This is a genomic window from Mucilaginibacter gossypii (assembly GCF_900100945.1).
GTDB lineage: Bacteria > Bacteroidota > Bacteroidia > Sphingobacteriales > Sphingobacteriaceae > Mucilaginibacter > Mucilaginibacter gossypii.
Genome location: NZ_FNCG01000020.1, coordinates 1 through 57,671 on the forward strand (window position 1 = coordinate 1; position 57,671 = coordinate 57,671).

The following is a 57,671-nucleotide window of genomic DNA, read 5'->3' on the forward strand; positions in this document are numbered from 1 at the left end:
CTATTGTAACGGACGGCTTTGGTGGATATGCCGGTTTAAATAAAATATTCCGTGAACATCAGGTATTAAACAAGGAAAAAGAAGAGTATGCCCGGGGAGAGTATCACACCAATACGATTGAGGGCTTTTGGACATTGTTAAAACGGGGGATATATGGTCAATACCATAAAGTATCGCTCAGACATTTGCAATCATACCTGAATGAGTTCACATTTAAATATAACAATAGAGGCAATAACCAGGTGTTTAACTTTTTAATTAACAAAATGGCTACTGCCTCTTGATGGGCTATTACTCTTGAGAGGGGGCGCGGAGGGAAGAGCGATAGCAGGGGTGTGTTTCTGCGATTGGCTTATCAAAGCATAAACACACCCCTCCGCCCCCTCTCAAGAGGGGAATCGCACATTTCCCAGCTTTTTACCCCTTTAATTGATCCCGAGGAGGGAATTAGAAGATTCGGAACAAATAATCTATCTTCATCAATAAAAAAATCAACGCAATCAGCGAAATCGAAAACAATCAACGGCCATACATGAAGAAACTTTTTACCCTAAGCATTCTTTTATTAACCTTTACAGCCGCGTTTGCCGGGCCGCCTAAAAATCAGTATGTGCGTATCCATACGGTTTATGGCGATTGTATCCTTCGCCTGTATAATGAAACGCCTTTGCACCGCGATAACTTTATCAAACTAACCAAAAAGGGATTTTATAATGGTACGCTGTTTCACCGCGTGATCCAGAATTTCATGATCCAGGGCGGCGACCCGGATTCAAAAGACCCGGTAAAAGCAAAACCCGGCGCTGAACTGGGCAATGGCGATGTGGGTTATACCCTCCCGGCCGAATTTCGCGACAGCTTGTTTCATAAACGCGGCGTACTTGCTGCCGCCCGTGATGATAATCCCAAAAAAGAGTCGAGCGGCTGCCAGTTTTATATTGTGGAAGGCAAACGCTTTACCGACGGCAAACTGGATACACTGGAAAATACCCGGCTTAAAGGCCGCAAGATCCCGGCATGGCAGCGGGAATGGTATAAATCAGTCGGCGGTTCGCCACACCTTGATCAAAATTATACCGTTTTTGGCGAGGTTGTTTCAGGGATTGATATAGTTGATAGGATTGCTGCCGTAAAAAAGGATGCCAATGATCGTCCCAATGCTGATGTGCCTATGACGGTTGAGTTGCTAAGCAAAAAGGAATGCAGGCAGTTGGATGCTATTCTTTTTCCCGCAAAAAAATAAAAAGTTGTCTTTTCGACCGAAGGGAGAAATCTTATACGCCATGCAAATTAAACTATACTGGGCGTATAAGGTTTCTCTTTCGCCCCGTCGCTAAGACCCCGTCTCTGCTCTATCGAAATGACAATTTTGTTGTAATTTCGTGATTTTAAATCGCAGTTAATTCCGAAATCGAACATCCGAAATCTCAAATGAAAATACTTACATATAACGTTAATGGTATCCGTTCGGCAATAAACAAGGGTTGGCTGGCCTGGCTGCAAGCTACTGACGCCGATGTTGTTTGTTTGCAGGAGATTAAAGCCACGCCAGATGTATTGACTGATCTGGGTTTGGTAGATCAGATGGGCTATCAGCACTACTGGTTCCCGGCCGAAAAGAAAGGCTACAGCGGAACAGCCATTTTTACCAAAATATTGCCCAAGCATATTGAGTACGGCTGTGGTATTCCTGACTTTGATCGTGAAGGGCGCTGCATCCGAGTTGACTTTGATGAGGTTTCGGTGATGAGCGTTTATTTTCCATCGGGTTCAAGCGGTGACGACCGGCAGGTTTTTAAATACCGTTTTTTAGATGAGTTTGGCAAGTACCTTACCCTGCTTAAAGTGGAGCGCCCTAACCTGGTGGTTTGCGGCGACTATAACATTTGTCACCGCCCTATTGATATTCACAATCCAAAATCAAACGCCAACTCATCGGGCTTTTTACCGGAGGAACGTGAATGGATGGAGAACTTTATTGAAGGCGGATTTATAGATACCTTCCGCCACCTGAACAAAGAACCGCATAATTATACCTGGTGGAGCTTCCGCGCCGGATCACGCGGTAAAAACTTAGGCTGGCGTATTGATTACGCCATGGCCAGCACCCCGCTTGAAGATAAGATCCGCCGCGCGGCCATATTGCCGGAGGCCAAGCACTCCGATCATTGCCCGGTATTGCTGGAATTGGAGTTTTAAGCCCCTCTAAATCTCCCCTGAAGGGGAGACTTTAAGAAATATTAAAAAAATGTCATTGCGAGCGTAGCGCGGCAATCGCACGGAAGCATATACGCCCTGTATAGCTACGCGATTGCCGCGCTACGCTCGCAATGACATTAATGGGTTTACTTAGGCCCGTAAGTAACCACCGGTACTATCATTTCCTCTAACGAGATCCCTCCGTGCTGGAAAGTTTCATTATAGAAATTCACAAAGTGGTTGTAGTTGTTCGGGTATACGAAATAGCTGTCTTCCTTGGCAAAAACAAAGCTTGAGCTAATGTGCAGCCTTGGCAGCATGGCATCATGCGGGTTGCGGATATGGAAAACCTCCTTGGCATTATAGTTAAGGTTTTTGCCTTGTTTATAGCGCAGGTTGGTGTTAGTGTTCCTGTCGCCCACAATTTTGCTCGGGTTTTTTACGCGGATGGTACCATGATCGGTAGTAATGATAACACGTACCTGTTTTTGTGCGAGATATTTCAGCAGGTCGAACAACGGGGAGTGCTCAAACCACGACAGGGTTAATGAACGGTAAGCAGCATCATCACTTGCCAGCTCGCGGATCATCTGCATATCTGTACGGGCATGCGAAAGCATATCCACAAAGTTATATACCACCACGTTAAGCTCGTTGTTCATGAGGTTATTCACCGACTCATTCAGCGCGCGGCCTTCGTCAATATTCAGGATCTTATGGTATGAGTGTTTGCAATCCTTTCGCAGCACACGTTTCAGGTGGTCGGCTAAAAACTCGGCTTCGTACAAGTTCTTGCCGCCTTCATCCTCGTCGTTTTGCCACATAGATGGATAGCGGCGCTCCATATCCAAAGGCATCAGCCCCGAAAAAATGGAATTACGGGCGTATTGCGTAGCTGTTGGCAGGATACTATAATAAGTGTCCTCTTCCTCCAGTCTGAAATATTCGGAAATAATTGGGTTAATGATCTTAAACTGATCATACCGCAGGTTATCTATCAATATAAAAAACAAAGGCCCTTTGCCATCCAGCTTAGGGAATACCTTCTTTTTAAATAACTGCGGCGATGAGATTGGCGCCAGGTCCGGGTTTTTGATCCAGTTAAGGTAGTTGCGCTCCACAAACTTGCAAAACTGCATATTTGCTTCTGCCTTTTGCAGCGTCAGGATCTCGTGCATGCCGGCATCTTCCAGCTTTTCCAGCTCAAGCTCCCAGTAGATCAGTTTCTTGTAAACGTCAACCCATTCCTGGTGGCTCAGGTTTTCGTTAAGGGTCATGCCCAGTGTACGGAAATCCATCTGGTAGGCCATGGTGGTTTTTTCGGTAACGAGGCGTTTGTTTTCGGTCAGTTTTTTTATAGTAAGCAGGATTTGCTTAGGGTGTACCGGCTTAATCAGGTAGTCGTCTATTTTTGAACCGATGGCATCTTCCATCAGGTACTCTTCCTCATTTTTGGTGATCAGCACAATGGGCACATCATTGTTGATGTTCTTGATCTGCTGCAGAGTTTCCAGGCCGGTAAGGCCGGGCATGTTCTCATCCAGGAAAACCAGGTCGAAATAATTGTTCTTAAAAGAGTCGACGGCGTCGTAGCCATTGGTAACAGTGGTTACTTTATAGCCCTTTTCGCCCAGGAAAAGTATATGTGGTCTTAGCAGGTCAATTTCGTCATCGGCCCATAAAATGGTGGTGTCTTGCATAATATGTATATTAAATTTCTGAATCAGAATTTTCAGAATTTAAAAACTTTCAGAATGATCCGGTATAAGGTTAAATGCTTTTCAAATATCAATTTTTTACCATTAAATTCTGTGAATCCTAAAATTCTATGAATTCTGATTCAGACAGTAAACCCCAAATAGATGCTTTTGTTGTTATTCAGTAAAGGTATTAACAAAATTTAACAAACCTGTCGCGCTTATTTTACCTTTGTTTTACATTTTTGCACTTACATAAGCAGCATTGAATAAAAAGAAAATAATTAACGACCCGGTTTACGGTTTTATCAGTATCCCAACCGAACTGATCTTTGACCTCATATCCCATCCGTACTTTCAGCGGTTACGCTATATCAAGCAACTGGGCATGACGCACCTGGTTTATCCCGGCGCACTGCACACCCGTTTTCATCATGCTTTGGGCTCCATGTACCTGATGGATACCGCGCTTGAAACATTGCGAAGCAAAGGCCACCAGATCTCTGCCGAAGAGGAAGAAGCGGTTACCATTGCCATATTATTGCATGATATTGGCCACGGCCCATTTTCTCACGCTTTGGAAAATACCATTATTGATGGCATTGCCCATGAAGATATTTCATCAATGCTGATGAATAAGCTTAATGCCCGGTTTGAGGGTAAGCTTACCATGGCCATTGATATTTTTAATGATACCTATCCGCGTAAGTTTTTACATCAACTGGTATCCAGTCAGCTGGATATGGACAGGCTGGATTACCTTAATCGCGACAGTTTCTTCACCGGTGTATCCGAAGGGGTGATCAGTTCCGAGCGCATCATTAAGATGCTCAATGTTAAAGACGATCATGTGGTTGTTGACGAAAAAGGCATTTACTCGATAGAGAAATTTTTGATTGCCCGCCGTCTGATGTACTGGCAGGTTTACCTGCATAAAACAGTGATAGCGGGCGAGGAGGTGTTAACCAAGATCTTCAGGCGCGGCCGCGAACTGATTTCGCAGGGTAAGGAACTATTTGCTACTCCGGCCCTGCTGCATTTTTTAAAGAACCGCATCAGCCGGGATGCTTTCATGAACGAGGACCATCACCTGGAAACTTTTGCATGTTTGGATGATACCGATATTATGGCATCGGTAAAAGTGTGGGCATATCATCCCGACCTGGTACTTTCTCATCTTTGCAAAAACCTGGTGCAGCGTAACCTTTTCAGGGTTGATATTACCAATGAATGCCCCGATGAAGCTTTTGTTGAAAGCCTCCGCCAAAAGGCGATGGAAAAGTATGGCGTTAGTTATGAAGATGCTGCGGCCTACTTTGTGTTTACCACATCTATCCGCAACAACGCTTATAACCAAAACGATGGCAACATTGGTATATTAATGAAGAATGGCGAGGTAAAGGATATTGCCGCCGCCAGCGACAACTCAAACCTGGTAGCTTTGGCCAAAACGGTGAAAAAATATATCCTGTGTTATAATAAGGAGTTGTTGAATTAACAGGCGGTTTTCACTGTAGAGACGCATAATTGCGTCTCCCGCATGCAGGTTACGGCAGTTCGAGATTGGCAAAGCGATCTGTCCTAAAGGAGACGCAATTATGCGTCTCTACATAAAAAGGCATTGTGGATAAATGCCGGAAATGTGCACTGGCCGCGTTAGGAATTGTAGTGTAAAGCCCGCAGTGAGGGTTGGAATTACGGGTTGGGCAAGCGAGGACTTGGAACGGAAAGCCCGGCCGCAGGCAACGCCCCTATTTAAGAGAGCGATAAAACAATGGCGTCGTACTTTGGATTTTAACAAATAGCAAAACGAAACCGATATACATCTGCGACAAATGAAGAAATGGTGAAAAATAAAACGCGTTGACAGTCAAAACTTTTTAACGCGTGTTCATAACTCATTAATAATTTGTTGCTTCAATTTTAACATTTAAATTTGCCCGATGCAATTTACCGCTCATGATATAAGTTTACTGCTCAACGGAACTGTAGAAGGCGATCCTTCGGCAACTGTTAGCCAGCTTGCCAAGATAGAGGAAGCCGGAGCCGGCAGCCTTTCTTTTTTGGCCAACCCTAAGTATGAGCAGTTTCTGTATACTACCAACGCCTCCATTGTTATTGTTAATAATGATCAGCAGTTAACGGAGCCCGTAAAAGCTACACTGATCAGGGTTGAAAACGCTTACAGCGCGTTCACTGTCCTGCTTGACAAGTACAACACTTTCAGGCTTGATAAAAAAGGAATTGAACAGCCAAGCTTTATCCATCCCACAGCACAGGTAGGGGCGGGCGTTTATATCGGCGCGTTTGCCTATATCGGCCAAAATGCAAGCATCGGCGATAATTGTAAGATCTATCCAAACGTTAATGTTGGCGATAATGCAACCCTTGGCAATAATGTAACACTGTTTGCAGGGGCTACAGTTTACTTTGATTGCGTTATTGGCAACAATGTGATAGTGCATTCAGGAGCGGTAATAGGCAGTGATGGCTTTGGCTTTGCCCCTAACCCCGATGGTACTTACACCAAAATTGCACAGATTGGTAACGTAATATTGGAAGACGACGTTGAAGTGGGTTCAAATACTACTATCGACAGGGCAACCATGGGTTCGACCACAGTGCGCAAAGGCGCGAAAATTGACAACCTGATCCAGATAGCCCACAATGTGGAAATTGGTGCGCATACTGTAATTGCAGCACAGTCGGGCATTTCGGGCAGTACCAAAATTGGCGAAAGGGTTGTAATTGGCGGCCAGGTTGGTTTTGCCGGTCACCTCAATATTGCTAACGGATCGCAGTTTTCGGCCCAGACGGGGATAAACGGCTCTATAACAGAAGAAGGTAAGGCATGGGGGGGCTCTCCATATATGCCATATAAAGATTACCTTCGTGCCCACGCTAAGCTGCGAAAGCTGCCGGAGCTTGACCGCAAGGTGTACGAGCTTGAAAAATTAATTGAAGAACTACGTAAAGGCAAGGTAAGCGAATAGCCTTAGCCTGTAAATTTAAATATGAACGTTAAACAAAGAACTATTAAAGCGCCGGTTTCGGTATCAGGAACAGGCTTACACACCGGACAAAGCGTTACAATGACCTTTAATCCCGCCCCTGAAAACCACGGTTATAAATTCAGGAGGATTGATATTCCCGGTGCGCCAATTATTGATGCCGATGTTGATAACGTGAGTGATACCTCACGCGGAACATCTATAAGCCAGAACGGTGCTACAGTAAATACTGTTGAGCACGTGCTGGCCGCTTTGGTTGGGCTTGAAGTTGATAACCTGCTGATTGATCTTGATGGCCCCGAAACTCCCATTATGGATGGCAGCTCGATACAGTTTGTTGATGTAATAACCGAAGTTGGGCTGGTTGAACAGGATGCCGACCGCGAATACTATCATATTCCCTATAACATTCACTACTCTGAACCTGAGCGTAAGGTTGAAATGGTTGCCATGCCTTTGGATGATTACCGTTTTACCTGTATGGTCGATTATAACTCGCAGGTGCTGGGCAGCCAGCATGCCAGTATCTCAACTATTGGCGAGTTTAAAAAAGAAATTGCTTCATGCCGTACCTTCTGCTTTTTGCACGAGCTGGAAATGTTGCTAAAGCATGACCTGATTAAAGGCGGCGATCTGAACAATGCCATCGTGGTTGTTGATAAAGATGTTGACCAGGAAGAACTTGATCACCTGGCCAAGCTGTTTAACCGCAAGGATATCAATGTTGCCCCGCAGGGCATTTTAAATAATATTGAACTTCGCCACCAAAACGAGCCGGCACGCCACAAACTGTTGGATATGATAGGCGATTTGGCGCTGGTTGGCGTGCCGCTTAAAGGGCACATCATGGCCGCAAGGCCAGGCCATGCGGCTAACGTTGCCTTTGCTAAAAAGATCAAAGCGCTCATCAAAAAGGAAAAAAGCCGTAAGCAGGTAAAAACTTATGACCTGAACGCCAAACCGGTTTTTGATACGGTGGAAATTATGGGCATGCTGCCTCACCGTCAGCCTTTCCTGATGATCGACAAGATCCTGGAGCTTACTAAAAGCCACGTTGTAGGGTGTAAAAACGTAACCATTAACGAGGAGTTTTTTAAAGGCCATTTCCCCGGCGCGCCAATCTTCCCCGGTGTATTACAAATTGAGGGTATGGTGCAAACCGGCGGCATCCTGGTGTTAAACACGGTTCCCGATCCGCAAAACTACCTTACCCTGTTCCTGAAAATCGAGAACGCCCGCTTTAAAAGCAAAGTAGTTCCCGGCGATACCATTATTTATATTTGCGACCTGATTGCCCCCATCCGCCGCGGCATAGCTACCATGAAAGGTATAGGCATGGTGGGCGACCGTGTTGTTGTTGAGGCCGAACTGATGGCTCAAATTGTAAAAGTAAAAGAATCTGAAGCATGATCCAGCCATTAGCATACATCCATCCACAGGCCAAAATTGCCGATAACGTGGTAATTGAACCATTCGTTACCATCCATAAGGATGTTGAAATTGGCGAAGGTACCTGGATCGGCTCCAACTCCGTAATTATGGATGGCGCCCGCATAGGTAAAAATTGCCGGATATTCCCCGGCGCGGTTGTATCCGCCCCGCCGCAGGATTTAAAATATAAAGGCGAGCAAAGCACCGTAACCATTGGCGACAACACCACTATACGTGAGTGTGTTACCCTTAACCGCGGTACCGCCCTTGATAAAAATACCACCACCATTGGCAGCAACTGCCTGCTGATGGCTTATGTACACGTAGCGCATGATTGTGTTATTGGCGATAACGTAATTGTTGCCAACGCCGTGCAATTGGCAGGCCACATTACGGTTTATGATTACGCTTTCATCGGCGGCTCATCTGCCGTGCACCAGTTTGTTGAAATCGGCGCGCATAGCATGATCTCGGGCGGTTCATTGGTACGTAAAGACGTTCCCCCGTTTACCAAGGCTGGTCGCGAACCGCTATCATATGTAGGTATCAACTCTGTAGGCTTGCGCCGCAGGGGATTTTCGGCTGCTACAATAGCCGAAATCCAGGAGATCTACCGGATCATATTCCTCAAAAAATATAATGTAACCAAAGCGCTTGATATCATCGAGGCCGAGTTTACCCCCAGTGTAGAACGCGATGAGATCATCAACTTCCTGCAAAACTCACAACGCGGTATCATGAAAGGGTTTGGGAATACCTAAATGGCTGGAAGTCCATGGTCCATAGTCGATAGTCCATGGATTTCCGAAACAATTGCCGTGGCCCTGCATTCATTAACGCAAAACGGCTATGGACTATCGACTATGGACCATGGACTATTGACTATCGACTAAAAAAATGACCATCACCCTCAAAGACATCGGCCGCCGCTTTAACCGCGACTGGATTTTCAGGGGAGTGGATTATACCTTTACTTCCGGCGAGTCATATGCTATCCTTGGCCCAAACGGTTCCGGGAAATCAACCTTACTGCAGGTTTTAAATGGGAGCCTTTCGCCTTCTACAGGTAAAATTGAATTTGCTAACGAAGGAAAACCGGTTGAAATAGATACCGTTTTTACTCATTTAAGCCTGGCTGCTCCCTATCTTGAGCTGATAGAAGAGTTTACCATGAGCGAGATGGTCGACTTTCATTTTAAATTTAAAAGCTTTAAACCGGGTATAGATAAAGAAACGGTTATCGCGCTGCTTAACCTCCCTAAAAGTGCCAATAAGCTTATCAAATACTTTTCATCGGGCATGAAACAGCGCCTTAAGCTGGCCCTTGCTTTTTGTGCAGATACGCCCATGCTTATGCTCGATGAGCCCACCTCCAACCTCGATACTCAGGGCGTTGATTGGTACCTAAGCCTCGTACAACAATTCGCCGAAGGCCGGCTTACCATAGTATGCTCCAATCAGGAGCATGAGTATGGCTTCTGTAATCACAGGTTAAGCATTGTGGATTATAAAAGTTAGATGTGAGACGTTAGATTTGAGATTTGAGACAATGCAAATCGGATATCTATTCATAGATATTGTGAATGTACAAAGGATTGAAAAAGCTCAAATCTCACGTCTGATATCTCATATCTGTTTTATACATAACCCTTTAAATGTGGCTGCAGAGTAGAAAATCTCAAATCTAACGTCTCAAATCTCAAATCAAATTCCTAAGTTTGCGCCTCAATATTATTTTATGGCTAAGGCATCAGATGTTAAAAATGGAAATGTACTTCGCTTCAACGGCGAATTAGTTCAGGTTGAGGAGTTTTTACACCGTACCCCGGGCAACTTACGCGCGTTTTACCAGGCCCGTATGCGCAACGTTAAATCAGGTAAACTGGTTGAATACCGTTTCCGTACCGATGAAGAGGTTGACATAGCCCGCGTTGAAACCAATGATTATCAATACCTGTATGACGAAGGTGATTCATTAGTAGTAATGGACAACACTACATACGATCAGCATAACGTACCAAAGGCATTATTTGGCCCGGCAGTTAAATTTTTGAAAGAAGGCATGAACGTAATTGTTGCCTTCGAAAGCGACGAGCCCATCATGGGTTCTATACCGGGCTCGGCCGAGCTGGAAATCACTTACACCGAGCCAGCCGTTAAAGGTGATACTTCAAGCGGTGCTTTGAAAAATGCCACCGTTGAAACCGGCGCGGAGATCCGTGTACCGTTATTCATCAACATTGGCGATAAAGTTAAAGTTGATACCGCTACCGGCGCTTACGTTGAGCGTGTAAAAGGTTAATCCACCGGCCCTCAAAGGGTAGGAAACAGATATAAACCAGGAAGAGGTTTCGTTTTCACGAAACCTCTTCCTGGTTTTAGCCCCGCTCATGTCGTACTTGTTTCGGGATCATTATAGAGGGATTAAAACTTATCATGTATATACGTCATTATCCTAACCATCTCATCTCTTACTTCGCGGGTTGGCCGGGTAAAATTATTGTTCATGAATGCAAAAGCCAGGCGTTTGCCTTTGCGGGTAACTATGTAGCCGCTTTGGTTATGATTGTTGCTTAACGATCCGGTTTTTGCCCAAACAAAAGGATGCCCGTTATCGGTTTTATAGGCGCTTTTAATTGTACCCGCTACGCCGCCTATCGGCATCATGCTATGTAACAGGTTTTCATCTTTCACCTCGTCCTGAATTTTGAGCAGCAGGGCTACAAGGTCTCTGGGGGTAAACAAATTATACCGCGACAATCCCGAGCCATCAACCCATTGCGGCACATCGGGCAAGTCATTCAAAAAATGTGTTTTTGAGTAATTGATCACCGAATCAGTACTGAGGGTATTAAACTTTACCGACGAGCACACCAGCAGCAATTGTTCGGCAATAAAATTATCGCTCGGCTGCAGCATCCGCCGGTAAACGGAATCGGCATTGGTATTATAAATAACCCGCGCATCCGCAGCCATTGGTTCCTGCAATAAGGACACCTGCTTTTTGAGTGTATCCTGCAGCAGGGCCATGGTAAGCTGCAGGCTTGTTTTCCATGGGATTTCCTGTTTATAATTTGGGGGGATCACCCCGGCAGGGTACACAAAGTTATTGCTGATAAAATCGCGCTTAACTTTAAACTGTGCCGGGCGATAATTAATATCGGCATTTAAAAACCGTTTTAGATATTGGGGCCTTACCTGCATGTTACCGTCATTATCTGCGTAAAGCCGGGCAACGTTATCTTCAATAGGCAGGGCGGTTATTTCGGCCTGATAATAATCATTGTAATCGTCCCAGCCCCATCCTGCACCAAAAAACTCACCTGTATAGTTACCGGGCGAATAAAAAAGGTGTTTACTGCTACTCTTCAAAAAGTTAAGCCCATTTACTCCTTTCAAATCGCTGTGCAGGAAAGAAGGGTCGCCGGTACCCCAAAATATCAGCGAATCTCCGCGGGTTTGATAACGCAATGCCGGGATAGAATCGCCAAGCATTTTCAAACAGGTGTAAAAAGTAAAAAGCTTGGTATTGGATGCCGGGGTAAAGTATTTATCGGCGTTTAATTCATATATCATTTTATGCTCGTCCAAATCATAAAGGGCGAAACCGGTAAAGTGATCATTAACAATCTGCGAATGCTTAAAAAGCTTTTTAACCTTTCGTTTTTTTATGGAATGGGCATAAACAATATCACGACAAAGGGATAAAACACAAACAATTAACAGAAATGAAATTGTTGACTTTCGCATAATAAAATAATTTTTTAACAAATAAATCTCGTAAATTTAATATACCAACTATAACCACTTTGTTACACAAGTTATATTATAAAATACGCCATCCGGGAGCATTGTGGCTGGCATTTGTGTTAACATTTTGCCTTACAACCACAGCCCGGGCCCAGTACTTTGATCTTGATGTGCATAAAAAAAAGGTGAATATCCCGTTTAAACTGGAACGGAACCTGATGATCATTCAACTTAAGATCAACAACAAAGGGCCCTTTAACTTTATATTGGATACCGGCGTAGGTCTCATGATCATAACCGATCCTAAATTAGCCGATTCTATCAGTATTCCTAATAAACGTACATTAAAAATCCCGGGACTTGGCGAAGGGGAGGATTCTGAAGCTTATGTAACCTCAACCTTAGATGTTGCCATACCGGGACTGGTTAGCTATGATGTTGCGGCTGCCATATTAAAAAAAGATCTCTTTAACCTTTCGGGTTACGCAGGCATGCCCATTCATGGGTTACTGGGCTACGAGTTTTTTAACAACCTGGCCGTAAAGATCAGTTTCCAGGACAGCGTAGTTACCGTTTGCAGGCCCAAAGACCTCAAACCCTTCAGAAAAGCGAATAAGATCCCCCTGTCTGTCGAAGACAGGAAAGCCTATGTGGATGCGCGGGTTATAATGCCAGGCATAGCACCCATTAATACAAAGCTGGTTGTTGACCTTGGCGCAGGGCACCCGGTATCAATTGAACGTTATATCAAAACCTATGGCCTTCCGCAAAAATTTATTGCTTCGGCCAACCTCGGCATTGGCTTAAACGGACCAATAAACGGCTTTATAAGCCGGATGGACGAATTCAGTTTAGGTAAATTCAGGATGAAAAGAGTAATAGCTTCATTTCCTGATGATAGCAATAACCAAATCAATCTGTCGGTGAAGCGCGATGGAAACCTTGGCGTTGGGATCTTAAAGCGATTTACCGTTATTCTTGATTATCCGGATAGTGCCATGTATTTAAAACCCGGCCCAACCTATAACGATCCGTTTGAGCATGACATGAGCGGCCTTGAGTATTATGCCGCAGGCGACCACCTCGACAAGATTGTTATCAGCCGCGTAGAGCCCGGTTCGGCAGCCGATGAAATTGGCCTTGAGCGCGACGACGAGATCATATCGGTAAATTTTAAACCCGTTTCAAAAATGAACCTCCAGGATATTGATGAAATACTCAAATCAAAGGATGATAGAAGCCTGCTGCTTGAGGTGTACCATGACAAACGGGTTGATAAAGTTGTACTGACATTAAAACGCAGGATATAATTAGTAATACCTGTAAAATTATTATTGATAAAACACTTTGCAGCTAAAAAAAACCTGTTTTTTATATAAGTTTACGGTTTAAACTATTTTTAATAAATGAAAAAACATCCGTTGCCGGGTATTTATTTACGCGGCTCAGTATTGGCACTTGCGGTTTTGGCGGGCTCTTGCGCTGCCAGGAAGCAAGCTGCAAACCCAAGCCTTACCCTAAAAACCATTACCACACCAGGCGGAACCGTTGCGACAGCAACAACCGGAACCCCCAAAAAGGAAGGTATTAAAAAGTTTAGCGACCTTATTCCCGCTAAAACAAAGGCTGATAGCGGCCTTTTTAATACTTATAAAGTTGATGGCAAATATTACTACGAAATACCCGATTCATTAATTAACCGCGAAATGCTGGTGGTTACCCGTTTTGTAAAAACACCGGGCGGCCTCAAAACATTTGGCCAGCAATATGGCGGCGAAGAAATTAACAACCAGGTTTGGAAATGGGAAAAGCACGATAAGCAGGTATTTATCCGGGTGCCCAGCTATTCGTTACGTGCCGATAGCACCAGCGATATGTACCAATCGGTTAAAAACTCAAACCTTGATGCTATACTGGCCTCCTTTGAGGTAAAAGCCTTTAACAAAGACACTACCGGCGTTTTAATTGATGTTACAGATTTTTACAATGGCGATATTGCCGCTATTGGTTTATCTGATGATATCAAAAAGGCTTATAAAACCATGGGGGTTGATAACTCTCGTTCCTATATCGACACCATTAAAAGCTTCCCGATAAATATTGAGGCGCGCACACTAAAAACCTACCGCGCCGGCGAGTCGCCAACTGACAACAGTAATGCAGCCATTACATTTGAGTTGAACACCTCCATGCTTTTACTGCCCAAAGTCCCGATGAAAGCCCGGATTATGGACCCGCGCGTGGGCTTTTTTGGCCAGCGCCAAACAGATTATGGCACCAATGCTCAAAAAGCCTTAGTAACAGCCTATATTCACCGCTGGAGGTTAGAGCCTAAAGACCCCATTGCTTATGCCAAAGGCGAGCTGGTTGAACCCAAAAAGCAAATTGTGTTTTATATTGATCCGGCTACACCTAAAAAGTGGGTAACTTATTTAATACAGGGCGTAAACGACTGGCAAAAAGCGTTTGAAGCTGCCGGTTTTAAAAATGCCATAACCGCTAAAGAAGCCCCAACGGCAAAACAGGACCCACAATTTAGCACCGAAGATGCCCGCTACAGCGTGATCAGGTATTTTGCATCGGATGTAGAAAACGCTTATGGCCCCCACGTGGCCGATCCGCGCAGCGGCGAGATCCTGGAAAGCCATGTTGGCTGGTACCACAACGTGATGCAGCTATTGCGCGATTGGTACCTGATCCAAACAGCAGCGGTAAACCCCAAAGCCCGCCACGCACAATTTGCTGACGATCAAATGGGCGAGCTGATCCGTTTCGTATCATCGCATGAAGTTGGTCATACTTTAGGTTTGCCACACAACTTTGGCTCAAGCTACGCTTACCCTGTTGATTCACTACGCTCAAAAACCTTCACCGATACACATGGTACCGCACCTTCCATTATGGATTATGCCCGCTTTAACTACATAGCCCAACCCGGCGATGGCGTTACGCACCTGTATCCGCAAATTGGCGAGTACGATAACTGGGCGATAAAATGGGGTTATACCTGGTTCGCGGGCAATAAAACGCCGGAGCAGGAAAAGGAAACATTAGCCGTGTGGACCAACAAGAATGCCGGCAACCCGGTTTATTATTTCGGCCGCCAGGGCACCACTATCGATCCCCGCCTGCAAAATGAAGATTTGGGTGATAATGCCATGAAGGCCAGCGCCTATGGTATTGCCAACCTGAAACGGATTTTGCCAAACCTCGAAAAATGGTCGTACAAAAAAGATGAGGACTATGCCGATCTTAATGAATTATATAATGAAGTTTTAGGTCAGTATTACCGTTACATGGGGCATGTTACCACCAACATTGGCGGCATGAACGAAAACTTTAAAACATATGATCAAAAAGGTGCGGTTTATGATTTTGTGAACAAAGAACGCCAGCGCGAAGCCGCTTTGTTTTTAAACCAGCAATTATACACAACCCCGTTATGGCTAATTAACAAAGCCGAATTGGCTAAGTTTGATAACGGTGTTATGATAAACCGTATTAAAGCCATGCAGGTTTCATTGCTAGGCAATGAGTTAAACCCTTCAAGGCTGGCGCGGATGTATGACAATGAGGCCAAAAACGGCGCTAATGCCTATACCGTTGCGCAGTTATTAACCGATTTACATACAGGCATATTCGGCACAACCAAACCCGACGGCTATCAGCGCAACCTGCAAAGGGGCTATATCGAAAACCTGAAGAACCTGTTAAATACAGATGCAAGCTTCGCGTTCCCTGGTGTATCAAGTGCGCAGCTGGCAAGCTGGGGCTTTACTCCAATCAACATCGCATTGTCTGACATCAGGCCCATGGTACGTGCCGAATTAAAGAAAATTGATACCGGCCTGCCAAAAGGCGGCGATGCAATAACCGCAGCTCATTATGCCGACCTTCACCTCAGGATAAAGGAAGCCCTTAATCCAACAAGGCCGGTTGTAAATATTGCAGGGGGAATGATTAGGGGTATAAACACCCCCAACCAGGATATACTGAATGAAAAAACAGGAAGTATGAACTGCTGGCCACGCACCAATGTTGAAAACTAATCTGGCACACCCCTTAAAAATCCTTCTTAAAATCCTGCCCTATTTGTAGGGTGGGATTTTTATTTTATGGATTTATTTAAACAAAACGCTGATGACTTAAAACAATTATAAGGCAGGGTGTGAAAAGCCCTTTGCCTATTTAAGCTGGCTTATATTTTCAAAGAAAGCAACCTGCAAATCAAGCAGCGACTTCACGTTTATTTTTTCGCCGTAAGCATCAAAACATAAAAATTTTGTTAACTCGGGCCTGTTTTTCTTCGATTTTTCGAAAAAATTAAAGGTTTCAAAAAAATAATGGTTGGTTGTAACATGGCTTTTACTATTTGTTTGCGATGTATTCAGCCTAAAACCGATCGTATCGATCCATTTGTGCACTTTTGAATGCAGCGAGTTTCCAATATTGTTCATAGGTTAATGTTTGGTTTAAGTATAACGAAATTTCATGCCACAATGTTACTATCATATAAATTCATTTTAAACAATAGTTTATTTCTTGTGTGGATTATTAACGCATCAATAGCATTATTTGGTATTTGCTGCAACAAATATTGAAACTAATTATTCACATATTCGTAATAAACCTAAAAACATCCAAACGTAGCTCATTGAGCACTCCCCGCCGCTTATAATTGACTGACTGATCTTTATAACAACCACAAGGCCGGAGACCCCGGCCTTTTTTGCGTAATAATTTGTAACAATAATATGATTGATAAGCAATTACAGGCCTAATGTGTAACAATAATATATTGATTAGGCTTTTAGCAAATTTTAAGTTGAACATTTGCAGTTCAATTGCGTCTATATACACACAAAAACAATAATTGCACGCCGAAAAAACGTTTATGAAACCCCTATTTCTTATTTTAAGTTTTACCCTGTTATTTGCCTTTGGTTCCAACGCTCAAACGGGGCGGGAGGTAAAGGGAACTGTCGTTGATTCCACTAAGCTTTCCTTACCCGGAAGTAGCGTTAAGCTGGTTTCAAATGCCGGTGATAGCACCATCGCTATTGCCGATGCAGCCGGTAAGTTTTCGTTCCCGGTAGTAAAGGGCAACAAACTAACCCTTACCATTTCGTCAATCGGTTTCACCGCAATAAAAAAACATTACTCGCTTGATGCCGGGAGCCAACCGGTTGACCTTGGCCCGATAGTTTTAAAAACCGAAACCAATATGCTTAACCAGGTTACCATCGTAGGTGTTAACCCGGTGATATTAAAAGAGGATACTACCGAATATAAAGTAAGCGCATATCCTGTACGCGAAAATGCTCCTGTTGAAGACGTGTTAAAGAAACTGCCCGGCGTTGATGTAGATAAAGACGGCAACGTAACCGCACAGGGCAAATCGGTGACCAAAGTAAGGGTTAACGGAAAGGATTTTTTTGGGGGTGATGTTAAAACAGCAACCAAGAACCTGCCTGCCGATGTGGTTGAAAGTATCCAGGTAATTGACGACTACGGCGACCAGGCTAACCTTACCGGCATCAAAACCGGCGAACCGGACAAGATCCTGAACATCACCATTCGTAAAGACAAAAACCACGGTTATTTTGGGCAGGCTACTGCCGGCGATGGCGAAGATTTTTTACCCAAAGCCCCGGGCATAACCAATGCCAACCGCTATATAGGCGATCTGAAATTTTTTAACTTCAATAATGAACAGCAGATAGCCGTATTGGGAACTATTAACAATACCAACGTAAATACATTTACCTATGGCAGCGCCACCGGAGGTGGGGGAGGTGGTTTCGGGGGAGGCGGTGGCGGCAGGGGCAATGCATTGCGTGGCTCAAGCAGCTCAACAACCAGCGCAAACGGCATCACCAACGCGCACGCCATTGGTGCCAACTTCCGCGATCAGTGGGGTAAAACACTCTCTGTTTACGGAAGTTACAGCTATACTGATAATACTACCAACACCATTAGCTCATCTATCCAAACCAACAACGTTCAGTCACCAAGTATAAGTACGCAAAAAAGCGATCAAACAGATAATCCTATTAACCATCGTTTTAATTTTAACCTCGAGTGGAAACCCGATACCATTAATTACTTAAAAGTTGTACCGAACTTCACCTACTCGAGCACTAATACTAATGCTAATGAATCCGTATCATCAACTATCGGCGGAATAACCAACTCGTCATACACCTCATTGTCGCACAGCGATGGCACAACGCCAGGCTACGGTATTAACGCCTTGTATAATCACCGCTTTAACGGGCATGGCCGCAACCTGAGCATTAACATCAGCGCTAATACGTCAAAAACATCGCAGTTCGATAATCCAACTTATGATTATGCCGATGGCGCACCCCGCCAGGCGCCTGCCAATCAGCAAACTTATACCGATAGCCGCGTAACCAGCTTTGGTACAAACATCTCGTATCTGGAGCCAATAAGTAAAAGGGGGTATTTGGAGCTTAATTATGCATTTAACCGCTCAAACACCACAAGCGACAGGGAAACCGATACGCTCAGTACCGCCAATACATATGACCATTACGACAGGTTGAGCAATAACTATAAATACAATTTTACCACCAACCGCGTTGGCCTGAACTATCGCTTTATCGAAAAGAAATACAACGTTACTTTGGGTATTGGCGTACAACCGGCCGCATTAAACGGCCTCAATCTTAAAAACGATTCGGCTACGCACGTAACCACGTTTAACGTGATCCCAACCGCTCGTTTCAGCTATAATTTTTCGAGGGGAAAAGCTTTAAACTTCCTGTATAACGGATCAAGCAACCAGCCTACATTTAGCCAGTTGCAGCCCGTTATTGATTTCACAAACGCGCTTTACCCGGTACAGGGTAACCCTAACCTGAAGCCGGAACTTGCCAATAACTTTTCATTGAGATATAATAATTTCAGTTTCCAAACCGGCAATATTTTCTTTACCAATTTCAACTTTACCGCAACACAAAATAAAATAGTACAAAACACTATTTCTTATCCCCGCAAATTTAGTAAGGCGGTGTTAGCAGCAGATCCATCGTTAAAAAGCTTTGAGGGCACCAATCTTACCAACTATTTAAATGCGGATGGTTACTATTCGGGCACTGCTAACGTGGTATACGCCAAGCCGTGGGCCCAGCGTAAGTTTACCCTGCAATTTAATAGCGCCTTGACTTACACCAATGGTGTGGCATTCTCAAACAGCATCGATAGTAATAATGTTGCCGCATCAGCTGCTCCATTAAAAAACATAGCCAAAAACCTCAACTTTACCCCCGGTTTAAAATTCAGGGTAAATATTGTTGATGTTATTGATGCAGAGGCAAGCAGCAGCTATGGCATCAATAAAACAACCAACTCTATCCATAGTACGCTTATTGATGGCAGCTCAAACTTCCGCACGTTAAATTTAGGGCTGGCCGGCAAAAATTATTTCTGGAAAGACTGGACGCTGAGCTATGATTTTACCCGTACTGTAAATTATGGATATGACCCAAGTCTTGGTATTAAAAACCCTAACATTCTGAATACTTACGTTGAACGCCGCTTTTTGAAAGATCACCGCGCAACTATTCGCTTGGCAGCATATGATCTTTTCAACCAAAACACAGGTTATACATCGGTTGTAAATGGCAATATAACTACGCAATCTACCGTAAACAGGCTTGGGCGTTACTACTTGCTAACATTCACACTTCGTTTACAAAAATTTGCAGGCAAGGCCCCGGATCAGCAACCCGGCCAGCGCAGGTTTAACCGCGATGGCGGAGGTCCGGGTGGACCCGGCGGCGGGCCAGGAGGAGGTGGCCCGGGCGGTCCTGGTTCTTTCTAAGGGATAGTATTTTTGTAGCGACGCATAATTGCGTCTTCCGCAGGACAAGCGATTTCAATAGCGTCTTAGCTACCGTAAATTGCAGGCTGGAGACGCAATTATGCGTATCTACATTCAAAACTGTCGTTTTTAAACGGCCTCTACTGTAAGCAACCTATCTGGGCCCGTACTGCAATGCGTAGGGAATTGGCGAGATCTTCTTTTTGGCGATATTATCGGGGGTTACGTACACCAAATCAAGCTTACGGCCACCTTCTTTTTGAAAGTATTCTATCCGAAGGGGATAAAATCCCTTTTTTAGAGGAGCAATGTATGACCGTTGTATATCGGCATCGTGCAAACCATCAAGGTCAATGATTAGCTTGTCATTCAGGTATACTTTGCAGCCATCATCTGATCCCAATCCAAAAATATAATAACCGTCTTGTTTAACTTCAAATTGCCCAACCATCACTACGCCGAAATTGTTTTGGCGGGGGAGTTTATTGATATCAAAAGTGCTATCGGCCGTGCCCTCTTTAACCGGTTTTAGCGCCTTAAAGTCGGGCAGTTTATCCCACTGACCTTCATAATAGGCGTAATGAAAACCGCCGGGCTTGTAGTTTTTCCTGAGTGGTTTTGCGGGCAGGTAAGTGCCCTCCCTGAAATCGCCGCTGGTGCTCTTGTCAAATTTAGGACGGCTGGCAATCTGTCTCAAGGTAACTTTTGCAGGGCCGGATAGTTCTATTTCGGGTTTTGCAAACGGCGATGTAACCAATGGCTGCGAGCCATCGAATGTATAATGCACTTTTGTGGTATCATTAAAATACCAGATTTTTATGGGCTTATTCTTTAACACAATCCCGCCGGAGGGGTGAAACTCAAGTGGCTTACCGCCGTAGTCGTTATAGGCAAACCTCAGCCCATCATAAAAGTTTTTTAGCCGTACAGTGCCATGCGATTCGGCGGGGTAAGCTTTTACCACCCATTCAAAACCTGCCGGCGCACCTTTTTTCAGCAGGCTGTCCATGGCATTAATCTTCATTTCCTTCATGCCCCGTCCTTCCCGGCCGCCTATGTAAAGCGCTTTCTCCTTACCTGCAAGCGAAGGCAGCTTCTCTTTAACCTGCTTAAGCATCACTCCATTATCCCACCAATAACTTGGATCACCGGCAATATAATTGCTGAAGAGCTGCGGCTCGTTCAGTAAAGCATAAGTAACAAACACACCGCCGAAAGAGTGGCCGAAAAGGGTATTATCACCATCAGAAGGATAGGTTTTATCAATATAAGGAATCAGCTCCTCTTTAAAAAACTTTAGAAATTTGTCAGCCCCGCCCGATGTTTTATTTCCGTTATTATGGGTGGGCAAAAAATCTCTATCACGGTCAACATTCAGTAGCCCGACAATTATCATTGGCGGCATGGTGTGTTCATCAAAAATAAAATGCTGGATATCGCGCCCTAATTTTATATTCCAGTCGTCAATGATGTACAATACATCATATTTGGTTGCCGAACCGGCTTTATAGCCATCGGGCAATATTACCTGGATAACCCGTTTCTCATTTAATATAACCGAATTGATGGAATCGCGTTTACCGGGCAGGTCCTGCGCCGCAGCGCGTCCTGACAAGCTAAATATTAATGCGATGGTAAAGGATAGAAAAAGGTAGGTCCTGTTCTTCATAATGAGGGAGGTTTGATTACAGGTAAGACTATGCCTTGATAAAGATAGTTACAACACGCCGGCAAAAAACAGCGAATGGCTCTTTTTACATAGCTAAAAGCAGAATGCACAAAGCCTAAATCTTAATTCACTGATTATTAGATGCTATACAGCTTAACACAGTTCCTTTAATTTTTCCGACATTTATTTAGTGCTTAGCTTATTGAACTTAACACTGTAAGTAATCAGGAAATATCGCTTCAATGTATTGTTTTGCACATCGTTAACCGAATTGGTGTTAATGTAACGGTACACGCTCACGTTTTGATTAAAGAGATCATAAACGGAAAGTTTAAGTTCTCCCCGATCTTTTTTTAGCATTTGCAGGGCCAGGGACGAGCTCACTACGTCAACTCCTTTTTTAAAGCCTGCCGCAACCTGGCTGTTATAATTAAAATCCTGCCTGGTTTCCCAGATGATTTTTTTAGGGAACCTTACCACCAGGCTGTTGCTTATATTGTAGGTAGCTACCCTGATACTCCTGAAATCGTCATAATGATATTTGGAGTTCGATTGGTTAAAACCAACGGCGGTATTCAGGTCAATCACATCTTTCCAGTTAACATTAATATTTTCACGCAATCCATATGCAACAGTATTTTGCCAGCCTTCCACATTATTCAGCAAATTAAGGTTTTGGTAATAGTTGCCGTAAAAATTAGCTGATGTGCCGAGCTGCCAGTCTTTTATCTTTTTAAACCCTTTAGAGACACCAACTGAAAAATTATAGCTCGGCCTGCCATCGCGGTTAACGGTAGTACTATTTTGCACCCCGTCTGAGCGAATGGTTTGCTGTGAAATTGCCATGTTTTTTTGCGAAGAAATGTTGCCGTACGAGTAAATACCCAGCTGACTGTTATTAAAGTATTTGAAAAAATTAAAGTAATAGGTATTGCTTATGCCAGGCCTCAAATTTGGATTACCTGTATAGCTGTACAACGGGCTATAAACAATAGTAATAGGCTGCAGGTTTGATACCCCCGGCTGGTTAACACGGCGCTCGTAACTCAAAAATATTCCATAAGCTTCGATACGAATTGTTGGCAACAGGAAAAAATAATTTTGAACAAGCCTGCTGGTCGCGAAATTGTTATTGATCTGCTGCCATTGGGTGTTAAGCCCGGCGATGATTTGTGTGTTTTTATTGAGCTGATAAGTGATCCCCGGTTTAATATTCTCGGTCCACAGATCACGTTTAAGGTCGGAGCTTTGATTAGTGAGCAGCGAATCAAAGCCGCCTGTTTTACGGTCGAAGGTAAAAACCTGGTCGCTGGTTTTATTATATATGCCCGATGTGATAACATCAACAATAAGCTTTTTGGTTAGCGGGTATCGGTAACTAAAATCGAGATTGCCCGAAGCATTGTTTGATGTGCGGGTAGATAACCTATGCAAGCTATCTGATAATTCCGGGCGTTGATAATTAACCACATCATTATTATTGAAATTGTTATTGTGGTTAGGATTAATGCTCAGGTTATGCGAGATAGTGAACGACTCCTTGCTTTTGTTCTTAGATCGTTTATGAAAATAAAAGCTTTGGTTAAATTGCGTTGAATGCCCGTCGCCCACAGAGCCTGATACCGATTTATTCACTGGCATATCAAAATTATTTGAAGTATTGCCCAACGACGAGGAGCTGCTATTATTAGAATTATAACTTAATGATGGATTATAGCGCAGGTTCCGGATAGTATCAGGCTTCCACTCCACAAGTCCGCTTATAGTGTGCGTATGATTGTTTGCATACCTGCTGCTTGAAGCACGGGTTAACAGCGTTGTATCTTTCAGAAATTGCTGCTGAAAATTGGCTGATTCAATTTTGTTGTTCCGCTGTGTATAAAAATATTGCAGGTTAAGCTTTAGCTTTTCGCCATAGTTTTGGTTAAGGTTAAACCCTCCGGACGTAATTTTTTCAATGCCGCCGCCCCAGTTTCGGCCACCATTAAAGGATGTGTTACCCCCGCTGCGGTCAAAACCACCCTCGGCATTAAGCTCATCGCGAGAGAACGCGGTATGATTTAGGTTATTGCTTAACCCAATAAGGCTTACCTGCAAAGTATCCCGAAACATATTGAACAATCCACCGGCCTCGTACCTGTCGCGCGAACCCAGACCTCCGAATACCTTGCCGAAAACGCTTTTCTTAATGGCCTTTTTAAGTTTGATGTTAATGATCTTCTGTACCTGGGTTTCACTTACCAAATGATCGGGGTCATTCTCCCGGTCGTCATAAACCTGAACCTGCGCAACAATGGCCGCATCCAAATTTTTGGTGGCGATCTTAGGGTCCGAACCAAAAAACTGCTTGCCATCAATCAACAGTTTGCTTACCTGTTTCCCGTTAACGGTAATGGTTCCGTCGCCATCTATTTGTACGCCGGGAAGCTTTTTAAGCAATTCTTCAACGGCGGCATTGGGGCGGGTTTTGAAAGCGGCAGCATCAAATTCAATGGTATCTTTTTTTACTTTTACTGGCACCCGCTCTGCACGTACCACCACTTCCTTAAGCATTTTACTGCTGAGTGTAACGTTGCCCAAATCAATTATATCGCCTTTTTTAAAATTAAAATTATGGATATAGTTTTGATACCCGGCATAGGAAATAACCAGGCGTACCTGTTTATCAACCGGTAGGCGCTGTAATTCAAAATCCCCGTTCTTTTTACTGAGGGTATAAGCTATCAGAGAGGTATCTTTCAGGTCGACAACGGCAACAGTACTCAACTCAAGAGCTTGCGTATTCAGGGAATCGGTGACCTTCCCTTTTATTGTGGCCTTTTGGGCAAAGGCCCCGGAAAACAGGCATAACAGTATCAATGAAAAAAAGATGGTTTTCATCCAGGTTTAGGTGCAGACAGGTAAGGTTAATTAATAAATTGTGTTATAGGTGATGTAGGGCCGTGGTAATTAGGAAACTTAAATCATGAGGTAGTTATAGGGTTTAGATGTCAGCATGTTGGTTAATTAACGTTTAAAGCATAACACTACTCCCCCTTGCTTAACCACTACATCCATAACCCCGTAGGCAGCATTATATGCTATAAATGTGCTCTAATAACATGAAAGCAGCGTTAATATTGCCTGATATGCTACAAAAAGGGGAGATATTTAGGTATTGTAACATTGATTTTACCAAAGTGCCCTTTTTCCCGATGCCATGCAGAATAAAATTATTCCTTTCTCCGCGTTGTTTTTTTGCGATATAAACATCAAACCAAATAAAGAAATATAAACGCGATAAAAATCAAACATGGCCGCAATAAAATTTTGCCAATCCCGTTTTTAAACTAATATTGTGCAAGTAATATTATTTTGTACCGAATTAATTACCTAAAACCATAACATTATGAAAGCAGCAGAAACCTACAAATCCATTTATGTAACGTTTTACAGGTGGAATGTTAAAAACTTTGGTCACGGCGGATTGCCAAAAGCCAACGCCCTTTTTGGAGCAAGCTTTTTGATGATCATTTTGCTGGCCATTTTAGTAAGTGTTGCACAGTTATTTTTAACCGCCGGCTGGTTTCAGTTAAGTCCGGTATCCGGCTTAATGATATTACTGGGTGCCACAGGCGCGTTTGTGCTTAATTATTTTGTATTGCTGAACAGCCGCTACTTTAAAAAGGTGAATGCCGCGTTTGCACGCATCAGCAAACACAATCCCAATACGTGGTCAATAATGCTGATGGTTTGTGTGGTTGTTTCCTGCACCATGCTGCTGGTTGTTTGCCAGGCCGGAACATTTTTAAGATGAGATTAAACAATGTGATTATAAGAAGGCCCGCCGGTACCGGCGGGTTTTTTGTTTTATATAGTCCCGCTTTATCACTTCATCAAAATTCTATATCTTTCGCTTCAATTAAACTTTTATCACTGTGTTGGTTAAAACTTTTGGAAGCGCGGTTTATGGGATACAGGCTATTACCATAACAGTTGAGGTGAATATTGCATCGGGCACAAAATATTTCATTGTGGGCCTGCCCGATGTGGCTGTAAAAGAAAGTTATTTCAGGATAGAATCGGCGTTAAAAAACTGCGGTTTCAGGATGCCCCGCCAGCAGGTAGTGGTTAATATGGCCCCGGCCGATATCAAAAAAGAGGGTTCTTCCTATGATCTTACTATCGCCACTGGCGTATTAGCCGCATCCGGCCAGATAGAACCTGAAACCCTTGATAAATTCATCATCATGGGCGAGCTTTCGCTTGATGGAAGCCTCCAGCCAATAAAAGGCGCTTTGCCCATAGCCATACAAGCCCGTAAAGATGGCTTTAAAGGTTTTATTCTCCCTAAACAAAACGCTCGTGAAGCAGCCATTGTTAACGACCTTGAAGTTTACGGCGTTGAAAGCATTAAAGACGTAGTGGGCTTTTTCAACGGCACATCCGAACTTAAGCCCGAAATAGTAAACACCCGCGAAGAATTTTACGACAGCCTCTGCAATTACGACAGCGATTTCAGCGAAGTAAAAGGCCAGGAAAATATTAAGCGCGCCTTAGAGATTGCCGCAGCCGGCGGCCATAACGTGATCCTGATCGGTCCGCCCGGAGCAGGTAAAACCATGCTGGCCCGGAGGCTGCCCTCTATTTTGCCGCCCCTAAGCTTATATGAATCGTTAGAAACCACCAAGATCCATTCGGTGGCAGGCAAACTTGCCGCTGCCGATGCGCTGGTAACCATTCGTCCGTTCAGGAGCCCTCACCATACCATTAGCGATGTAGCTTTGGTAGGAGGGGGAAGCAACCCTGCCCCCGGCGAAATTTCTTTGGCCCATAACGGCGTTTTATTTTTAGATGAACTGCCCGAATTTAAACGCAGCGCGTTGGAGGTAATGCGCCAGCCGTTGGAAGAGCGCCGGGTAACCATATCACGCGCTAAATTTACGGTAGATTATCCCAGCAGCTTCATGTTGGTGGCAAGTATGAACCCCTGCCCATGCGGATATTATAACCATCCCGAAAAAGAATGTATTTGCCCGCCGGGCATGGTGCAAAAATACCTGAGCAAAATTTCCGGCCCGCTGCTGGACAGGATAGACCTGCACGTAGAGGTAACGCCGGTTAACTTCAGCGAACTATCGTCCGACCGCGCTGCCGAAAAAAGCGAACTCATCCGCGAACGGGTGATCAGGGCAAGGGAAATCCAGGTAGAGCGTTTCGGCAACCGTCCCGATCTGCATGCCAACGCACAAATGAGCCCTCAAATGGTTCGCGACCTGTGCAAGATCAACGCGGCCGGCCAAACCCTGCTCAAAAAAGCCATGGAAAAACTTGGCCTATCGGCAAGGGCTTATGACAGGATCCTCAAAGTATCCCGCACTATTGCTGATCTTTCCGGAAGTGAGGAAATTAAGCTGGAGCATTTGGCTGAGGCTATACATTTCAGGAGTTTGGATAGAGAGGGCTGGGCGGGGTAAAGGAGATTTATTATGGGATTCTTTAATATTTTAAAAACGGAAACTACTTGCAGCAACTGTAGTAAGCCCTTTCCTGTTTACATCCAATTTAAGTTTGGTCACACAAGACAACTTGAATATCAATTGGGGGATAAGTTGTACTGGGACGAAGGTGGAAAATGGCGTACCAATGATGTTGGAAGACCAAATTTACCGGCCGTTAATGTGTACGGAAGTTTTGGCCATGAAATATGCCCCAATTGCTCTTATCTTAATGAGGCGGAGTTTGATATAAGGATGGAATTTGATACTATAATCAGTGTTAAGTCGATGACCGATTATAAAAATTATCTTGACTATGAAGAGGGGGATGGATGTTATTACGAAGTGAATGATTAATTAACGTCCTATCGCAAGTATAGAGAGCGACAAAGAGAGTAAAGCCCTCAACAGATTAATGAATACATTTCTCGATTATATTTTTTACAGAACAGCAGAACTCTTCTTCAAAAGGTATGGAAGAAGGGGGTTCGCGGGAATTTCTATTATTTCCGCATCGCAAACATTTGCAATAAGCTCGTCAATCTTAATAATATTTCCTTTCATTACCACCCAGTCAATCAAATACTACTACGGCGCAATTACATACGCTGAAATAATAATTTATGGATCGTTACTATATATAAATCATCGCAAATATTCAGGGAAATATAACAAAATAAGATTTGTGTGGCGTGATGAAGCAGCTGAAGAAAGATTTCGCAAGGGTATTTTAGTATTCATTTCCTTAGTGTTCCCGCTCATATTATATGCAATATTATGTAAGGTTATCCATTAAACCTCACCCTCTGGCGCAAGTATGAAGGGGTGGCAATGTGTGAAAAGGCTACTTATGCCAAATATTAGAAAATATGAGTACCAAATACAAATTTCACGATCAGGATAAATTATACTTTGTAAGCTTTTCTGTTGTGTATTGGATAGAACTTTTCATAAGAAATGAATACAAACAGGTATTGCTTGACAGTTGGAGGCATTGTCAAAAGCATAAGGGTCTTGAAATATATGGATGGTGTATCATGACCAGCCACGTTCACATGATTATTGGAAGCAACAGTAATAAATTGGAGGATATATTGCGTGATATGAAAAAACACACCGCAGCGATATTACGAAGTACAATTGAAAACAATCCTATTGAAAGCCGAAAGGAATGACTTTTATGGATGATGAAACGCGCCGGAACGAAAAATAGCAATAACGAAAAGTTTCAATTATGGCAACAAGACAATCATCCCATTATGCTGTTTAACCATAAAGTATTGCGCCAGTAACAAACTGCTTAAAACAGCGCTGAAAAACTATGGCCTTAAGAAGTTTTTAACATATAAACTACATGACAACCAAACCTTTACTCCTTATCACTATCGCAGCACTAACAATCTTTGTGAGCTCCTGCAAAACCTATTACATGCCTGTTGGGACTTTCCTGGAGCAGGTGCCAACCCTGGAAACGGTGAATTTAAGACAGGTTACCGCCCAGGACCCTCTTGGGCATAAGCATACCTATAGTGTTTATCCTATTGATTCGATTAAATGTTTCGATAAAGACGGAACTTCTTATAAGTTAAAGAACGGGCCATCTATTGAAATACGTTTTACAGATATCAATGGCAAGCGATCAACCTTTTACTTCGACCGCACCTGGGTTATCCAGGATTCTGTTATCGGTGTTCAGTCAAAGATCCTTTCACTGAAAAAAGCAATACCGGTAAGTACGATCAAGACAATTGAAGTACAGGATGGGCGAAAAAAATACAAATACATTAACCAGTAGGCCAATATAAAGCTGGCCCACACAACAGTCGATTCGGAATTTAATCAAAACAATTCATTTGCCGGCGAGGCCGGGGTTGATACCCGGCACGGGCAAATTGGGTTATGCAGCTTAGCAGTTTACCTGCAAAACTTTAAGCCATACAGCCAACTGTACTATTATATTAAATAGCCGGTTAACTTAAAAGAAGCATGGCCCGCGGTTGCTGCCAATTGGAAATTTGTTAACCCTGCCATATACATGATCGCAATGCGTATGATCGCGATACATTTTTTGATGTGATGGCGGGCAATTTACCTGTAGTGGTTGGGTAGTTTCAGTCTTATCAGGCTGACAAACTATCGTAGCTTGTTTTTTCATAACGAATCCCCCTGTTTAGATTATACTGATAATTGGTATAATAAATTTAACTATAAAAGCACTTATTTACAATAGCTTTTATCAGAAAAATAATATTAAAAAAATTACGGCCAACCTCGAAGGTGCAAGCAGCTACTGCCCGCAGGCAAACCCTGCATATTTGCGCCAGCAAAGGAAAAAATCACTTGTGGCATCTTAGATAAATAAACGGCCGGAGCAAATAATATATACTCCGGCTGTTTAAATAAGTATAGCGTACCTGTATTTATTTCCCTTTCCAAAACTGCAGATAATGCAGGTTGTACCCTCCGTTGTTAGCTAATACCTTTATTTTGTTGCTCCCGGCTTTTAAAACAATGTTTTTTACAGCAATAACCTGCCATTTTTTTAGCCCGCCTGTGTTGGGCACTGCCACTTCTTTTGCCTGGGTTATATTATTAACTAAAACAGATAGCTTGGCATCATCGGTGGCGGATGCTACTTTGAGGCTAAGGGAGTATACGCCCGGTATTTTAACCTGTATGGTGTACTGTGTCCATTCGTTGGTTTCAATATGATCTACATAGTAACTTTCATACTTCGTAGAATCTTTGCTGATATCAACGCCGTCGTTCCGGTAAACATGGCCTTTGTTCCCAACACCCGGTTTACCCGAAGTATGATAGTCGGCTGTATCGGTGTCAAAATAAGCAGAGCCATTGCGGCCCAGGTCATAATCAACAGCATTGATCACGGGGCCGTTGCCAATCCTGTTGGCTTTAAAGGGCTTGGTAACGCTTGTATGCGGCTGCCTGAAAATAGCATCGATGACATCATGATGGATAATGGTATTTTCTAATTTAGCATACGTAGCTAGCTCAAGGGTGCCGCTATAAGTATTGCTCTCGTTAGGTTTATTCCTGCCGGTGTTCAGGTACCTCGCCACATCATCATAGTTCAGATTTGAACGGATCTCCATCGGGTTGTTGATGCCCAATTTTTTCAATGGCCATAATGACCAGCCAATGTTATTTTTTTCTAATAAGCCGATAGCTTCAGTAAGCCAGGTATTTGAGTTTTCGCCGGTTTCGCCTAACCATACGGGAATATTATACTGGTCGCGTGTTTTTACGATATGATCAACAGACTTCTGATCGTTAAAATTCCAGTACTTATGAAAGCTCAGCACCATGTTTTTATCCCACTGGGGTAAAATACCGTTATAGTTATTGCCCCAACCGTTGCCCTCAATAATAATAATGTGTTTTTTATCTACCTCGCGAATGGCAGCAGTAATATCAACCATCAGTTTTCTTAGCGGACCGTTTGTTTTTTCCTTCAGTCCGTTTTTATCATTTTGAGGATCGTCAAAACCCCAGTTTGGCTCGTTGATGATATCATAAGCACCTATATAAGGCTCGTTTTTATACCGTTCGGCCAGTTTACGCCAAAGGGCTATGGTTTTTTGTTTATTAGCCTCGCTGTCCCAAAGCGATGGTTTGTCCGGGTCGCGGTCGGAGATGTTGAGGTCGTTGCCTTGTCCGCCGGGGGCGGCATGCAGGTCAAGGATTAGGTACATGTGGTTTGCTTTACACCAGGACAGCAGACCGTCGGTCATTTTAAACCCTTTATCCAGCCAGGTGTTTTTACCGGCAACGGGCTCCTTATCAACCGGCAAGGTGTAAAGGTTATAATGCATTGGCAGGCGGATAGAATTAAATCCCCAGCGTTTCATCGAATCTACATCAATTTTGCGGGTATTATTGGCCAGCCAGGTATCATAAAACTCCTTAGTTTCGGCCGGGCCCATTAGCTCTTCAAACCTTTCGCGAATGCGGTACTGCCGGCTGTCTTTGTTAATGTGCAGCATATAGCCTTCCTGCAGCATCCATCCCCCTAAACCCATCCCTCGCAGCAATACATTCTGCCCCTTTTCATCAACTATTTTTTTGCCTTCGGCTTTTAAAAAGCCTGTTTGCGCATTTCCTTGTAACGAGACAAATAACGCCGGGACCGCGGCCAGCAAAGCCTTAATTCTTGAGCTCACCTTTATATTTTTTATTAACGATGTTAACATGTTGTTGTGCATTTAAATTTTCTAAACCGGTTTATATTACCAGATATACGTTCCAACCGAACCTTTATCAAGTTTAACAGCTAATACTTTTCCCTGGTACTGGATGTTAAAATCCTGCGCGCCATCGCTGGTGTTCGCTACGATAAGTACTTTTTTGCCATCGGGGGTTTTGAAAGCCACATTAGGTAAAGTATCCATATTGTTTGATGCAATACGTACTGAACCCGGACGTACAAATTTGGAAGCATGAGCAATTGAATAATAAGCGATGTTCTTCTTTACTTGGTTTTTATCAATGGTAACGGCGCCCTGGCACATTGGGCAGCCACCCCTGTCGGTGTAGGGCTTATATTCAGGGTCGGCGGCAAGGTTCCATTCCAGTACATTGCGGCTCCAGTTACGGGTTGCGCCAATAATAAGGCTTTTTACCGGCCAGGCAATGTTGATAGTACTTTGATTTTCGGGCTCAACGGTCATCTGCTCGGTAAAGTAAATATTTTTATCAGGATGGGCGTTGTGCACATCGGTAAGGGCCGAGATATCGCCGCCATACAGATGAAAGCCTGAACCATCCACATATTTACGGGCAGCCGGATCGTTCAATATCGAAATAGGGTAGTCAGGCCTGTCGGCATTATGATCGTAAACAATGATCTTTGTTTTGATACCTGCAGCCTTAAACGCTGGGCCAAGGTTGTTTTTGATAAAGTCGGCTTCGTCGGGCGCAACCATCAGCAAGCTGGGGTTATTGCCTGGGTGTAATGGCTCGTTTTGAATGGTGATGGCATCAATATTAATTCCATTGGCCTTCATTGCCTGGATATATTTAACCAGGTAGTTAGCATACACCGGGTAACAATCGGGTTTTAATCTGCCGCCGCGGGTATCATTATTGGTTTTCATCCAGGCCGGCGGCGACCATGGCGAACCCAACACCTTGATTGCCGGATTAATTGCCAGGATCTGTTTCATTACCGGGATCACATCGGTTTTATCCGGTCCAAGGTTAAAATGTTTTAACGTTGGATCTGTCTGGCCTTTGGGCATATCATCATAGGAGAATACTTTGTCGTTCAGATCGGATGCACCAATACTCAGCCTTAAATAACTGATGCCAATATCATTCCCCGTAACCGCAAAAAGATTTTTAAGCAGCGCGGCCCGACTGTCGGCACCCATACGGATGATGTGCATAGCGCTGCCCCCGGTTAATGCAAATCCAAACCCGTCTATCGGCTGGTAATGTTGCTTATCATTAACAGTAATAGTAGTGCCGCCGGCGTTCCCGGTTTTAAAAATAAGCGGCTCCTTTTGCTGCTCAAAAAGTGCCGATCTGTCGGCCCGGGTAAGCCATAAGCTTGCCTTTGTTTGCGCGTTTATTGCAGCAGCCGGGCCAAGCAGCATGGCGCCCAATAAAATCGATTTGATTTGCGTATTCATGAAACAGGATTTACAGGTTTATTTGTTGATAACAGGAATTAATAAGGCTGTTAAAATTGGATAAGTAAAAATATTACTGTTTTTAATAAAACGTAGTAATTAATCGGTTACAAAGTCAATAATTAGATTTTGCAGTGATTAAGAAGTAGTTTACGCATGGAGTTAATTTAAAGCAGGGCGATATAAAGTCTTATTTAAACGGGCAAATTTAATTTTCAATTTAAAACATTTGTTTTTATGAAAAGATTCCTATAAATTCACATACAACTATCCAATGAATACTCCATCTAAAAAAATTGTCATATTTGATGACGACGAGGACATACTTTCTATTTGCAGTTATATTTTGGAGGAACAAGGGTGGGAAGTGCACACATTTAGCGACTGCAATAACATTGTTGAAAAAGTTTCGGGCATCTTGCCTGATGTGATCATGATGGATAACTGGATCCCCGATTCGGGCGGAATCATTGCCACGCAAACCCTCAAAAAAACCGAAGGACTTAAAGAAATACCGGTAATTTACTTTTCGGCAAACAGCGATATCCAGATCCTGGCCAATCATGCCGGCGCCCAAAGCTATTTAGCCAAACCATTTGACCTTGAAGACCTGGAAAAGGTGATCAACAGAGTGATAGCAGCGTAGGTGAGATAAACCCGAGTTGCGGCTTATCGTATATCTGTATTCTTTAATCTTACTAAAATAAATTCAGTTGTCATTTCGACAAACCAAGCGGGTAATGTACGGGCGTGAGGAGAAATCTTATACGCCAGCCCTAAATCAGATGTAGCGGCCCTGCTTGGTGTATAAGATTTCTCTTTCGCCCCGGCGCTCATGGCCCACGTGCTCCATCGAAATGACAATTTTCTTTTTATTTAAAAGAGGGATATAAACGATAGCATTTTTTTAGTCTATAACAAGACAGAAGACACAAAATCCCCCCTTTAAAACGCTTCTATCTTTTTTCCTCAAACGATGCCAGCAGGTTTATATTCGGGTCCACCTTAACATCTGCCGGTTTGGCTTTTACCCGGAAACGGGCTGTTGTCGATTTCTCTTTTACCGGCACGGTTAACAGCTGCCCGTCAACAGACACCTCCAGCGGCAAATTGTAAACATAGGCCTGGTTTTGGGTTACATTTATGGTAATGTAACCATCCTTTTCATTATACTTCCAGCTAACCGCCAAATTTGGGTGCCCGGCGTTGCGTAGCCATTGCGTAAAAAACTGTTTCAGGTCTTTGCCGCTGGTTTGTTCCATTACCCGCCTCAAATCATCAGTATTGGCATTGCTGCCCTGGTATTTTGAATAATAGTTTCTTACCCCTTTCCAAAAAACATCATCGCCCAGTTTGCGCCGCAGCATGTGCAGCACCCAACCGCCTTTTTCGTAACTATTGGCATTAAGCAGCTGCATAAATTTTGTTTTAACAGCGGTATCAACCACGGGCGTTAAACGCTCCTTTTCAAAATCCAGCACTTTTTTACGCTGGCCGATAAGGCGTGTTTTTAAGGTATCGGCCCCGTATTTATTTTCGAGATAAAGATTGGTCATATAAGTAGCAAAGCCTTCACTTAACCAAAGGTGGCCAAAGCTTTTCTCGCTGGCGCCATCGCCAAACCACTGGTGGGCAATTTCATGCGCCATTAGTTCTTCTATATCCGGACTTTTAACCGACTCTTCAAAGTAGAATATGGCACTGGCATTTTCCATACCGCCAAAAATGGTTTTCGACTGCACGTTGGCCAATTTTTCGTAGCTGTAAGGGCCAACATTTTTTATAAAGTAGGGGAGAATGTTTTTAGCTACAGCATAGCTTTTAAACCCCACCTCTTTACTTTCCGGAAAAACATAGGTAAAAACCGGGATTCCGTTAACATCACCGGGGCGGTCAACTGCAAACTCAGCTACGCCTATAACCATTACTTTGGTAGGCAGCGCAACGGCTTCAACCCAATGGGTTAGTTTGAGCTTTCCGTCGAGTTGCTTTTCTTCGGTTTGCAGGCCGTTTGATACCACCTGGTAATGATCGGGCGCGGTTACAATAAAATCAACCGTGGCTTTGTCGGCAATATTATCAACGCAGGGCAGCCAGTTATGGGCCCGGTTAGGCCAGTTATCACCAAAAAAAGTACGGTGTCCGAATGCGTTGGTCGAGATGATCAACCCATCGGCCGGGATGCCGCTGTAACTTATCGTATAATCGCGGGTGTTCCCTTTATAGGCCCGGGTATTGATCTTTAGCTGTTCGCCATCCTGGGTAAACTTTACCGGCTTCCCGTTTTCGGTTACAGCCGATACCAGCATGCCTTTACCCTCAGCATTCTTTTTCACCAGGTCGAGGCTAAACCCTTCCGCGCCGTTCAAAAACCTTATCGAAACCGTGGCCTTTCCCTCTATATTATTATCGGCGTCATTAAGTTTAATATCAAACGTATAATGTTTAACATCAATCTGCGCCCCTGGAACCTGGGCAAATGCCGGCATGGTAAACAGGGCCGGTAACAATAAAAGAACAAAAAATATCCTGCGCATAGCCGTGGTTCAGTTTGTTTTGTACTGCAACAAAGCTAATAAAAACAAGCTGTTATCCGCCTTTCCCGGCTATTTGGTTTATTACATTTTTACATTGCTAAAACGTTACATTAACCCCTGTGGTGAACAAAAAGTAAAGTCCGTTCATTTTGGTGTTTTTTACATAATCAACCTGGTTAAATGGCTTGATGAGGTACGGCGTAAAGAGGATTTGCCACTTGTTAATAGTATAGGTTAAAGGCAACGATCCGCTGAAAGCAAGCAGCTTATATTGCCTTACCTCGCGCTGGTTTTGCTGCGTTACCGTTTGCGTTATGATAGTTTGCTTTGGCTGACTGGGAAACAGGATATTAATAGGTGTTTGCTGCTGGGGCTGCTCTATCGAGCGGGTAACCTGCGATTCGGTATAATAAGTTTGGTAGAAAGATTGTGTACCGGCATAAAGCGTGGCGGTAGGAGTAACTTTTAGCCCGCTTTTTTTATCCACGCCTGTTTTCAGGGCAAAAATTTCTTTTGATAATTCGGCCGTATTAACAACGTCGTTGCTGTTATTTTTATTAAACCTATAGCTGATGCCCGCGGTAAATTTTACAATATCATCCGGATTGGCATACAGCTGCCCGTCAAGCGTGGCATTAAATGAAGAAAGTATAATGGGACTGCTCTTGGTGATGAAATATTTGGTGGCCGATACATTGCCTCCATAATACCGTTTTGCATCAAACGCGAAAACATAGCCCGGTGTAACGCTAAGGCCCTCGGTGCCCGATTTGGAGCCATTAAGATCAAAATAGCCGATAGCACTTACAAAAAAGCCCTGCTTGCTAACTAATGTAACCGAGGGAAGAAGCACCGGGACACTGCTTTCATCGCGCCGGCCGGCATAGGTAAGGTTTGAAAGATATTGCAAACCCGCATTTACAAACAACTCTTTTGTTTTTGCCGCGGTATCAGGTTTTTGCTGGGCATAAACCGCAGGGCTGGTCAAAGCCAGCAGCAGGATAAGTTTAAGTTTTTTCATAGCTAATGTTGAATAAAAAAAGTGCGGATAATCAAAAAGGCCGGTACCGGCCTTTTTGATTTAATGTATGTAAATACTATTACTGTTTGGTAGCGCTCAGTTTGGCTGAACTCTTGCCCGAAGTTTTAACAGTAACGCTTTTCTTTCCCGCCTTTACAGCAGTACTGGAAGCGCTGCTATTTGAGAACCCTGTATTTAGCTTTTTAGAGCCCGCTGCCACGTTACCTGTGCTGTTCAGGTTACCGGACGAGGTAACACTCACATTTTTGCTAACAGCATCGGCGCTATTACCCGCGGCCACTGCAGTTTTACCTGTAGTTGTTGTAGCGCCAGCCCTTAAAGCGGTAGCATTGCTGCTTACTTTTTCGGTAGTGTTAGCAGCAACACCTTCGGTTGTGGTTAATGCTTTTTCGCCTGTTGCTGTTACTCCGGTTGCATTCACAGTACCTGCGGCTGAGGTATTGCTGCTAACACCGGCTTGTGCAGCTGTTGTACCTGCCGTAGCATTTACGGTTGAGGTAACGTTGCTGTTAACATTAGCGGCCTCACTGGTGGCAACGCCTGTTACGGCGTGGTTGGTGGTAGCCTGGGTTTGAGCGGCCGTCCGCGCTGCTACGTTTTGAGCCTGTGTGGCAGCCTGGTTGGTTACGGTTGAGGTTGTGTTAACCGCTTTTTGCGCTATAGATGCAGCATTCACTGTTGGCGTAGCTACCCGCGTAGCTATTTTGGTAGCGGTAGTTGCTCCAAGATTAACCTGGGCCGAACCAACTTTAAAAGCAAATAACGCAGCGGTCAATAAAACGGGTTTAATTAACTTTTTCATGATTAGTTTTTTAGTTATTAATATGTGAGGGAGGGGTAAACTTAAGCCCTCATCTGTTCGCTGTAGTAAATCAAAGTAAGTGCCATTGCACAGTAAATGACATTTTAATGACTTCAATTCGCAAAAGGTGTGAAATTGTGTATAATAAATTATACATATGTTCATTTTGTTCGTCAGCAAAGGAGCAAAAAAACGTCCCTTGTTTTTAGCAAGAGACGTTCTTTTTATAAGTTATACCTACCTTACATTTTAGGCATCCTGCGCATCATGTTGGCCATAGCAGCGGGATTGCTCATTTGCTTCATCACTTTCTTCATATCATCAAACTGCTTCATTAGGCGGTTAACTTCCTGTAAATCGGTGCCCGAACCTTTGGCTATGCGGTTACGGCGGCTTTGATTAATGGTTTCAGGGTTAGCTTTTTCAAACGGGGTCATAGATTGAATAATGGCCTCTATCGCTTTAAACGCATTATCATCAACCTCAACATCCTTCATCATTTTGCCCACGCCCGGTATCATGCCCATCAGATCTTTCATGTTACCCATTTTCTTGATCTGCTGGATCTGGCCGTAAAAGTCGTTAAAGTCGAACTTGTTTTTGCGGATCTTCTTCTGTAGCTCGGCTGCCTCTTTCTCGTCAAACTGCTGCTGGGCGCGTTCAACCAACGACACCACGTCGCCCATGCCCAGGATCCTTGATGCCATACGATCGGGGTGGAAAACGTCAAGCGCTTCCATCTTTTCGCCGGTACCAATAAACTTGATAGGCTTATTAACAACCGATTTGATAGAAAGGGCCGCACCACCGCGGGTGTCACCATCCAGCTTGGTTAATACCACACCAGTAAAATCAAGGCGGTCATTGAACACTTTAGCAGTATTCACAGCATCCTGACCGGTCATGGAGTCAACCACAAACAGGATCTCGTGTGGTTTTACGGCATCTTTTACCTGCTCAATCTCCACCATCATGGCCTCGTCAATAGCCAAACGGCCGGCGGTGTCAATAATCACCACGTTATTCCCGTTCTGCTTAGCCTGGGCTATACCTTCGCGGGCAATAGCAACCGGGTCTTTCGAGTCGCGATTGGCATACACCGGGATACCTATTTGCTGGCCTAAAACCTCCAGCTGATCAATAGCCGCCGGACGGTAAATATCATCAGCAACCAGTAATGGTTTTTTATTGCGTTGTGTTTTTAAGTAATTGGCAAGCTTACCTGTGAAGGTTGTTTTACCAGCACCATTCAAGCCGGCAATAAGGATGATGGTAGGAGTAGCTGGAAAATTCAGATCGGCTGTGGTACCGCCCATCAACGCGGTAAGCTCATCGTTCATGAGCTTGGTAAGCAGCTGGCCTGGCGAAATAGATGTTAATACATTATTACCAAGCGCCTTTTGCCTCACATCATCGGTAAATGCTTTGGCGGTTTTATAATTAACGTCGGCATCAAGAAGGGCCTTGCGAATCTCCTTCATGGTTTCGGCCACGTTTATTTCAGTAATAGTTCCCTGACCCTTCAGGACCTTGAACGCCCTATCGAGTTTATCCGAAAGATTTTCAAACATTATATTAAAAAACTTTAATCTTTTTTATAAGAATGCAAAGGTATGATTTTGAACTATATTAACTTGTCTCATCCCATTGTTTATTCCAAAATAAAGCCGGCCCTGTTTTTAATAAGGCCGGTTCAATTGTATTATTTGTTCAAGACTGTACTACGGAAACCGGTACAACATCCCCAACCCAATACCTTCATAACCCTGCGCGCTATCGGATGTATGTTTATCATACAACAGCGTTCCGTTTACCGTTGCACTAATTAACCTGTTCACTTTAGCTGTTAGCGTTAAATCAACACGGTGGGTAATAAATTTTGGCGATTGGGCATAAGGGATAAACAACGCGTAACGGGTATTTAAGTGAATGTTTTTGGCTATATCTTTATCCAGCAACGCAACAACCTGGAACGCAAGATCGTTTTTCACGGTTTTTAACGTATCCACACCGTAGTTATCTTTTTGATATTTGTGGATGGCCTGATCAAGTACAAAAGTTTGTCTTGCAGTACCGGTACCCAAACGCAAATCGAACCAACTTTTTGGCTTATACTCAAAACCGACCGATTCGGTAAGATAACCTGGCGACATAAAGTTTGAAATATATTGCTGATCAAATTTTCCATTCCCCATATCAACATAATTGAAACCTTTATCAAATTGCGACTCAAAGGTTAACGAACCGAAGAAGTACCAGCTTTTTGATAATTGAGACGCTACTTTGTTATCAAAATAAATACGGTCCTGCGTTTTACGTTTGCCCTGTCCCTTATTTTTTGATACGCCGTAAGTAAGGTTAAGCTCGGATACGTAACTGAAAGGCGCTTTGTTATATTCGGTATGATAAATAAAATTTGAACCTAATGCCACCGCGCTTACGCCACCCGCCGCATAATTGCTGCTAAATGCCGACTGGCTAAAGTTCAGCCCGAATGTGATTACCTTTTTCCAGTAGTTTACTTTATAATCGAGCATGGTAACAGGTACCATTTCGCGCTGGATCTGTATGGGGCGAACCCGGGTGGGGATGGCGTTTTTGCGGGAATTTATCCGGTATTTATTAAGTACGGCAGTGTCTATTTTAACACTATCTTTTTTCAGGGTATCTGTTTGTGCTTTTGCTGATAAAACGCACGTGACTGATAATGCGAGTATTAGTAATCCCGGTTTTGTTTTTAACATAGTAAACAAATTAAAGCAAAAATCTCCTTTTTTACCCACAATAAACAAAAATGTTGCTTCAGGGTTTAGTCTGGCAAACGACTTTTGGGCAAAAATATCGGAATTTTCGGATATTAAAATGAACCTTGTATTAAGGTTTATCTGTCTTATTCACGGCCAAGATCCTTCTTGCTGTCATCGGGCGTAACAAGCGGAGTAAGGGAATACGGCCGTTTCTTATACTTTAAAAAACGATTGAGGTTGGTTTTAATGGAGGCTATAAATTCATAGTCGCTTGCCGTTTTCACCAAATAATAGCCGGGACGGTACCGTAACATGAAGTCGGTGAGCTGCTGATCTTTTAAATTGGTTATGGCGCCAACATAAGTTCGGTTAAAACGATAGTCAATAACACTTTGCTGATAGTCTTTTTCAATAGTTTCGCGCAGGCGGGCAGCATTGCGGCCGCTGCGGCTTAATGAATTGTAAAGCGCGTCGATACTTAAGCCAGCACCGCCCGGCCCAAAGCTCAGCAGGTCCTTATTATTAAGCGGGCCGAAGATTTTGGTATAATCGTTTTTGGTTGCAGCCAGCCGTTTTTGCGGGTTAAGCAGGGTATCACGCACGATAACTTCTTTAAGCTGTATGGCTGTGCGCTTCATATAAACCGCCAGTGATTCGCCGCCTTGCACTTTCAATGTATCGGGATGATGATCTGATTTTGTAAAAACAAGCACATCGCCGGGTTGGGCTTCTATCTTGAATTCACCTTTAAAAGTATTGTAAATTGATTTGCCGGTGGTGATGTTCTGTACATTAACTTTGGCAATGCGGTCTTTGCTGTCTTTATCAAACACAACCCCATCCACGGTTTTTTGCTGGGCAAAAACTTTAGTTGCGGTCAGGGCCAAACATATTAAAAGCGTCCACAGTTTCATTGAGGATGCAAAAATACGTGTTGCACAGCGGGTGATCATACAATTTAACAACAATTAACCTTTAGAGGAAAGAGCCAAGATACCAGGAGTCAAGAATCAAGATAAATATTCGGTGATAACTAATCTCAAATTCTCTTGACTCTTGTTGTCTTGATTCTCTATTTTACGACAACAAGCTTCTGGCCAATTTTAATGCCATTGTCGCTCATACTGTTTAATGCTTTCAGGTCATCAACAGTTATTCCAAAACGCTTGGATATGTTGTATAGTGTATCGCCCTGTTTTACGGTGTAGATCTTATCGTCGGGCGGGGTTTTGGAAAGGGTATCCTGAACAGGTTTGCCAATGCTATCGTTGATCTGAGATAACACACGGTCTTCCCGTTTAATTTTAGCAATCTCGCCTTCGGGGCGGTCGTACTGATCGAGGTTATATTTTACAATAATATTGATAAGCAACTGCGGATACTTAGGATTAGTAGCATAACCCGCCTTTTTCAATCCATAAGCCCAGCCTTCGTAATCGTTCTTATCCAGTTCAAAAAGTTTAGCGTAATTTTTACGTTTTAAAAACGCCGAGTGGTCACGGAAGGAATCTTCCGGGTTATCATAAACGCGGAAGCAATCATTCACGTTATCGTCATCCTTATAATAGCTTTTGCCGGTCCAGTCGCTGGTGCATTTTATGCCGAAGTGGTTGTTGGCATATTTGGCCAGGTCACTATTGCCCGCGCCCGATTCAAACAAGCCCTGCGCCAGGGTAATACTGGCCGGGATACCATACTGGTTCATTTCCTGGATGGCGATGGCCTTGAAGCGGTCAATATATTCTAACGAGTTGTATGACCGGTAATTGGCAATAGCGTCCTTGTTGGCTTTTTGGATATTGCTGTTATTGCGTTTGGCATCTCGGTTTGATACTGTAGTGGTTTTTTTGCGGGCAGAGCATGAACTGAGGCAAACTACAGCAATGAACAGGTATATGGTTTTTCGCATGAGGCTTAAATCTTATTATGTGGCATATAACCAGGGCCAAATTAAGATTTTATAAACGTAATTATTGCTGTTTAGTTGTTGCGTCGGCCAATTGCGTTTGGTTTGCCGGATTTTCATCCAGGTCATTGAGGTTATACCTGTTAATGATACCTAAAACCTGCGATGCCCATCTGCGGCTACCGGCATAACCGGCACGCTGAATACCTTTTGCCCATCCTTTATAATCATAATGGGTAAGCGCGTCGGCCAGGTGGCTAAACTGCTTGCGCTCGGTCATGATACGTGCAAAGTCCTGGAACGAGTCAAAAACCGAATCGTATCTTTTATAAGAGGTGCGAACTTTTTTGTTGTGTTTGGTATAAACTACGGTATTGTAACCTTTTACTCCAAACTGATTATTAAGGTTTTGTGCTATGGTGCTGTTGCCGCAGCCCGATTCATGCATGGCTACACCTAAAACGATGCTTGCCGGGATCCCGGTTTCGTGCATGATCTTAATGGCATCATCTTTGAACTTTTCAATGTAAGATTGTGAGGTATTTTTCTGTGCTGAAGCAGCTAATGTTGAAATCAACAGTGTTGTAATCAGTAAGATTTTCTTCATAATTTATTTTTTTCTGATAACCAGCAGCCCATCGCGTACCGGCAGGATCAATTTTTCTATCCTGCTATCAACAGCTATCTGGTCATTTAGTTTGCGGATTCCTTCAGTATCGGCATCTTTTTCGGTGCCGTACACCTTTCCTTTCCACAAAACGTTATCAATTATTATTAATCCTCCGGATCTGACTTTGTCAAAAACTAATTGAAAGTAAGTATAATTATTCTTTTTATCGGCATCTATAAACACCAAATCAAAAACATCCTCCTGTAAATCAGCAATAACGGCCTCTGCCTGCCCAAAATGCAGCTTTATTTTGTTTTCAACATTTGTTAGTTTAAGATGTGAAGTGATGATCTCCTCCATTTCGCGATTAACCTCAATGGTGTGGAGGATGCCGTCGTCGGCCAAACCTTCGGCCAGGCAAATAGCCGAGTAGCCTGTATAGGTACCTATCTCCAGGATGCGCTTAGGCTGCACCATTTTGCTTAAAAAACTAAGCAGCCTGCCCTGGTAATGCCCCGATAGCATGTTAGGTTTTAACACCTTGATATGCGTTTCGCGGTTGAGCTTTTTAAGCACCTCCGGCTCCGGGTCGCAATGGTCATCTAAGTAAGCCAGTAAGGCATTAGGGAGAATATCCATGGGGGCAAAGATACACCGTTGATGGGAATGATTACGCTGATTTCGTTGATTTATTTTGTAAGTTATTGATTTTTAGAATGATTTATTACTACCAGAACCGTTGATTCTTATTGATTATGTTGATTTCGCTGATTTGCCTTTCACTTGAAGAATAATTTTTTTGCCTGATTTTTCTCTGATTTTAATAGTTTTATAGCATAACCTTATCAAATGAAAGATCTAATTAATAATACCTATAAACACTCTGAGCTTACCGGTAAAATTATTGGTTGTGCAATGAAAGTTCATTCAATCTTAGGCAACGGTTTTCAGGAAGCTATTTACCAACGAAGTTTGGAGATCGAACTGCACAAACAAGGGTTGCTGTTTTCCCGGGAGCTTGAAATGGTTATCTTTTATGATGAAATAGAGGTAGGCAGAAGGCGAGTTGATTTTTTAGTAGATGAAAAAGTTATGGTAGAACTCAAAGCTGTATCCAAACTTGAAGATATTCATCTCGCTCAAGTATTAAACTATCTCGAAGCTTATAAACTCGAAACCGGACTTCTTATTAATTTCGGATCCAAAAGCTTAGAGTTTAAACGCATTACCAACGAATATAAACTTGCACGACAGCAAAACAAATCATAAAAAGTCACGAGCAATCAAAAAAAATCATTAACTAAGAGGTAGACAAATCAGCGAAATCAACGCCATCAAAATAATCTACGGTCCATCCAACTCTGCAACAATATCACCGCCGATATCGTATCCACCAACTCCTTATTCTGCCGGTTCTTTTTATTCATCCCACTCTGAGCGATAGTTGCTGATGCCATTTTTGAGGTAAAACGCTCGTCAACCATTTCAATCGGGGTTTCGGGGAATGTTTTCTTTAACAGGTTCACAAAGCCTTTTACATGAATGGCCGATTGCGAAGGGGTATTATCCATCTGCTTTGGTTCGCCTACGATAAAGCGCTCCACTTGTTCTGTTTGCAGGTATTTTTTTAAAAACTCGATGATATTATTGGGGTGGATATTATCAAGCCCGGTAGCGATGATCTGCAGAGGATCAGTAACCGCAATGCCGATGCGCTTGGTTCCATAATCAAAAGCCATTATTCTCATTTAGATGTGAGATATTAGATGTGAGACCTGAGATTCCATTCGGTAAAGATAACGCAACTAAGATGAAACCAAGCCTACAAAAGATCCTTTCATAAATAAAGCAACCTCGTTTCCTGTGTAAATCCGAAATCCCAATTCCGAAATCCAAAATCAAATTACTATTTTGCACCAAATGCAGTTTAAAGAAATAGTAGGACAGGAAGCAACAAAGCAACGATTGCTTAACACGGTGAGCGAGAACCGGGTAAGCCATGCGCAATTATTTTTAGGCCCCGAAGGATCGGGCAGCCTGGCGCTTGCTGTTGCCTATGCCCAGTACCTATCCTGCGAAGACAAGCAGCCCGGCGACTCATGCGGGGCATGCTCTTCCTGCCGGAAATACCAGAAACTGATGCATCCAGACCTGCATTTTTCTTACCCTTTCTTTGCAAAACATAAAGATGATACAGCGCTTACTTTTATTGAGCAATGGCGCGGCGCTTTAACGGCTAACCCATATTTAAGCCTGGACATATGGCGCGGATACCTGGATGCCGAAAATAAACAGGCCAATATCAATATTGCCGAATGTCACCAGATCATTAAAAAACTAAGCTTTAAGCCTTTTGAATCGGAATATAAGATCCTGATCCTCTGGTTGCCCGAATACCTCGATAAAGAGGGGAATGCTTTGCTTAAAATTATTGAAGAACCGCAGCCTAATACACTGTTTTTATTAGTAGCCCAAAACCAGGATCAAATCCTGAACACCATATTATCCCGTACGCAGCTGGTTAAAATACCCGCTTTGGAGTACGATGAAATTAAAGAACATTTAATAAGTGCGCATCACCAAACCGAAGAAGCCGCTGCCGAAATAGCTTATTTGAGCAATGGCAACATGACCGAAGCTTTGGCCATGCTGCAGCAGGACAACAAAAGCTACCACGAGCTGTTTGTGCAATGGCTACGCTATTGCTTTGGCAATAAAGGTATTGAGGTGATGGCTTTTGTGGAGCAGTTTGCCAAAATGGGGCGCGAAAACCAAAAAAACTTTTTGCGTTACGGTACCAGCTTTATCCGCGAGTGCTGTTTACTCATTGCCGGGGCGGGTAGCCTGGTACATTTACCGGCAAAGGAACTGGATACGGCTCAAAAAATGAGCGGTGTATTGAGTATAGGCAAATCGCAAATGATTATTGATGAGCTGGAAAAAGCACATTATCATGTGGAGCGCAACGCTAATCCCAAAATCTTATTTTTAGATGTATCTTTACAAATTATTAAAATACTAATAAATAAAAATGTCCCTGCGGGGAATCAATATATGCCAAGTTAATTATGGGATGTGGAAGTTGCTCAACAGGTGGCGGATGTTCGCCTGCGGGCTGCAAAAGTAACGGCAGTTGCCTTACTAATGGTTGCAGCAAATTAGATGTTTACGATTGGCTGTCGCATATGGACATGCCGACTAACTATAAGCCTTTTCAGGTTATTGAAGTTAAGTTTAAAGGCTCGCGCAAGGAGTTTTATTTAAACAACGATAATATTTACCTCGAAGCCGGCGAACTGGTGGCTGTTGAAGCAACCACTGGTGGCTATGATATTGGCCATGTTTCGCTTACCGGCGAACTGGTGCGCATGCAAATGGTAAAACGCCATGTAAAGGAAGCCGATGTTGTAAAAAAGATCTACCGTAAAGCTACCGTTGCCGATGTTGACAAATGGAAAGCTGCCAAGGATATGGAATGGGAAACCATGCACAAATCGCGCAAGCTGGCGCTTGACCTTAACCTGAGCATGAAGCTGAGCGATGTGGATTACCAGGGCGATAAAACCAAGGCTACATTTTATTATACGGCCGAAGGCCGCGTTGATTTCAGGGAACTGATCAAGAAAATGGCCGAAACTTTCCGCATCCGTATCGAGATGAGGCAGATTGGCATGAGGCAGGAAGCAAGCCGTTTAGGCGGCATAGGTTCATGCGGCCGCGAGCTTTGCTGCTCAACATGGCTTACCGATTTTAAAACCGTATCTACTTCGGCAGCCCGCTATCAAAACCTTTCATTAAATACGCTGAAACTGGCCGGCCAGTGCGGCAAGCTGAAATGCTGCCTTAACTACGAGCTGGATACTTACATGGATGCCTTAAAATACATCCCTGATAATGTAAACACCCTTAAAACCCAAAAAGGGGATGCCCGCCTGCAAAAAACCGACATCTTTAAAAAAATAATGTGGTTTAGCTACCCGGGAGAAGAATCATGGGTGCCACTACCCATAAAAAAGGTTAAAGAGATTCAGCAGCAGAATAAAGATGGTGTGATCCCCGAAGACCTTGGTGAAATTGTTGAAGTTGAAACACCAGCGGCAAAAGCGCTCGATTACGAAAACGTGGTTGGCCAGGATAGTCTTACCCGCCTCGACGAACGGCGCAACAACAATAAAAAGAAGAACAAAAACCGCAATAAAAACCAGAAACCCGGAGGCCAGGCGCAAGCCGAGGGCAAACCGGCCCAGCAGCAGCCTCAGCAGGGATCGGGTAATCCGCAGGAAAAACCGGCACAGCAGCCGCGTCCTGAAGGAAACCGCCAGCCGCAAAACAATAACAGACCCCAGGGTAACAGGCCTCCGCAGCAAAACAGACCCCAGGGAGAGGGCCGGCCTCAAGGCGAAGCCAAACCTCTGAGAGAACCGAGACCACAGGGGGAACCGAGGCCACAAGGCGAAGGAAAACCACAGGGTGAAGGGAGCGGGAATAACAACAGGCGCCGCAGGCCAAACCGCCCAAACCGTAATAATAATAACGACAATAATCAACAGGCAAAACCTGAATGAAACGGGCTTTAAATATCATTTACCCGGCAGCATTATTATTAGTAACCATGTTTGCCGGTTCCTGTACGGATCCGAACAGGATCATTGATACCAACACCGAGATTGCCGATCATAACTGGTCGTACGTTAACCGCGTAAACTTTGATGTTAAAATTGATGATGAAAAAGTTGCCTATAACCAATACCTTAATTTACGGGTTACGGGCAACTATAAGTACTCCAACATTTTTGTATTGGTTAATCAAATCTCGCCCGATAAAAAAACGCATACTACGCGTTTTGAAGTAAAGCTGGCCAATCCCGATGGCGAATGGCTGGGCAAGGGGTCAGGTAACCTTTACAGCTACCAGGTGCTTTTGCGCAAAGATTATCATTTCCCCACAAAAGGCATTTACCGTTTTCAGATAGAACAAAACATGCGTGATAACCCCCTTCATGAAATCAGCGATGTAGGGTTAAGGATAGAGAAAGCCCAATAATTTATACTAAGGGATATTATAGGTAACGGTAACCGAGCCATGCGTCAACACTTCTCTGTCGGTATCCTGTACAACTATTTTATCATTGTCGTAAATTCTGTAAGTTACGGTATTGCTAACGTCTGATGCAACAACCAGGGTTACCTGGTCGTTTTGATTCAATGTAGCAGTATAGTTGTATGATGATCCTTTTGCAACAGCTTTCGCATCAACTATTTTAGGGCTGCTATCCGTTGTTTTATATTCAGATAATGAAACATTAAAGGCATCTGCAGCGCTTACCGTAACTTTTATAGTGTGGGGCTGCGGTGGTTGATCTGTGCTCTTTTTTGAGCAGGACACAAACAACAAGCTTATTAATATCCCATAAATCAATTGCTTCATCATTGTTTTTTATTTGTGAATATCCTTAATTTATACCAGCGAACAAAATCTTAATAATAAAACAGAAACGTATAACTACCCGTTAAGCCTTAAACATCACCCATGAAAAAATTAACCATCCTTACATTTTTAGCTGCTTCAATAGCTTTTGCATCCTGTCATAGCGCCGATAAAAATAACCGCCAAAACGATACCAGCGTGACCCAAAGTAGCGGCGGCCCTGCCGATTCAACAAAAACTTCAACAGCCCGAAACACCGACACTACAACTAATTCAGCAGACACCACTACGCTTGGTGCTGATACCGATTCGGCTGTGCATCCGGTGCATTAATACCGGCTGATCACTATTTCTTTTGTTCATGATTAAACTAAGAATTAGCTGATCAGTCTACCTTCAGGAGTTTGCTTTTTTGTTGCCTTTAACTTTTTTATTAAATGAAATACCTAAACCTATCTTTTCTTATCATCTTTTTTCCCTTAGTGTTATCAGCCCAAACTAATAATACTATAGCAACGCCCCGAATTGATAAACGTGTAGAATTGCTGAGCATTGTTTTCCGTTTAGCGGGTAACGAAGAATACAATACACCTGACAATGTTAAATACGTTGCGGATATTCATAAGCATCTTGATAAATTTATTGACCATCCGCTCATTAAATACGCCCGGGAACTGAGGGACAGCAGCGGCGTTAGCTACGATGCTGTTATGTCAATGGCCGTTCATTTGAATGAACCACCGGCATTAGAACCATTAGTACCTTTTTCAGTCTCTTTACCAGACAAAAGGTGGACCCTGGAAAGCGCTGTAAAATTCACTGCCCTATTAAAGCAATTTTATAAAGACGCCGACTTCGATGGGTTTTTCCATGCCCATTTAGCTGATTATGCTATAGCCGAAAGTCGCTTTAATGCCCTGTTTAAAAAGCTGGATGTATCCTGGTATTATAAATTTTATGGTAAAGCGCCGGCCGAAAATTTCAATATCATCATAGGATTTGGAAATGGCGGAGGAAACTACGGGCCACATGTTTATTTAAACGATCATACCAAAAAAGTATATGCAATTATTGGTTCTGGTACTTTTGATGAGCAAGGCTTACCTACTTATGACGCGGCATCTTATCTGCCTACATTGATCCACGAGTTTAACCACTCTTTTATCAATTATCTTACCGATAATTATGAAAGCCAATTGAGAGATGCGGGTGCGCTTATTTACGAAAAGGAGCGCACAAAAATGCGAAAACAAGCTTATGGCGAGTGGAAAACAATGATGAACGAAGCTTTAGTAAGGGCATCAGTAATCAGTTACCTGAAAACCCATAATACCGATACATTGGTGGCCGAACAAGAGCTTAAGCAGCAGTTGGCCAGAGGTTTTGTTTGGATGCGGCCATTGGTTAATTTACTTGGTAAATATCAATCAAACAGAAAAACTTATCCTACACTTGAAAGCTTTATGCCTGCTATTGTCGTCTTTTACAATAAATTGGCGCCAAATATCAGTTTTTACGATGACGACTATCAGCAACATTGTGCCCGGGTAATAGCAGTAAGGCCTTTCAAAAACGGCGATACTACGATAAGGGCCAACACAACTGAAATTATATTTGATTTTGATAAAAAATTGGATGGCATAAAGTACTTTTTTGGCCCGGGAGCCAGGGGTATAGATCATTATCCTAAGTCGGCAAAATTTACCTTTGCTAATGATAACAAAAGCATTATTATGAAAGTGAGTCTGAAGCCTAATACCGAATACCAGATAAATATTACCGGCGGTATGATGCGGGCAAGCGATGGCTATGCTGTACAAAACTATATCCTGAATTTTAAAACAGAAAATAATCCCATTCCTTAATTCACTTGCCTTTCTTGATTAACTTTATTAGTATTTATAAAATTTTATGTTTTACTTTACTAATATTTTTATCAATAAATGACTGGTATTATATTAGTATTTGTATCCCTGATCATCCTGCTGATTGCAGTTTTTCTATTCCTGAAAAAACCAAAAGCAGTTGAGCTGATCTCGGCCGAAGAGTTGAGCAAACTCCGATATGAGCATGATCAGCTTAAAATTTTATTAGCCAAAGCCGAGGAAAAATCAAACGGTTTAGTTGCTGAAAAAGAAAGCATTACCAACTTTTTAAAGGAGGAAAAGAATCGTCTTATTGACGAGCTTTTATACGAGCGCACCCAGTTGGCACAGGCCAATCAATCCTTAGAAAGTGCCCGGGCCTACTATAAATCGCAGCAGGAGAAACTGCAGGAGCAAAAGGCCGAAATAGAGCAGATCCGCACCCAATTTCAGCGCGAATTTGAAAATGTGGCCGAAAAACTGCTTAAAGAAAAATCGAAGGAATTTACTGATATCAACCGGAGTAATTTGGATGTCATCCTTAACCCGTTAAAGGAAAACCTGAAAGCATTTGAGGATAAAGTTGAGAAAGTTTACAACATGGAAGCCGCTGAACGGAACACCCTGAAAGGGGTGATCACGCAGCTGATGGACCTCAACAAACAGATTAGCGATGAGGCCCAAAATCTTACCAAAGCACTTAAAGGCGATAACAAAAAACAAGGTAACTGGGGCGAGGTAATTTTGGAGCGGGTACTGGAACGCTCAGGCCTCGTCAGAGACCAGGAATACCGCATCCAAGCCGCCATCCAGTCCACCGACGGCACAAGATATCAACCAGATGTGATCATCGACCTACCCGATGAAAAGCACCTGATTATCGACTCCAAAGTATCTCTAATTGCGTACGAAAAGTTGGTTAACGCCGATACCGAGGAAGATCGAAAACTATTTGCCAAAGCCCATGTGGAATCTATCCGCGGGCATGTTGCCGGACTCTCAGCCAAAAAGTATCACGATTTATATAAGATCAATTCGCCCGATTTTGTGCTGCTTTTTGTGCCGATAGAATCCTCCTTCAGTATAGCGGTGCAACTGGATGGCGAGCTCTTTAATTATGCCTGGGACAGGAAAGTGGTAATTGTTAGTCCGTCGACATTGCTAGCTACCCTGCGTACCATTGCCAGTATGTGGAAACAGGAACGCCAAAACCGCAATGTATTGGAAATAGCCCGTTTAAGCGGCGATATGTATGATAAGTTTGTTGGTTTTTTAAGTGATATGGACAGCATTGGCAAAAACATTAACCAAACACAATCGGCTTATAATAACGCCATCAGTAAATTATCGGAGGGTAGGGGCAACCTGACTACTACCGCCGAAAAGATCAAAAAGTTGGGAGCAAAAGCAGATAAGCAGATAGATCAGAAATATATTGGGGATGAGTAATTAAAGCTCGTTAACAACTGCCAGATATGATGCGTTGGCGGATGCATTTGCTTTAAAAGTTATCCCCTCCATTATCATGGACAGATTAAAATTTATATTGCTAACCATGCTACTCATGTAATTTTGTTTGATACTATAAACAAGTTTGCCGCTTCCTTTACCGTTACCACTAATAGTTACCTCTGCTCCGTTTGTAGTAGTCTTCAAATCCATAGCCATCGATTGATCTATATCGAAATTTGCTATATCATTATTAACAGATATGAGTTTATAAACAAGCTTTATATTCATTTGCATATTGGTAAAGCCGGGTACGGGCATTGCCATGGGTATTTCCTGCGTAAAAGTCTCGCCAATTTTCATTGGCTTATCCGGAAATTGTAGTTTGTTACTGATGTTATTGATAATAGCAGTAACAGCTGATTTTATCTTTTCGTCTGTATTTTTTCCGGATACCGAATCGATATGTATTTTGCCCTCCGGCGACCCCGTTCCATAAAAAATTCGGTCTTTCAAAGGATCCGGGGTTTCAATCTGCTTCCCATTAAAATTCATTACCGACGGCATTCCCCAAAATGTCATCGTAAAAGGAAAAGAATTATCGCTATTTAGTTTTCCTGTAACTAAATCTAAATCATGACCATTATGCCCGGTTATGGTCGCTGGCAATTTCGTATTTTTCTTTATTTCGGCTATACTTGCTTCATCACCTACGGCGTCCATCTCCATTTTAAGATCAGTTACCATTTTCACATGATATTTATGAAGCGACTTATATTTTATCTTAAAAATGGCTGAGTTTTGAGCAAAGCTTTTAGCTATAGTGAATAATAAAACACATGAGATTATGTATTTTTTCATTTTAAAAGATTTAGGTTTGATTTAAAAATAAAGTTTTTATCTATTAGTGTTTTTCCTGTTAAACCACCAATCTGCCTGTTTGGTAAACATCAGCGCCCAACCCCATAGTTCAACAATGATCTCGGCGAGGGTTAAAATGATGAGATAAACCGGCATTTCTATAGCTTTTTTGGAAGCCGAACTATCATGTAAAATTCCGAAACTATACAGCAATGACGATCCCAGGAAAAAAACATTCAGCAATATCAAAACCGAAAGGATGATCCGGGCCCATTTCTTTCCTTCGCCGGTAACAAAGATCAAAAAGCCGACAGCGACGAATACAAACAGGATGGCCGAAAAATTGAAACCGTCCAGGTAATTATTCAACGTTTGGATCAGCAAGCCCAGGTAAAGCAATAAAATTCCCTTCACAAAAGCCCCGGGCGGTCTCCCATCGGGATGATTGTTGAGGTAAAATTTATCGAAAATATCCTGCAGCATTATTCGGATTTTTTAAACGCGTTCCAGCCCTGGGCCTTCAATTCATGTACGGTACCGCTTTTAGTGATCAGGTTACAGCCGGCCGATGGTTCGGTGATGTAGCCGATGATGCTGATATCCATTTTAAATTTGATCTTATCATAATCGGCCTGCTTCACGGTAAACAATAATTCATAATCTTCCCCACCGCTGAGCGCGCAAATAGTAGGATCGAGGTTGAACTCACGGGCTGTTTCAAACGTCATCGGGTCGAGCGGGATCTTCTCTTCGTACAGGTTACACCCCTTGTTGCTTTGCTTACAGATATGTAATAACTCTGAAGCCAAACCATCAGATACGTCGATCATCGCGGTTGGTTTTACTTCGATGCTTTTCAGCAATTCCACCACATCCCGGCGGGCTTCGGGTTTTAACTGACGTTCCACGATGTAATCTTTTCCTTCCAGATCCGGCTGAATATTAGGATTTTCCAGGTAGATCAGCTTTTCCCGCTCCAGCAGTTGCAGGCCGGTATAAGCACCTCCCAAATCTCCGGATACACAAATTAGGTCGCCTTCTTCGGCACCGTTACGGTACACAATGTCAGCTTCATCAGCATATCCGATAGAGGTTACGCTGATCACCAGTCCCTGCTTTGACGATGTTGTATCTCCGCCGATCAAATCCACATTATATTTTTCACAGGCGATATAAATCCCCTGGTAAAGCTCCTCAATGGCTTCGAGCGGAAATTTGCTCGACATGCCGATAGACACAGTAACCTGCGACGCTATTCCATTCATCGCATAAATGTCACTCAGGTTTACCTGTATCGCTTTGTAACCCAAATGCTTAAGCGGCGTGTACGCCAAATCAAAATGGATCCCTTCCAACAGCATATCCGTACTCACCAGCACTTTTTTACCAGCGAAATCAAGTACAGCTGCATCGTCGCCGACTCCTTTTTTTGAGCTTTCGTTAGTAAGCTTAATATTTTTTGTAAGGTGACCGATAAGGCCAAATTCGCCAAGCTCCTCTAAATTGGTTCTATCCTGATTTTCAAACATATTAGCCCCTCTAAATCTTCCCTAAAAGGGAGACTTTTAAATTTACATTTTTATACATCTTAGGCCGCAACCCGCTTTACACCTTCCGCCGAAGGCGGGAAATTTTTTTTACACTTTTTTCTCACATACCAACCAAATCAGTTGACCATCGAAAAACGGACGACAAATATATTGACTCCAGCCTCCCTTCGGCTTTTATACTTTTTAACAACAATGTGGATAACCCAAGTTTTCGGGCCGCTACCTTTATACCTTATATCCGCCTTTGGCGGAAAATTTTTTTACGATTTTCAGCCTTTTTACAAGCAAGAAGGCACTTTTACACCAAAAATACCTTCAATTTAATTCCTCCCGGTTTTCCACAATTCCCCAGTTTATAACTTCCTGATCAAGGCCATCCAACCGATCAAAAAATCGGTGAAATCAACCCGTAATCGGTGTAGTCTCAAAGAACTATAATCCCAGCTGCGCCGAAATCTCAAGCATGCGCTCAATCGGTTTTACTGCTTTTTCAATTATATGCTGTGGTACAGTTACCTCAGGTGTTTCATTTTTCAAACACAGGTATAACTTTTCCAGTGTGTTACGCTTCATGTGCGGGCAATCGTTGCATGCGCAGTTGTTATTTGGCGGTGCCGGAATAAATATTTTATCCGGGTTTTCCTTTTGCATCTGGTGTAAAATGCCCGATTCTGTTGCTACTATAAATTCCTTGTCCTGGTGGCTACCGGCATATTTTAAAATTCCGGTTGTTGAACCAACATAATCGGCCATTTCCAATATAACATCCTCACATTCAGGATGTGCTAACAACTTTGCACCCGGATGGCGTTCTTTCAGTTTGGTGATCTTTTCTCTCGAAAATATCTCATGAACCATACAGGCCCCATTCCACAATACCAGGTCTCGACCGGTTTTTTTGGCTACATACGCGCCAAGGTTTTTATCAGGTCCGAAAATGATCTTCTGATCCTTCGGTAAGCTCTCTACAATCTGCACAGCGTTGCTTGATGTACAAACAATGTCAGTTAAAGCTTTCAATTCGGCCGTACAGTTTACATAAGTGATCACCAGGTGATCGGGATAGTTTTCCTTAAACTTTTTAAACAAGTGTGGCGGACAACTATCTGCTAATGAACAACCTGCCTTCATATCCGGCAGTAAAACCTTCTTGGTTGGCGACAGTATCTTGGCAGTTTCGGCCATGAAATGTACGCCTGCAAAAACAATGATATCGGCATCCGTTTTGGCGGCTTGTTGAGATAATCCCAAACTATCGCCAATGTAATCGGCAATATCCTGGATATCGCCATCCTGGTAATAGTGCGCCAGGATCACCGCATTTTTTTGCTTTTTTAATTTTTCAATTTCCGCGAAAAGATCAAGCGTCGGATCAATTTCTTCATCCACGTATCCTTTCAGATTTATTTCTTCGAAGGTATTCATTTCCACAATTCAATTAATAACAACTAATTTTTAAATTAAAAAGAACTATTGTTTATTAGGGTGTTGGTAATGTGCAAAAGTCGGAGTAATTTTTGTTTTAAAAGTTAGTTTTCACAATTTATTAACACTTATAAACATTTATCCACCAAAAAGCATGCTGATTTTTAGATAGGTATGACAATCAATTTTTATTTGAAAAAGTTTTATGTTAATATTTTCAGGGTTGACAAAATGTTAGCTTTATGACTAAAGTGTCGTAAAAGTCGCTCAAAAAATATTGATATTCGACCTGAGAAAGGGAGTTATACACACTGTAAACTATTTTTCACTTTTTGTTTACATAAACTTAACAGGTTATACAGCTGTTATTAACATTAGTACTACTTTTACACACATTCATCTAAAATATGACCCGAAATGTTGATTTCCTTGTAGTGGGTTCAGGGATAGCCGGATTAAGTTTTGCGCTCAAAGCCGCGAAGCATGGTAAGGTACTGATAGTTACAAAATCTAACGAAGACGAATCCAACACCAAATATGCCCAGGGGGGCGTTGCGGTGGTTGTGGATAAAAAAGAAGATTCTTTTGAAAAACACATCCAGGACACCTTAATAAGTGGCGACGGGCTTTGCGACCGCGAAGTTGTTGAAGCCGTTGTTAAGGAGGGTCCCGAGCGGATCAATGAGATTATTGATTACGGAACCAATTTCGACAAGACCAATGAGGGTGTTTATGACCTGGCTAAAGAGGGGGGACACTCCGAGTTTCGTGTGTTACATTACAAAGATGTAACCGGCTGGGAGATAGAGCGTTCGCTTTTAGAGGAAATTCATAAAAATCCTAATATTGAGATACTTACGCATTATTTTGCTGTTGATTTAATAACGCAGCACCATTTGGGCGAGTTGGTAGGTAAATCAAGTACTGATATCACCTGTTTCGGGATTTATGCGTTTAATACCGAAACTAAGATTGTAGAGAAGATCTTATCTAAAGTTACGGTAATGGCTGCTGGTGGTGCCGGACATATTTACGCGGTTACCACAAATCCAACAATCGCTACTGGTGATGGTATTGCTATGGTTTATCGTGCTAAAGGTAAAGTACGTAATATGGAGTTCATGCAATTCCATCCAACAGCTTTGTATAATCCCGGCGAATATCCCTCTTTTCTGATATCTGAGGCTGTACGCGGTTTTGGCGGCGTGTTAAAGCGCACTAACGGTGAAGAGTTTATGCAAGAGTATGACGAGCGTAAATCTTTGGCACCCCGTGATATAACGGCAAGGGCTATTGATGCCGAGATCAAAAAATCGGGCGAAGACTTTGTTTATTTAGATGTAAGGCACCGCAGTAAAAAAGATATCCTGAACCATTTTCCTAATATTTATGCAAAATGCCTGGAGATTGGTATCGATATGACCAAGGATATGATTCCCGTTGCGCCGGCTTGTCATTATATGTGCGGCGGTATAATGGTTGATCATGTTGGGCAATCGTCTATATTAAGGTTGTATGCCTGCGGAGAATGTTCGTCAACAGGCCTGCATGGCGCTAATCGTTTGGCTTCAAATTCTTTATTGGAGGCGTTGGTTTTTGCACACAGGATCTACGAAGACGCAATTAAGAATTTCGAAAATAATGTAATCCCCGATAATATCCCGGATTGGGATGAGAAGGGGGTGCAGCTGTCAAACGAAGATATCCTGGTTACCCACAACGTACGCGAAATGCAGAAGCTGATGAATGACTACGTAGGTATCGTTCGTTCGGATTTCAGGCTGGACAGGGCCTTACGCAGGTTGAAATTATTATACGAGGAAACTGAAGATTTCTATAAGAAAACCAAGCTATCGGTTAAACTTTGCGAGCTGCGTAACCTGATCCAGGTATCGTTTATTGTCGTAAAATCGGCTATGTTGCGTAAGGAAAGCAGGGGATTACATTATACTACTGATTATCCAGAGCATGCTGAGCAGGTGCAAGATACGGTGTTTTAGTATAAAATATGTCATTGCGAGCGTAGCGTGGCAATCTCGTAGTAAATGCATATTCAACAAGCATAGCTACGAGATTGCTTCGTCGTTCCTTCTCGCAATGACATAAAAGAAAGCATTTTTGAAGAGCGAAAAACGGGATTCGAACCCGCGGCCTTCAGTTTGGGAAACTGACGCTCTACCGACTGAGCTATTTTCGCTTATTTTGTATTCAAACATAAATAAAATTATTCAAATCAATAATCCACTAAATCAATAATTCACTAATTAAAGATATGCCTGTAATTCTGCCTGTAAAAGATAAAAACCCGGTTTGGGGTAAGGATTGTTTTATTGCCGAAAACTGTACTATAGTAGGGGATGTGGTTATGGGTGATAATTGTTCGGTGTGGTTTAATGCCGTTATCCGTGGGGATGTACATTATATAAAAATTGGTAATAACACCAATATCCAGGATGGTGCAGTGATCCACGCTACCTATTTAAGAGCGCCAACTAACATTGGTAGCAGTGTTTCTATAGGACATAATGCGCTTGTACACGGCTGTACTTTACATGATCATACATTGGTTGGCATGGGTGCAATTGTGATGGATCACGTGGTTGTAAATGAGTTTGTGATCATTGCTGCAGGTGCTGTTGTATTGGAAAATACGATATGCGAATCAGGCTATTTATATGCCGGCATCCCTGCAAAAAAAATAAAGCCCCTTACTGA

Annotated in this window: 49 protein-coding genes and 1 tRNA gene (1 of these 50 running past the window's edge); 27 read left to right on the forward strand and 23 right to left on the reverse strand. The window is 43.0% G+C overall.

Annotation, left to right across the window (positions count from 1 at the left end):
- The 3 genes from BLS28_RS26140 to BLS28_RS26150 all read left to right on the forward strand — a co-directional run.
- Positions 1–284: IS1595 family transposase (locus BLS28_RS26140; RefSeq protein ID WP_143020703.1), on the forward strand; the 284-nt coding region annotated here is incomplete at its 5' end.
- Positions 285–532: 248 nt separating this feature from the next.
- Positions 533–1,243 carry a peptidylprolyl isomerase gene (locus BLS28_RS26145; RefSeq protein ID WP_091174728.1) on the forward strand — a complete coding sequence of 237 codons (711 nt, stop codon included), beginning with the start codon at positions 533–535 and terminating at the stop codon, positions 1,241–1,243.
- A 188-nt stretch (positions 1,244–1,431) separates the two neighbouring features.
- Positions 1,432–2,199 carry an exodeoxyribonuclease III gene (locus tag BLS28_RS26150; RefSeq protein WP_091174730.1) on the forward strand — a complete coding sequence of 256 codons (768 nt, stop codon included), beginning with the start codon at positions 1,432–1,434 and terminating at the stop codon, positions 2,197–2,199.
- A 146-nt stretch (positions 2,200–2,345) separates the two neighbouring features.
- Here the strand turns inward: BLS28_RS26150 and porX are convergent, their stop codons facing one another.
- Complete coding sequence (porX, locus tag BLS28_RS26155) at positions 2,346–3,899, reverse strand: T9SS response regulator signal transducer PorX (protein WP_091174733.1); 1,554 nt, start codon at positions 3,897–3,899, stop codon at positions 2,346–2,348.
- A 262-nt stretch (positions 3,900–4,161) separates the two neighbouring features.
- On the opposite strand from porX, the gene BLS28_RS26160 reads away from it, so the two are divergent.
- From BLS28_RS26160 to efp, 6 genes are all read left to right on the forward strand, one after another.
- A complete protein-coding gene (locus BLS28_RS26160) occupies positions 4,162–5,394 on the forward strand; it encodes an HD domain-containing protein (protein WP_091174736.1) in 1,233 nt (410 codons plus the stop codon).
- A 445-nt stretch (positions 5,395–5,839) separates the two neighbouring features.
- The gene (gene lpxD / locus BLS28_RS26165) at positions 5,840–6,889 is read left to right on the forward strand and encodes a UDP-3-O-(3-hydroxymyristoyl)glucosamine N-acyltransferase (RefSeq protein ID WP_091174738.1); all 1,050 of its coding nucleotides are present in this window, start codon (positions 5,840–5,842) and stop codon (positions 6,887–6,889) included.
- Positions 6,890–6,910: 21 nt separating this feature from the next.
- Positions 6,911–8,317 carry a bifunctional UDP-3-O-[3-hydroxymyristoyl] N-acetylglucosamine deacetylase/3-hydroxyacyl-ACP dehydratase gene (locus BLS28_RS26170; RefSeq protein ID WP_091174740.1) on the forward strand — a complete coding sequence of 469 codons (1,407 nt, stop codon included), beginning with the start codon at positions 6,911–6,913 and terminating at the stop codon, positions 8,315–8,317.
- Positions 8,314–9,099: an acyl-ACP--UDP-N-acetylglucosamine O-acyltransferase gene (lpxA, locus tag BLS28_RS26175; RefSeq protein ID WP_090532656.1), complete on the forward strand. Its 786-nt coding sequence runs from the start codon at positions 8,314–8,316 to the stop codon at positions 9,097–9,099. Before BLS28_RS26170 ends, lpxA begins: the two co-directional genes overlap by 4 nt.
- 136 nt (positions 9,100–9,235) lie before the next feature.
- Positions 9,236–9,856: an ABC transporter ATP-binding protein gene (locus BLS28_RS26180; RefSeq protein WP_091174743.1), complete on the forward strand. Its 621-nt coding sequence runs from the start codon at positions 9,236–9,238 to the stop codon at positions 9,854–9,856.
- A 220-nt stretch (positions 9,857–10,076) separates the two neighbouring features.
- On the forward strand, positions 10,077–10,640 hold the full coding sequence (efp, locus tag BLS28_RS26185; RefSeq protein ID WP_090532660.1) for an elongation factor P: 564 nt from the start codon (positions 10,077–10,079) through the stop codon (positions 10,638–10,640).
- A 122-nt stretch (positions 10,641–10,762) separates the two neighbouring features.
- Here efp and BLS28_RS26190 read toward each other — a convergent pair whose 3' ends face one another.
- Positions 10,763–12,088 carry a D-alanyl-D-alanine carboxypeptidase/D-alanyl-D-alanine-endopeptidase gene (locus BLS28_RS26190; protein ID WP_091174747.1) on the reverse strand — a complete coding sequence of 442 codons (1,326 nt, stop codon included), beginning with the start codon at positions 12,086–12,088 and terminating at the stop codon, positions 10,763–10,765.
- Between the two features lie 59 nt (positions 12,089–12,147).
- Between BLS28_RS26190 and BLS28_RS26195 the strand changes: the two genes are divergently transcribed.
- Entirely contained in the window at positions 12,148–13,398 is a 1,251-nt protein-coding gene (locus BLS28_RS26195; RefSeq protein ID WP_091174751.1) for an aspartyl protease family protein, read from the forward strand.
- A gap of 96 nt (positions 13,399–13,494) precedes the next feature.
- On the forward strand, positions 13,495–16,137 hold the full coding sequence (locus BLS28_RS26200; RefSeq protein WP_091174753.1) for a zinc-dependent metalloprotease: 2,643 nt from the start codon (positions 13,495–13,497) through the stop codon (positions 16,135–16,137).
- A gap of 135 nt (positions 16,138–16,272) precedes the next feature.
- Here BLS28_RS26200 and BLS28_RS26205 read toward each other — a convergent pair whose 3' ends face one another.
- A complete protein-coding gene (locus BLS28_RS26205) occupies positions 16,273–16,545 on the reverse strand; it encodes a hypothetical protein (protein ID WP_091174755.1) in 273 nt (90 codons plus the stop codon).
- A gap of 437 nt (positions 16,546–16,982) precedes the next feature.
- Between BLS28_RS26205 and BLS28_RS26210 the strand changes: the two genes are divergently transcribed.
- Positions 16,983–19,937, forward strand: a complete 2,955-nt coding sequence (locus tag BLS28_RS26210; RefSeq protein ID WP_091174758.1) for an outer membrane beta-barrel protein — start codon at positions 16,983–16,985, stop codon at positions 19,935–19,937.
- Positions 19,938–20,091: 154 nt separating this feature from the next.
- On the opposite strand, the gene BLS28_RS26215 is transcribed toward BLS28_RS26210, so the two are convergent.
- Positions 20,092–21,606: a PA14 domain-containing protein gene (locus tag BLS28_RS26215; protein WP_091174761.1), complete on the reverse strand. Its 1,515-nt coding sequence runs from the start codon at positions 21,604–21,606 to the stop codon at positions 20,092–20,094.
- Between the two features lie 183 nt (positions 21,607–21,789).
- A complete protein-coding gene (locus tag BLS28_RS26220) occupies positions 21,790–24,486 on the reverse strand; it encodes an outer membrane beta-barrel protein (RefSeq protein ID WP_091174763.1) in 2,697 nt (898 codons plus the stop codon).
- Positions 24,487–24,994: 508 nt separating this feature from the next.
- Between BLS28_RS26220 and BLS28_RS26225 the strand changes: the two genes are divergently transcribed.
- The 5 genes from BLS28_RS26225 (at position 24,995) to BLS28_RS26245 (ending at position 28,878) form a co-directional block, all read left to right on the forward strand.
- Positions 24,995–25,402 carry a hypothetical protein gene (locus tag BLS28_RS26225; RefSeq protein WP_091174765.1) on the forward strand — a complete coding sequence of 136 codons (408 nt, stop codon included), beginning with the start codon at positions 24,995–24,997 and terminating at the stop codon, positions 25,400–25,402.
- 121 nt (positions 25,403–25,523) lie between these two features.
- The gene (locus BLS28_RS26230) at positions 25,524–27,062 is read left to right on the forward strand and encodes a YifB family Mg chelatase-like AAA ATPase (RefSeq protein WP_090532677.1); all 1,539 of its coding nucleotides are present in this window, start codon (positions 25,524–25,526) and stop codon (positions 27,060–27,062) included.
- A gap of 123 nt (positions 27,063–27,185) precedes the next feature.
- Complete coding sequence (locus BLS28_RS26235) at positions 27,186–27,440, forward strand: hypothetical protein (RefSeq protein ID WP_143020881.1); 255 nt, start codon at positions 27,186–27,188, stop codon at positions 27,438–27,440.
- 512 nt (positions 27,441–27,952) lie between these two features.
- Complete coding sequence (locus tag BLS28_RS26240; RefSeq protein WP_091174770.1) at positions 27,953–28,258, forward strand: transposase; 306 nt, start codon at positions 27,953–27,955, stop codon at positions 28,256–28,258.
- A gap of 179 nt (positions 28,259–28,437) precedes the next feature.
- Positions 28,438–28,878, forward strand: a complete 441-nt coding sequence (locus tag BLS28_RS26245) for a hypothetical protein (RefSeq protein ID WP_091174772.1) — start codon at positions 28,438–28,440, stop codon at positions 28,876–28,878.
- Between the two features lie 625 nt (positions 28,879–29,503).
- Here BLS28_RS26245 and BLS28_RS26250 read toward each other — a convergent pair.
- Together BLS28_RS26250 and BLS28_RS26255 are read right to left on the reverse strand one after the other, a co-directional pair.
- The gene (locus BLS28_RS26250) at positions 29,504–31,264 is read right to left on the reverse strand and encodes a cellulase family glycosylhydrolase (protein WP_256337541.1); all 1,761 of its coding nucleotides are present in this window, start codon (positions 31,262–31,264) and stop codon (positions 29,504–29,506) included.
- Positions 31,265–31,330: 66 nt separating this feature from the next.
- Positions 31,331–32,734: a glycoside hydrolase family 30 protein gene (locus BLS28_RS26255; RefSeq protein WP_091174776.1), complete on the reverse strand. Its 1,404-nt coding sequence runs from the start codon at positions 32,732–32,734 to the stop codon at positions 31,331–31,333.
- 274 nt (positions 32,735–33,008) lie between these two features.
- On the opposite strand from BLS28_RS26255, the gene BLS28_RS26260 reads away from it, so the two are divergent.
- Positions 33,009–33,380: a response regulator gene (locus BLS28_RS26260; RefSeq protein WP_090532688.1), complete on the forward strand. Its 372-nt coding sequence runs from the start codon at positions 33,009–33,011 to the stop codon at positions 33,378–33,380.
- Positions 33,381–33,690: 310 nt separating this feature from the next.
- Here BLS28_RS26260 and BLS28_RS26265 read toward each other — a convergent pair whose 3' ends face one another.
- From BLS28_RS26265 to BLS28_RS26305, 9 genes are all read right to left on the reverse strand, one after another.
- On the reverse strand, positions 33,691–35,271 hold the full coding sequence (locus BLS28_RS26265) for a M1 family metallopeptidase (protein WP_091174780.1): 1,581 nt from the start codon (positions 35,269–35,271) through the stop codon (positions 33,691–33,693).
- 97 nt (positions 35,272–35,368) lie between these two features.
- Positions 35,369–36,292: a hypothetical protein gene (locus tag BLS28_RS26270; RefSeq protein WP_091174783.1), complete on the reverse strand. Its 924-nt coding sequence runs from the start codon at positions 36,290–36,292 to the stop codon at positions 35,369–35,371.
- A gap of 79 nt (positions 36,293–36,371) precedes the next feature.
- Entirely contained in the window at positions 36,372–37,115 is a 744-nt protein-coding gene (locus BLS28_RS26275) for a hypothetical protein (protein WP_091174786.1), read from the reverse strand.
- Between the two features lie 242 nt (positions 37,116–37,357).
- Entirely contained in the window at positions 37,358–38,686 is a 1,329-nt protein-coding gene (gene ffh / locus BLS28_RS26280; protein ID WP_090532696.1) for a signal recognition particle protein, read from the reverse strand.
- A 150-nt stretch (positions 38,687–38,836) separates the two neighbouring features.
- On the reverse strand, positions 38,837–39,859 hold the full coding sequence (locus BLS28_RS26285) for a DUF3078 domain-containing protein (protein ID WP_091174944.1): 1,023 nt from the start codon (positions 39,857–39,859) through the stop codon (positions 38,837–38,839).
- Between the two features lie 146 nt (positions 39,860–40,005).
- Positions 40,006–40,815 (reverse strand): peptidase associated/transthyretin-like domain-containing protein, encoded by an 810-nt coding sequence (locus BLS28_RS26290; protein WP_143020882.1) that lies wholly within the window; start codon positions 40,813–40,815, stop codon positions 40,006–40,008.
- Positions 40,816–40,934: 119 nt separating this feature from the next.
- Positions 40,935–41,771, reverse strand: a complete 837-nt coding sequence (locus BLS28_RS26295) for a glucosaminidase domain-containing protein (RefSeq protein WP_091174790.1) — start codon at positions 41,769–41,771, stop codon at positions 40,935–40,937.
- A gap of 61 nt (positions 41,772–41,832) precedes the next feature.
- Positions 41,833–42,375, reverse strand: a complete 543-nt coding sequence (locus BLS28_RS26300) for a glycoside hydrolase family 73 protein (RefSeq protein ID WP_091174792.1) — start codon at positions 42,373–42,375, stop codon at positions 41,833–41,835.
- Between the two features lie 3 nt (positions 42,376–42,378).
- Positions 42,379–43,017, reverse strand: a complete 639-nt coding sequence (locus tag BLS28_RS26305) for an O-methyltransferase (RefSeq protein WP_091174796.1) — start codon at positions 43,015–43,017, stop codon at positions 42,379–42,381.
- A 210-nt stretch (positions 43,018–43,227) separates the two neighbouring features.
- Here BLS28_RS26305 and BLS28_RS26310 point away from each other — a divergent pair, with 210 nt between their 5' ends.
- Positions 43,228–43,647 carry a GxxExxY protein gene (locus BLS28_RS26310; protein WP_091174798.1) on the forward strand — a complete coding sequence of 140 codons (420 nt, stop codon included), beginning with the start codon at positions 43,228–43,230 and terminating at the stop codon, positions 43,645–43,647.
- 65 nt (positions 43,648–43,712) lie between these two features.
- Here the strand turns inward: BLS28_RS26310 and ruvX are convergent, their stop codons facing one another.
- On the reverse strand, positions 43,713–44,126 hold the full coding sequence (gene ruvX / locus BLS28_RS26315) for a Holliday junction resolvase RuvX (protein WP_091174800.1): 414 nt from the start codon (positions 44,124–44,126) through the stop codon (positions 43,713–43,715).
- Between the two features lie 172 nt (positions 44,127–44,298).
- Here ruvX and BLS28_RS26320 point away from each other — a divergent pair, with 172 nt between their 5' ends.
- Genes BLS28_RS26320 through BLS28_RS26330 form a run of 3 tightly spaced genes read left to right on the forward strand, consistent with a single transcriptional unit; the run spans position 44,299 to position 47,422 of the window.
- Positions 44,299–45,444, forward strand: coding sequence for a DNA polymerase III subunit (locus BLS28_RS26320; protein WP_091174803.1), 1,146 nt, complete (start codon positions 44,299–44,301; stop codon positions 45,442–45,444).
- A 2-nt stretch (positions 45,445–45,446) separates the two neighbouring features.
- Entirely contained in the window at positions 45,447–46,943 is a 1,497-nt protein-coding gene (ricT, locus tag BLS28_RS26325) for a regulatory iron-sulfur-containing complex subunit RicT (protein ID WP_091174806.1), read from the forward strand.
- Complete coding sequence (locus BLS28_RS26330) at positions 46,940–47,422, forward strand: gliding motility lipoprotein GldH (protein ID WP_091174808.1); 483 nt, start codon at positions 46,940–46,942, stop codon at positions 47,420–47,422. Before ricT ends, BLS28_RS26330 begins: the two co-directional genes overlap by 4 nt.
- A gap of 6 nt (positions 47,423–47,428) precedes the next feature.
- On the opposite strand, the gene BLS28_RS26335 is transcribed toward BLS28_RS26330, so the two are convergent.
- The gene (locus BLS28_RS26335; protein ID WP_129571772.1) at positions 47,429–47,809 is read right to left on the reverse strand and encodes a hypothetical protein; all 381 of its coding nucleotides are present in this window, start codon (positions 47,807–47,809) and stop codon (positions 47,429–47,431) included.
- A gap of 99 nt (positions 47,810–47,908) precedes the next feature.
- On the opposite strand from BLS28_RS26335, the gene BLS28_RS26340 reads away from it, so the two are divergent.
- The 3 genes from BLS28_RS26340 to BLS28_RS26350 all read left to right on the forward strand — a co-directional run bounded on the left by BLS28_RS26340 (position 47,909) and on the right by BLS28_RS26350 (position 51,120).
- A complete protein-coding gene (locus tag BLS28_RS26340) occupies positions 47,909–48,139 on the forward strand; it encodes a hypothetical protein (RefSeq protein WP_091174812.1) in 231 nt (76 codons plus the stop codon).
- Between the two features lie 104 nt (positions 48,140–48,243).
- Positions 48,244–49,671 (forward strand): DUF4932 domain-containing protein, encoded by a 1,428-nt coding sequence (locus BLS28_RS26345; protein WP_091174814.1) that lies wholly within the window; start codon positions 48,244–48,246, stop codon positions 49,669–49,671.
- A 78-nt stretch (positions 49,672–49,749) separates the two neighbouring features.
- Positions 49,750–51,120: a DNA recombination protein RmuC gene (locus BLS28_RS26350; RefSeq protein WP_091174816.1), complete on the forward strand. Its 1,371-nt coding sequence runs from the start codon at positions 49,750–49,752 to the stop codon at positions 51,118–51,120.
- On the opposite strand, the gene BLS28_RS26355 is transcribed toward BLS28_RS26350, so the two are convergent.
- From BLS28_RS26355 to nadA, 4 genes are all read right to left on the reverse strand, one after another.
- The gene (locus tag BLS28_RS26355) at positions 51,121–51,981 is read right to left on the reverse strand and encodes a DUF6263 family protein (protein WP_091174818.1); all 861 of its coding nucleotides are present in this window, start codon (positions 51,979–51,981) and stop codon (positions 51,121–51,123) included.
- Between the two features lie 36 nt (positions 51,982–52,017).
- Positions 52,018–52,464 carry a hypothetical protein gene (locus tag BLS28_RS26360; protein WP_091174820.1) on the reverse strand — a complete coding sequence of 149 codons (447 nt, stop codon included), beginning with the start codon at positions 52,462–52,464 and terminating at the stop codon, positions 52,018–52,020.
- A complete protein-coding gene (gene thiL, locus BLS28_RS26365) occupies positions 52,464–53,510 on the reverse strand; it encodes a thiamine-phosphate kinase (RefSeq protein WP_091174822.1) in 1,047 nt (348 codons plus the stop codon). The genes BLS28_RS26360 and thiL overlap by 1 nt, the downstream gene beginning before the upstream one ends.
- Before the next feature lie 453 nt (positions 53,511–53,963).
- Complete coding sequence (gene nadA / locus BLS28_RS26370) at positions 53,964–54,956, reverse strand: quinolinate synthase NadA (RefSeq protein ID WP_090532733.1); 993 nt, start codon at positions 54,954–54,956, stop codon at positions 53,964–53,966.
- A 407-nt stretch (positions 54,957–55,363) separates the two neighbouring features.
- Here nadA and nadB point away from each other — a divergent pair, with 407 nt between their 5' ends.
- Positions 55,364–56,956: an L-aspartate oxidase gene (gene nadB / locus BLS28_RS26375; protein ID WP_091174824.1), complete on the forward strand. Its 1,593-nt coding sequence runs from the start codon at positions 55,364–55,366 to the stop codon at positions 56,954–56,956.
- Positions 56,957–57,080: 124 nt separating this feature from the next.
- Here nadB and BLS28_RS26380 read toward each other — a convergent pair.
- Positions 57,081–57,153, reverse strand: a tRNA-Gly gene (locus BLS28_RS26380).
- 75 nt (positions 57,154–57,228) lie between these two features.
- Here BLS28_RS26380 and BLS28_RS26385 point away from each other — a divergent pair.
- Positions 57,229–57,671, forward strand: the 5' portion of a protein-coding gene (locus BLS28_RS26385) for a gamma carbonic anhydrase family protein (protein ID WP_091174826.1). It continues 70 nt past the right edge of the window; only the first 443 of its 513 coding nucleotides appear in the window; it begins with the start codon at positions 57,229–57,231; its stop codon lies beyond the right edge, outside the window.

Coding starts and splice junctions, on each gene's coding strand:
- ruvX (WP_091174800.1), bottom strand. CDS start 44,126: ATGAGAATAATGGCTTTTGATTATGGAACCAAGCGCATCGGCATTGCG.
- BLS28_RS26265 (WP_091174780.1), bottom strand. CDS start 35,271: ATGCGCAGGATATTTTTTGTTCTTTTATTGTTACCGGCCCTGTTTACC.
- BLS28_RS26215 (WP_091174761.1), bottom strand. CDS start 21,606: ATGAAGAACAGGACCTACCTTTTTCTATCCTTTACCATCGCATTAATA.
- BLS28_RS26285 (WP_091174944.1), bottom strand. CDS start 39,859: ATGTTAAAAACAAAACCGGGATTACTAATACTCGCATTATCAGTCACG.
- BLS28_RS26305 (WP_091174796.1), bottom strand. CDS start 43,017: ATGGATATTCTCCCTAATGCCTTACTGGCTTACTTAGATGACCATTGC.
- BLS28_RS26200 (WP_091174753.1), top strand. CDS start 13,495: ATGAAAAAACATCCGTTGCCGGGTATTTATTTACGCGGCTCAGTATTG.
- thiL (WP_091174822.1), bottom strand. CDS start 53,510: ATGTTTGAAAATCAGGATAGAACCAATTTAGAGGAGCTTGGCGAATTT.
- BLS28_RS26190 (WP_091174747.1), bottom strand. CDS start 12,088: ATGCGAAAGTCAACAATTTCATTTCTGTTAATTGTTTGTGTTTTATCC.
- BLS28_RS26350 (WP_091174816.1), top strand. CDS start 49,750: ATGACTGGTATTATATTAGTATTTGTATCCCTGATCATCCTGCTGATT.
- BLS28_RS26355 (WP_091174818.1), bottom strand. CDS start 51,981: ATGAAAAAATACATAATCTCATGTGTTTTATTATTCACTATAGCTAAA.
- BLS28_RS26245 (WP_091174772.1), top strand. CDS start 28,438: ATGACAACCAAACCTTTACTCCTTATCACTATCGCAGCACTAACAATC.
- BLS28_RS26205 (WP_091174755.1), bottom strand. CDS start 16,545: ATGAACAATATTGGAAACTCGCTGCATTCAAAAGTGCACAAATGGATC.
- BLS28_RS26145 (WP_091174728.1), top strand. CDS start 533: ATGAAGAAACTTTTTACCCTAAGCATTCTTTTATTAACCTTTACAGCC.
- BLS28_RS26210 (WP_091174758.1), top strand. CDS start 16,983: ATGAAACCCCTATTTCTTATTTTAAGTTTTACCCTGTTATTTGCCTTT.
- BLS28_RS26170 (WP_091174740.1), top strand. CDS start 6,911: ATGAACGTTAAACAAAGAACTATTAAAGCGCCGGTTTCGGTATCAGGA.
- BLS28_RS26345 (WP_091174814.1), top strand. CDS start 48,244: ATGAAATACCTAAACCTATCTTTTCTTATCATCTTTTTTCCCTTAGTG.
- BLS28_RS26255 (WP_091174776.1), bottom strand. CDS start 32,734: ATGAATACGCAAATCAAATCGATTTTATTGGGCGCCATGCTGCTTGGC.
- BLS28_RS26270 (WP_091174783.1), bottom strand. CDS start 36,292: ATGAAAAAACTTAAACTTATCCTGCTGCTGGCTTTGACCAGCCCTGCG.
- nadA (WP_090532733.1), bottom strand. CDS start 54,956: ATGAATACCTTCGAAGAAATAAATCTGAAAGGATACGTGGATGAAGAA.
- BLS28_RS26180 (WP_091174743.1), top strand. CDS start 9,236: ATGACCATCACCCTCAAAGACATCGGCCGCCGCTTTAACCGCGACTGG.
- BLS28_RS26240 (WP_091174770.1), top strand. CDS start 27,953: ATGAGTACCAAATACAAATTTCACGATCAGGATAAATTATACTTTGTA.
- ffh (WP_090532696.1), bottom strand. CDS start 38,686: ATGTTTGAAAATCTTTCGGATAAACTCGATAGGGCGTTCAAGGTCCTG.
- BLS28_RS26330 (WP_091174808.1), top strand. CDS start 46,940: ATGAAACGGGCTTTAAATATCATTTACCCGGCAGCATTATTATTAGTA.
- BLS28_RS26260 (WP_090532688.1), top strand. CDS start 33,009: ATGAATACTCCATCTAAAAAAATTGTCATATTTGATGACGACGAGGAC.
- BLS28_RS26290 (WP_143020882.1), bottom strand. CDS start 40,815: ATGATCACCCGCTGTGCAACACGTATTTTTGCATCCTCAATGAAACTG.
- efp (WP_090532660.1), top strand. CDS start 10,077: ATGGCTAAGGCATCAGATGTTAAAAATGGAAATGTACTTCGCTTCAAC.
- BLS28_RS26220 (WP_091174763.1), bottom strand. CDS start 24,486: ATGAAAACCATCTTTTTTTCATTGATACTGTTATGCCTGTTTTCCGGG.
- nadB (WP_091174824.1), top strand. CDS start 55,364: ATGACCCGAAATGTTGATTTCCTTGTAGTGGGTTCAGGGATAGCCGGA.
- BLS28_RS26335 (WP_129571772.1), bottom strand. CDS start 47,809: ATGATGAAGCAATTGATTTATGGGATATTAATAAGCTTGTTGTTTGTG.
- BLS28_RS26360 (WP_091174820.1), bottom strand. CDS start 52,464: ATGCTGCAGGATATTTTCGATAAATTTTACCTCAACAATCATCCCGAT.
- BLS28_RS26295 (WP_091174790.1), bottom strand. CDS start 41,771: ATGCGAAAAACCATATACCTGTTCATTGCTGTAGTTTGCCTCAGTTCA.
- lpxA (WP_090532656.1), top strand. CDS start 8,314: ATGATCCAGCCATTAGCATACATCCATCCACAGGCCAAAATTGCCGAT.
- BLS28_RS26320 (WP_091174803.1), top strand. CDS start 44,299: ATGCAGTTTAAAGAAATAGTAGGACAGGAAGCAACAAAGCAACGATTG.
- BLS28_RS26340 (WP_091174812.1), top strand. CDS start 47,909: ATGAAAAAATTAACCATCCTTACATTTTTAGCTGCTTCAATAGCTTTT.
- ricT (WP_091174806.1), top strand. CDS start 45,447: ATGGGATGTGGAAGTTGCTCAACAGGTGGCGGATGTTCGCCTGCGGGC.
- lpxD (WP_091174738.1), top strand. CDS start 5,840: ATGCAATTTACCGCTCATGATATAAGTTTACTGCTCAACGGAACTGTA.
- BLS28_RS26275 (WP_091174786.1), bottom strand. CDS start 37,115: ATGAAAAAGTTAATTAAACCCGTTTTATTGACCGCTGCGTTATTTGCT.
- BLS28_RS26150 (WP_091174730.1), top strand. CDS start 1,432: ATGAAAATACTTACATATAACGTTAATGGTATCCGTTCGGCAATAAAC.
- porX (WP_091174733.1), bottom strand. CDS start 3,899: ATGCAAGACACCACCATTTTATGGGCCGATGACGAAATTGACCTGCTA.
- BLS28_RS26310 (WP_091174798.1), top strand. CDS start 43,228: ATGAAAGATCTAATTAATAATACCTATAAACACTCTGAGCTTACCGGT.
- BLS28_RS26225 (WP_091174765.1), top strand. CDS start 24,995: ATGAAAGCAGCAGAAACCTACAAATCCATTTATGTAACGTTTTACAGG.
- BLS28_RS26300 (WP_091174792.1), bottom strand. CDS start 42,375: ATGAAGAAAATCTTACTGATTACAACACTGTTGATTTCAACATTAGCT.